This is a genomic window from Pseudomonas sp. (assembly GCF_048265905.1).
In the GTDB taxonomy this organism is placed as follows: domain Bacteria; phylum Pseudomonadota; class Gammaproteobacteria; order Pseudomonadales; family Pseudomonadaceae; genus Aquipseudomonas.
Window position 1 is genome coordinate 173,015 of sequence record NZ_JBLXAP010000005.1, and the last position, 57,362, is coordinate 230,376.

The following is a 57,362-nucleotide window of genomic DNA, read 5'->3' on the forward strand; positions in this document are numbered from 1 at the left end:
GGCATGCGCAAACAAGGCGGCTGGGGCACCGGACGAGAGCTGACCCTTGGCGTAGTCAACGGCCAACTGCCACCGATGCCAGCCACAATGGAGGCTGCGCAGAGTCGCAATAATCAGCTGTTGCTGGCCGCTGCGTTGCAAATCGAGCCACATATCCGTCAGGCAATCGAGCAGTTTGGTCGTCATCGAGTGGCGGTGGTGATCGGCACCAGCACCTCGGGAATTGATGAGGCAACACAAAGTATTGGCTTGCATCACGCACAGGGCTCTCTGCCCGCCGACTACTCATACGCACAGCAAGAGATCTCAGCGCCGGCAAATTTTTTAAGCGATTGGCTCGGCCTCTGCGGCCCGGCTTACTGTATCTCCACCGCATGCACCTCAAGTGCACGCGCACTGCTTAGCGCCCATCGTCTACTTCAGCAAGATGTCTGCGATGTGGTGCTCTGCGGCGGCGCAGACAGTCTGTGTGGGCTGACGCTGAATGGCTTCAGTTCACTTGAAGCGGTGAGCGAAGAACGCTGCCAGCCATTCTCACGTAACCGTCAGGGAATCAACATCGGCGAAGGCGCGGCGTTGTTTCTGATGTCTCGTCAACCCAACGTCGGGCAAGCTGAGTCGATTGCCCTGCTCGGTGGCGGCGCATCCTCGGACGCTCATCATATTTCAGCGCCTGAACCGAACGGCATTGGCGCACAGCAAGCCATGCGCGCCGCCCTCAAGGCAGCCAAACTCGAGGCCAGTAACATCGACTATCTAAACCTGCACGGCACCGCGACGCAACATAACGACGCCATGGAGTCGCTGGCGGTACAGGCCGTGTTTCCTGACGGTGTCAATTGCTCTTCAAGCAAAGCACTCAGCGGCCATACGCTCGGCGCAGCAGGGGCGCTGGAGGCGGCTTTTTGCTGGCTGACCCTGAGCGAGCACAACCCAAGCAAACTGGCGCCGCCACATATTTGGGATGGCGCGGCCGACCCGCAACTGCCGCCCATCAAACTTGCTGCACCTGACACCCGGTTCAATACTGCACCGCGCCATGCCATGAGCAACTCCTTTGCCTTTGGCGGCAGTAACGTCAGTCTAATATTAGGAGTCGTGCCATGAGCCTTTTTCCGTTGGCCGAGTTAGTGCCTCATTCCGGCGATATGGTGCTGCTTGATGAGGTCGTACGTTATGACATCGATGAAGTTGAGACCCGCCTGCAGGTAAAAGCCGACGGCCTGTTCAACCAGGAAGATGGCAGCTTACCCGCGTGGCTGGGTGTTGAGTTGATGGCACAGAGCATTGCCGCCTTTGCTGGCTGCCATGCACGCGAAGCGGGCAAAACCATAGCACTGGGTTTTTTGCTCGGCACGCGTAAATTCGAGTGCAATGTTGAGTCCTTCCCGCTAGGTGCAGAGCTGCATATCAAAGCGCTGCGCTCGCTGCAGGATGACAACGGCATGGCGGTTTTCGAGTGTCATCTGACAGGACCGGACATTCACGCAACCGCGCGGCTCAATGTATTCCAGCCACCTAACGCAACCCAGTTTTTAGAAGAATCCGGCGAGGCCGAACAACATGTCTGATCCTATATTAGTAACCGGTTCCAGCCGCGGTATTGGCCGTGCCATTGCCTTACGTCTGGCCCGCGCTGGGCATGATCTGGTTTTGCATTGCCGCACCCGACGTGAAGATGCGCAAGCGGTGCAAGCCGAGATTACCGCGCTGGGGCAAAGTGCCCGGATCATTCAGTTTGATGTAGCCGATCGCACAGCGTGCCGCGAGCAACTGGAAGCCGACATCGAGCAACACGGCGCCTATTACGGCGTGGTATGCAATGCCGGCCTCACCCGTGACGGCGCCTTCCCAGCTCTGAGCGAGGATGATTGGGACCAGGTTTTGCGTACCAACCTGGATGGTTTCTATAACGTCCTGCACCCGCTGACCATGCCAATGATTCGCCGCCGCAAACCCGGCCGGATTGTTTGCATCACCTCGGTTTCCGGGCTGATCGGCAATCGCGGACAAGTCAATTACAGCGCTTCTAAAGCAGGCGTTATTGGCGCCGCAAAGGCCCTCGCCATTGAGCTTGGCAAACGCAAGATCACAGTCAACTGCGTAGCCCCTGGTCTGATCGATACCGACATGCTTGACGAGCATGTGCCGGTAGATGAGTTACTCAAGATGATCCCGGCGCAACGTCTCGGTACACCTGAAGAGGTGGCGGGCGCGGTGAACTTTCTAATGTCAGATGAAGCCGCCTACATCACCCGTCAAGTCCTTGCGGTCAACGGAGGGCTGTGTTGATGACCAACATTAAACAGGTCGCCATTAAACGGGTCGTAGTCACAGGCATGGCGGGTGTCACCTCGCTGGGCGATGACTGGGCCAGCATCGAGGCCAACTTTCGCGCCAGTCGCAGCGGTATTCGGCGCATGGATGAATGGGACACCTATACCGAGCTCAATACGCGTCTAGGTGGGCCAATAGATAACTTCACCACCCCAAAACATTGGACGCGTAAGCAATTACGCAGCATGGGCCGTGTGTCGAAACTGGCGGTATATGCTGCGGAACGGGCACTTGATGACTCCGGCTTATTGGGCGACCCAAGTATTCAGGATGGCCGCATGGGCGTTGCCTGTGGTTCATCAACCGGCAGTACCGAAGAAATCAAAGCCTTCGGCAATATGCTTCTGAACTCGGTGGCCGATGGGCTTAACGCCAACTCATACATTCGCATGATGCCGCATACAACGGCGGCGAACATCAGCATCTTTTTCGGTCTCAAGGGCCGCTTGATTCCAACTTCAAGTGCCTGCACCAGCGGTAGCCAAGGTATCGGTTATGCCTATGAAGCGATCAAGTTCGGACGCCTGCCAATGATGCTGGCCGGTGGTGCCGAAGAGCTGTGCCCGACCGAGGCCATGGTCTTCGATGCGTTGTATGCCACCAGCCTGCAAAATGACGCACCACAAAGCTCACCGCGCCCATACGACGTATCTCGCGATGGCTTGGTCATCGGTGAAGGCGCCGGGATATTGGTTCTTGAAGAGCTTGAGCATGCCCTCGCCCGAGGGGCGCGGATTCATGCAGAGATTGTTGGCTTCGGTTGCAATGCCGATGGTCTGCACATTACCAAACCGGAGCAGACCACCATGCGTCAAGCCATGCAGTTGGCTTTGGATGACGCAGGGCTGGAGCCGCAAGCGATTGGCTATGTAAATGGTCATGGCACTGCAACCGAACAAGGCGACATCGCAGAAACATTGGCCACCAGCAGCTTGTTTGGTGAGCAGATGCCGATCAGCTCACAGAAGAGCTTCTTCGGCCACACCCTTGGCGCTTGCGGCGCGCTGGAGTCGTGGTTCAGCATCGAGATGATGAATCGCGACCAGTACGTGCCGACTCTCAACCTCGACCAAGTGGACGCGCGCTGCGGCCCGCTCGATTATCTACGCGGTGAGTTCCGGCAAATGAGCAACGATCACGTCATGAACAACAACTTCGCCTTTGGCGGGGTTAATACCTCGCTTATTTTCAAGCGCTGGGGCTAGGAGAATATTTCGCGCAGCAACACATAACAGCCATCGATAAGGCTGAACACAACCAACAAGGAAATAACAATGCAAGTTAAACACTGGAGTTTTGCCCTGGCTGTACTGGCTGCCATGCCAAGCATAAGTCAGGCACGCGACACCACCTTGATCCTCGACTTTCATACCGTCGTGGTCGATGCGACTGAAGAGGGTCGTCTCGATGGCAGCGTCAAGTTCTACCTGGCCGGTGAGAAAGTGCCAGGCAAAGCCAGCACGTTGCACGAGGTCGTTACCAATAAAAAAACCAACGCCTTTAACAAATCAGACGATGAGGCGTGCTCCTGGGTTCTGAAGTCTGCGTTGATCGCCTTACAAGATGAGGCCAAGAAAGCCGGGGCCAATGCTGTTGTGGATATCAGCAGTTACTACAAGCGCAAGGAAATGCGCGACAGCAAGAACTATGAATGCCATGCGGGCGCTTTCGTAGCGGGCGTCGCACTCAAGGGCAAGCTCGCCAAGCTCAAGTGAGCAGATACGGCAAGACGCTGCGCGGCTAGACCGCCGCGCAGCAACACAGGTTATTGGTGATACTGCGCCGACAACTCGTGCACAGCTTCCAGGAAGGCGCCTGCGTGGGCTGGATCAACTTCAGGGGTGATGCCATGACCCAGGTTGAAGATGTGGCCCGTACCGTTGCCGTAGCTGGCGAGAATACGCGCAACCTCTTTACGGATCGCGTCAGGCTTGGCGTACAGCACGGTCGGATCCATATTGCCCTGTAGCGCAACCTGATTACCCACTCGCGTACGCGCCTCACCAATATCGCAGCTCCAATCCAGGCCCAGCGCATCAGCGCCAGTCGCAGCCATCGACTCAAGCCACAGGCCGCCATTCTTGGTAAACAGGATAACCGGAACTTTGCGACCTTCGTGTTCACGAATCAGACCACTGACGATCTTCTGCATATAAGCCAGCGAGAACTCCTGATAGGCCGCAGACGACAGGTTGCCGCCCCAGGTATCGAATATCTGTACCGCCTGAGCGCCCGCAAGTATCTGGCCATTGAGGTAAGCGGTGACTGACTGCGCCAGTTTATCCAGCAAGTTGTGCATCGCTTGCGGATTGTCATAAAGCATGGCTTTGGACTTGCGGAAATCCTTCGAGGAACCGCCTTCAACCATGTAGGTGGCTAAAGTCCACGGGCTGCCCGAGAAACCAATCAGCGGCACACGACCATTGAGCTCGCGGCGGATGGTGCGTACGGCATCCATCACGTAGCCGAGGTCTTTCTCCGGGTCAGTCACCTGCAGGGCATCAACATCGGCTGCTGAACTAATGACTTTCTTGAAGCGCGGACCTTCACCTGTTTCAAAATACAAACCCTGACCCATCGCGTGCGGGATAGTCAGAATGTCTGAGAACAGAATGGCAGCGTCGAGCTGTGGATAACGATCCAATGGCTGCAGGGTGACTTCACAGGCGAATTCCGGATTCATCATCAGGCTCATGAAGTCGCCCGCCTTAGCGCGGCTCGCACGGTATTCCGGCAAGTAACGGCCAGCCTGACGCATCATCCACACGGGAGTGACATCAACAGGCTGCTTGAGCAGGGCGCGCAGGAAACGGTCATTTTTCAAGGCTGTCATGTTCAGAGTTCTCGGTAATTCATCAAATTCATTAGCTTTCACAGCCTGCGCGGGGACACTCACAACAGTCCGCAATCGCCAGCAAGAGAAAAAAGTGCGGGTATTTTCGCAGACCACAATGCAAAAGGCACGGCGAGTGCCGTGCCTTTTATCTATCGTGACGATTTGCCGCGTCTGGCCAGGCCAGCAATGGCCTGATTAGACGCCCAGATAGTCGAGAATACCTTCAGCGGCATTACGGCCTTCGAAGATCGCCGTCACCACCAGATCAGAACCGCGAACCATATCGCCACCGGCGAAAATTTTCGGGTTGCTGGTCTGGTGCTTGAAGGTGCTCTGCTCTGGCGCAATCACCCGGCCTTGGCTGTCGGTTTCAATTTCAAACTGAGCAAACCAAGGCGCCGGGCTTGGACGGAAGCCGAACGCGATCAACACCGACTCAGCCGGGATGATCTCTTCCGAACCCGGAATAGGCTCAGGGCTACGACGGCCACGAGCGTCTGGCTCACCAAGACGGGTTTCAACCACCTTGACGCCTTCAACCTTGTCTTCACCGACAATGGCGATGGGCTGACGGTTGAACAGGAACTTGACCCCTTCTTCCTTGGCGTTCTTCACTTCTTTACGCGAACCCGGCATGTTCTCTTCGTCACGACGATAAGCACAGGTCACGGACTTGGCGCCTTGACGGATCGAGGTGCGGTTACAGTCCATGGCGGTATCACCGCCACCGAGCACGACAATGCGCTTGCCCTTCATGTCGATAAAGTCTTCTGGCGACTTCTCGAAACCGAGGTTGCGATTAACGTTGGCGATCAGGAAATCCAATGCATCGTGTACACCCGGCAAGTCTTCGCCCGGGAAACCACCTTTCATGTAGGTGTAGGTGCCCATGCCCATGAATACGGCGTCGTATTCGGCAAGCAGCTCATCCATGCTGATGTCTTTACCGATTTCGGTATTGAGACGGAACTCGATGCCCATGCCGGTGAAAACTTCACGGCGGTGGCTAAGCACGGTTTTTTCCAGCTTGAATTCAGGAATACCAAAAGTCAGCAGGCCGCCGATTTCCGGGTTCTTGTCGAACACCACTGGCGTCACACCGCTGCGCACTAATACGTCTGCACAACCCAGTCCCGCAGGCCCAGCACCAATCACAGCAACACGTTTGCCAGTCAGTTGAACACCGGACATATCCGGGCGCCAGCCCATGGCGAAAGCGGTATCGGTGATGTACTTCTCGACCGAACCAATGGTCACCGCGCCGAAACCATCGTTAAGGGTGCAAGCCCCTTCACAGAGACGGTCTTGTGGGCATACACGACCACAAACTTCCGGCAATGTGTTGGTTTGGTGCGACAGCTCAGCAGCGGCCAGAATGTTGCCTTCTGATACCAGCTTCAACCAGTTAGGGATGAAGTTGTGCACCGGGCATTTCCATTCGCAATATGGATTACCGCAGCCCAGGCAACGATGCGCCTGATCGGCAGCAACCGCCGGTTTGAAGTTGTCGTAAATTTCGACAAATTCTTTTTTGCGTTGACGCAACAGCTTCTTCTTTGGGTCTTTACGCCCAACTTCGATGAACTGGAAGTCGTTATTCAGACGTTCAGTCATTTCAAAACCTCTCAACAGCATGCGCTCGGTTTAAAGCGGCGCAGCAAGACAATCACGGTGAGCGGCTGGCCTAAGTATTCAGGTCAGCCGCTTGAAGCTGTTTTATTGCGGGTTAGCACGCATGCTCGACAGCAGGGACTTGAGGCTCGCAGCCTTCGGCTTGACCAACCAGAACTTACGCAAGTAGTCGTCCAGGTTTTCTAGCAGATTAGCGCCCCACTCACTGGCTGTTTCAGCGACATACTCAGCCAACACAGCTTGCAGGTGGCTACGATAGGCCTCCATCGCTTCACTGTTGATGCGCTGGATTTCGACCAGCTCATGGTTGACCTTGTCGTAGAAGCTGTTGTCCAGATCAAGCACGTAAGCGAAGCCGCCGGTCATGCCCGAACCGAAGTTGTAGCCAGTTTTGCCCAGCACACAGATGAAACCGCCGGTCATGTATTCGCAGCAATGGTCGCCCGTGCCTTCAACAACCGCATGGGCACCCGAGTTACGCACGCCAAAACGCTCGCCAGCAGTGCCAGCGGCAAACAGCTTGCCGCCGGTGGCGCCGTACAGGCAGGTGTTGCCGATGATGGCGCTGTCCTGCGTTGCAAACGGGCTGCCTTGTGGTGGCGTGATCACCAGCTTACCGCCGGTCATGCCTTTACCGACGTAGTCGTTGGCATCACCTTGCAGGTACATGTTCAAGCCACCAGCGTTCCACACCCCAAAACTCTGACCGGCAGTGCCTTTGAAGCGGAAGGTAATCGGCGCCTTGGCCATGCCTTGGTTGCCGTGCTTACGGGCAATTTCACCGGAGACACGGGCACCAATCGAACGGTCGCAGTTACAGATGTCGAGTTCGAACTCGGCGCCACTGGCTGACTCGATTGCCGCGCTCGCCAACTCAACCATTTTCTCTGCAAGCAGACCTTGGTCAAATGGCGGGTTGCGCTCAACAGTGCAGAACTGCGGCTTGTCGGCCGGAATCAGGTCACTGCCGAGCAGCGGACTGATATCCAGATTGTTCTGCTTGGCCGTTTCACCCGGCAGGATGTCCAGCAAATCGGTACGACCAATCAGCTCTTCCAGGCTGCTAACGCCAACCAGCGCCAACCATTCACGGGTTTCTTCGGCCACGAACTTGAAGAAGTTCATGACCATTTCAACCGTACCGATGAAGTGGTCTTTACGCAGTTTGTCGTTCTGGGTCGCAACACCGGTCGCACAGTTATTGAGGTGACAAATACGCAAGTATTTGCAGCCCAGTGCGATCATTGGAGCAGTACCAAAACCGAAGCTTTCAGCACCGAGAATCGCTGCCTTGATCACATCAAGACCGGTCTTCAAGCCGCCGTCAGTCTGCACCCGAACCTTGCCACGCAGATCGTTACCGCGCAGGGTTTGGTGAGTTTCCGCCAAGCCCAGCTCCCACGGAGCGCCCGCATACTTGATTGAGGTCAGTGGCGATGCACCCGTGCCGCCGTCGTAACCAGAAATGGTGATCAGGTCAGCGTAGGCTTTAGCCACACCCGCCGCGATCGTTCCAACGCCAGCCTCGGCCACCAACTTGACCGAAACCAGCGCAGATGGATTGACCTGCTTGAGGTCATAGATCAGCTGGGCCAAGTCTTCAATCGAGTAGATATCGTGGTGCGGCGGAGGCGAAATCAAGGTGACGCCCGGCACAGCGTAACGCAGACGCGCAATCAAACCGTTAACTTTACCGCCCGGCAACTGACCGCCCTCGCCCGGCTTGGCGCCTTGGGCAACTTTGATCTGCAGCACCTCGGCATTGACCAGGTATTCCGGAGTAACACCGAAACGACCGGTTGCGACTTGCTTGATCTTCGACGTGCGGATGGTGCCGTAACGCGCAGGATCTTCACCGCCTTCACCGGAGTTGGAACGCGCGCCCAGACGGTTCATCGCTTCAGCGATAGCTTCGTGTGCTTCTGGCGACAATGCACCCAGCGAAATGCCCGCCGAGTCAAAGCGCTTGAAGATCGACTCCAACGGTTCAACCTGATCAAGGCTCAATGGCTTGTCGGCCAGTTTCAGCTTGAGCAGGTCACGAATCATCGACACCGGCCGGGTATCGACCAACGCGCTGTATTCCTTGTACTTCTCGTAGTTACCTTGCTGCACAGCAACCTGAAGGGTATTGACCACATCAGGGTTGTAAGCATGGTATTCGCCGCCGTGGACGAACTTCAGCAAGCCACCTTGCTGGATCGGCTTACGGTTACTCCAGGCTTCATTAGCCAGCAGTTTTTGTTCGGCTTCAATATCAACAAAGCGCGCACCCTTGATGCGACTGGCAACGCCGCGGAAGCTCATGTTAACCACTTCATCGGACAAACCAACTGCTTCAAACAACTGCGCACCGCGATACGAGGCAACTGTCGAAATACCCATCTTCGAGAGGATCTTCAACAGGCCTTTGGAAATGCCTTTGCGGTAGTGCTTGAACACTTCATACAGGTCGCCGAGGACTTCACCGGTGCGGATCAGATCACCCAGCACTTCGTAAGCCAGGAACGGATAAACCGCCGAAGCACCGAAGCCGAGCAACACCGCATAGTGATGCGGGTCACGCGCGGTGGCTGTTTCGACCAGAATGTTGCAGTCACAGCGCAGGCCTTTCTCGGTCAAACGGTGGTGCACCGCGCCAACAACTAAAGAGGCATGCGCCGGTAATTTACCCGGTGCGATGTTGCGGTCACTGAGCACCAGCAACACTTTACCTGAACGCACGGCTTCTTCTGCCTGATCAGCCATGTTGCTGACCGCAGCCTGTAAGCCGATGCTTTCGTCATAGTTCATGTCGATGAAATGACGTTCAAAACCTGGGCTATCCAGGTTCATCAAGGTGCGCCACTTGGCTGGCGAGATGACTGGCGAGCTGAGGATTACGCGAGTGGCGTGCTCTGGCGACTCTTCGAAGATATTGCGCTCGGCACCGAGGCAAATCTCCAGCGACATCACGATGGCTTCACGCAGCGGGTCGATCGGCGGGTTTGTCACTTGCGCGAACTGCTGACGGAAGTAGTCATACGTCGAGCGCACACGCTGCGACAACACGGCCATTGGCGTGTCATCGCCCATCGAGCCAACGGCTTCCTGACCTTGCTCACCGAGCGGGCGCAGGACTTGGTCGCGCTCCTCAAAGGTCACCTGATACATTTTCATGTATTGCTTCAGGCGATCCGCCGAGTAGAAGTCTGAACCGTGGTCGTGGTCGTCCATGGTTGCTTGAACCCGCAAACCGCTCTTACGCAACCATTGCTTGTATGGGTGACGTGACTTCAAGCGATTGTCGATGTCTTCGGCGTTGAGCACCTGGCCGGTCTCGGTATCGACAGCCAGCACCTGGCCCGGACCAACACGTCCTTTGGCGATCACATCTTCCGGTTTGTAATCCCACACACCGATTTCCGATGCGAGAGTGATGTAGCCATTCGAGGTGGTCACCCAACGCGCCGGACGCAGACCGTTACGGTCAAGCAGACACACGGCATAGCGGCCGTCGGTCAGCACTACGCCAGCCGGGCCATCCCAAGGTTCCATGTGCATGGAGTTGTATTCATAGAACGCGCGCAAATCGGCGTCCATGGTTTCAACGTTCTGCCACGCAGGCGGAATGATCATACGCACGCCACGGAACAGGTCGATACCGCCGGTGACCATTAACTCGAGCATGTTGTCCATGCTCGACGAGTCCGAACCGACGCGGTTAACCAGCGGGCCCAACTCATCAAGGTCGGGAATCAAGCCATTGGCGAACTTGGTGCGACGCGCCTGCGCCCAGTTACGGTTGCCGGTAATAGTGTTGATTTCGCCGTTGTGCGCCAAGAAGCGGAACGGCTGCGCCAACGGCCATTTCGGCAGTGTGTTGGTCGAGAAGCGTTGGTGGAAAACGCAAATGGCGGTCTGCAAGCGCTCATCACCCAGGTCCGGGTAGAACTGCTGCAAGTCAGCCGGCATCATCAGGCCTTTATAGATGATGGTCTTGTGCGAGAAGCTGCAGATGTAGTGCTCGGTGTCTTGCGCATTGGCGACCGAGGAGCGACGGCGTGCGCAGAACAGTTTGATCGCAAACTGTTGATCGCTGAGCCCTTCACCACCAATGAACACCTGCTCGATCTGCGGCAAGCGCTCAAGTGCCAGCCTGCCTAATACGCTGGTGTCGACCGGCACTTTTCGCCAGCCAATCAGACTCAGACCTGCGGCCAGAATCTCTTTATTCATATTCTCGCGGGCAGCGTCAGCTTTTGCCGAGTCTTGGTTTAAGAAGACCATGCCGACGGCGTATTGCTCGGGCAACTCAACAGACAACTGCTCCTGAGCAATAGCTCGCAGGAACGCGTCAGGCTTCTGCATCAACAGACCACAGCCATCGCCAGTCTTACCGTCAGCGTTGATCCCACCACGGTGGGTCATGCATGTCAGGGCTTCGATAGCAGTCTGGAGCAGGTGATGGCTAGCCTCGCCCTGCATATGGGCAATCAGGCCGAAGCCGCAGTTATCCTTGAACTCATCAGGACGGTACAAACCTGCTTTCATAGGGACTCTCACCAGGCGGCCTCCTTTTTTAGGGAGGTAATTGCTTTCTAATTCAACAACTTACCGTACGCGCAGGGCATTGCTCCAGCTTTGCGCAGGCAAAAGGGTGGTCATTGTACATAGCCGATCGGATCGTCACAAATTTTAGTGACGATCTAATGCAATCATATGTCGCGAAAACGATGTTTTAGACCAGGCAGTCGTGCTAACGACTGTCTGGTCATGTCGATCCAGGCCGCGTGATTAACGAGCTTGAGCGATTTCTAGCTTGATACTGGCAAACGTACGCGGCCAGGGTTTACCCGCCTGTACTTTCGTCGGCATTTTACTAATGGCGGCTTTTGCTGCGTCCGCCGTGGCAAAACTACCATAGGTTACAACGTACAGTGGCTTCCCTTGGTAGAGTTTCTTGAAGTAGTGATACTCGCTGCCATTCTCACTGACAAAAGCCTTGGCGTTGCTTTCAGCACTGGTTCCCACTACTTGCAAGGTGTAGCGCGACCCAGCCTGATCGGCATACCAACCCGTTACATTTGCAGGCTTTGCTGCAGGCGTTGCTGTTTCTGGCTTAGGTGCAGGCTTAGCTTCGGGCTTGGCGGCTTCTGCTGTTTTCACCGGGGTAACAGGAACCGCAGGGGGCACTTGCTCACGTGTATCGACCAATAAGCGCGGATTAGCTTCCGGAGTGGGTGCGGCAACCGTTTCATCTTGCGGCTCTGCAGGCGTCTCAGCCTCTTGCGCCTGATTATTGCTCACAGCATCAGCCGACTGCGCCTCGCCACCGAGCGGCAGGGGCTTCGGTTCGCCAGAACCGGCAAACTCAATGGCTGGTGCACCAGAGTCGCCATTTTGAGTGGCGGTCTCAGTTGCTGGCTCAGTCACCGGCATCTGCGGCTGAGCATTTTCTGCTGGCGCCTGGGCCTGGCCCTCCGGCATTGCTGGCTGGTCACGCCCTTGCATCATCCAGGCAACCAACACACCAACAACAACGACAGCCAATGCCAACATGTGCTTACGCGGCATGTTGAACGAGAAACCAGAGCTCTTGCCTGCAGTTCGCTTGGCCTGCATGGCATCAACCAATACCTCACGCGCGGCCAGATTGATCGCACCCGGCCAGCCTTCGGACTGCTCATAAATCGTCGTGAGCTGCTCCTCTGTGAAAACCTCCAGCCCTTGCGCTGCACCTTCCAGGCGCTGCGCAAGGTATTCGTGCGTTTCTTCTTCGGTGTAAGGCTGCAATTCAATGACGTGGAAGCACTCTTCACCATCAGCCACCTGATCAAACCGTGGCAGCATCGCAGTTTCAGCGAACAGGAATACATGCGGGCGTCCTTCTGGGCCGCCAGCAGCCAAGGTCACCAAGTTGCGCAAGTCGCCATCACTGAGCTGCTCAGCATCATCAACCAGTACATAGACTTCTTGACCAGTGATGGCCAGCTGACCGATTTGCGCCAAGATAGACTGCATATCAGGCTGGGCAACCTGCAAGCCTTGAGCGACCTGACGCAACACGCCCATGCCTTCACCGGCATTTTGCGTGACAACTACGCTGAGCACCGCCTGCTTATTGGTGCTGGCAACCAGCGCTTGACGCAAAAGCGTCTTGCCACTGCCTTGAGGGCCAGTGACGGCAAGCAGCAACTGGCTATAACGCGCCAAATGATGCAATTGACCGAGCACGGGCTTGCGCTGCGCCGGGAAGAACTTGAAGCCGGGCACCCGCGCTGCAAATGGGTCATGGCTAAATTGGTAATGGTCGAGGAACGCCTCGTCAGCGTGCAAACTAGTCATGGGGGCACTCTTTAATTTTTTAGCTGTTCAGCCATCGCTGCATAATCGGCGCTTAGCGTGGCACTTAAAATTTCACGTGGATACTCACTGGTAATCACGGCGTCACCCATCTTCCGGAGCAACACTAACCTCAGCTGACCATCGAGTACTTTCTTATCGACAGCCATATGCTCAAGAAAGTGCTCCGGCGTCATAACTTTCGGCGGCACTACAGGTAAGCCTGCGGCCTGAAACAGGCGAATGGCTCGATCACGTTCTGCAGGCTCGATCCAGCCCAAACGCGTCGACATCTCCAGCGCCATGACAGTGCCCGCTGCAACAGCTTCACCATGCAGCCACACACCATAGCCCATGTGCGTCTCGATCGCATGGCCGAAGGTATGCCCCAAATTAAGCGTCGCTCGTAACCCTGACTCACGTTCATCGGCGGCGACTATACGCGCCTTTGCAGCACAAGAGCGCTGAATTGCTTCAGTTAAAGCTGTTTGATCCAACTCACGCAGTGCAGACATGTTCACTTCCAGCCACTGCAGGAAGGGCTCATCACAAATCAACCCGTACTTGATCACTTCAGCCAAACCCGCAGAAAGCTCACGCTGCGGCAAGGTCACCAGGCTTTTAGTATCAATCAATACCGCCTGCGGCTGATAAAACGCACCAACCATGTTCTTGCCCAGCGGGTGGTTGATTCCGGTTTTGCCACCAACCGATGAATCCACCTGGGACAACAAGGTTGTTGGAATCTGGATAAAGTTGACCCCACGCTGATAGCACGCAGCGGCAAAGCCTGCCATATCACCAACAACCCCGCCGCCCAGCGCAACAATTGTCGTACGCCGGTCATGCCGCGCAGTCAAAAGCCCGTCAAAAATCTGCTGGAGCACTTCCCAGGTTTTAAAGGCTTCGCCATCCGGCAGAACAACCGAAGTCACACTAAAACCATTGAGCGCAGTTTCCAACGCCTGTAGATACAGGGGCGCGATGGTCTCGTTGGTGACGATCGCCACCTGGCGACCGGCAATATGCTGAGCCAGCAGTTGCGGCTGCACAAGCAGGTCTGCACCGATATAAATAGGGTAACTACGCTCACCGAGCTCGACTTGAAGAATTTGCATGCAGCCCCCTGTCAGGAAAGGGCTCTAGGATAGCGCAGTTCTCGCTGCGCTTTAACGGGGAGGAAGCGCTTCTAGTCGCTCAAGTATCTCTTGCACGACCATTCGCGGGGGGCGTTCATCGGTTTCGATGACAATATCCGCGATTTCACGGTACAGAGGATCACGTAAAGCGAGCAAGTCGCGCAGCACTTTACCCGGATCAAGAGTACGCAACAGCGGTCGATTACGGTCTCGTGCGGTCCGATTGATTTGCTGCTCAACTGAGGCATGCAAATAAACCACTCTGCCGCCCTGGTGCAAAGCAGCACGATTCTCAGGACGCATGACAGCACCACCACCGGTGGCCAGCACCATGCCCTGAGACTCGCACAGCTCAACGATTACCGACTGCTCACGCTCACGAAAACCCTGCTCACCTTCAACATCAAAGATCCAGGGAATATCTGCTCCAGTACGGTGCTCGATTTCTTTATCAGAATCTTTAAACGGTAAACGAAGTTCTTTAGCTAGCAAACGCCCGATGGTGCTTTTTCCAGCGCCCATCGGGCCAACAAGTATCAGATTTTGCACTTAATCAACGGCTCACCGCGACAGCTTGGGTGTTCATGATGCGCGGGGTGAGGAAGATCAGCAACTCAGATTTTGAGTCCTCAACGATATCGCGACGGAACAGGCGGCCCAGATAAGGCAGATCGCCCAGGAAAGGCACCTTATCGACACCTTTACGCTGCTCGTTGGAGAACACACCACCAATCACAATGGTTTCGCCATCGTTAACCAAGACCTTGGCGTTGACCTCATTCTTACGAATGGTTGGCGTACCGTTGACCTGGTTGGCGAAGTCCGGCTCATCCTTGTTCACTTTGACTTCCATGATAATCCGGTTGTCAGGCGTGATCTGCGGAGTGACTTCGAGCGACAGAGCAGCTTCAACGAAAGTGGTCGAGGTCGCACCGCTTGAGGACGCTTCCTGGTATGGAATATCCGCACCCTTGAGGATTTTCGCGGTTTCTTTATCCGAGGTCACGACCTTGGGTTGAGATACAACCTCGCCGTTACCGGTTTTTTCCATCGCCGACAGCTCAAGGTCAAGAATGGTGTTGTCGGTAACAAAGCCGATGCCCAAGGATGAAGTTGCGTTTGCCACGCCCATATCGACGAAGTTACCTAACGCAGTAGCTGGGTTGCCACCCGAGCCGACGCGGTCACCACCACTCCCGCCAACAATGAAGTTACCGTTGCCGACCTGTGCACCACGCCAGTTAACACCCAGCGATTTGTCATAGTCGACGTTCGCCTCAACAATTCGCGCTTCAATCATCACCTGACGCACTGCGACATCAAGCTGAGCGACCACACGGCGCAGCTCATCAAGACGATCTTGGGTTTGGTAGGCGATGATGCTGTTGGTGCGGTCATCAACTGTAATAGAACCACGATCGTCTGCACTACCGTCAGCACTGGTCACCGACTGGAACAGTTTGGCCATATCCGATGCTTTGGCGTAGTTAACCTGAATCAACTCACGGCGCAGCGGAGCCAGTTCAGCTATTTGCTTTTGCGACTCCAGTTCTTGACGCTCACGAGCAGCAATTTCATCCGCAGGAGCGACCAGCAAGACGTTACCAACCTTGCGCTTGTCCAAACCTTTGGTTTTCAGCACCAGATCCAGCGCTTGGTCCCAAGGCACATTCTGCAAGCGCAGCGTGATGTTACCGGCAACGGTGTCACTGGCAACCAAGTTGAGGTCGGTAAAGTCAGCAATCAACTGCAATACCGAACGCACGTCGATATCCTGGAAGTTCAGCGAGAGTTTTTCACCGCTGTATGCAAACCGCTCAGTCTTACGCTTTTCCGCATCGTCTTTGGTCAGTGGCTTGATGCTCAGCGTCAGCTTGTTATCCGTTTGAAAAGCCAGGTAGTCATAAAAGCCCGTTGGCTCAATGATGATACTGGCTTTGTCGGCCGAACCGGTGGCGCTGACAAACTGCACTGGGGTTGCGAAGTCTTTAACATCCAAGCGCACACGCAGCGCTTCAGGCAACTGGGTTTTGGCAAAATCCAAACGGATTTTCCCGCCTTGCTCTTGGATATCCGGGCTTACCGAAGGATCAGACAAGGTGATGACTACATTACCTTCACCTTGCTCGCCACGCTGGAAGTCGATATTGCTGATAGCCTTCGACTGAGCGACATAACTTCTTGTTTGTGGCTTTTTATAAGTAGTGGCTGCAGGAGCAGGAGCCGCAGAGGCTTTTGCTGCGCCTGCATTCGCACCCACCAGGACAAACAGGTTATTGCCTTCCACGCGGGTGCTGTATGGCGCCAAGTCAGACAGGTTAATAATCAGACGCGTGCGATCTTTAGCCTCTACCACCGTCACGCTGCGAGCATTACCTACACCCAGCTCACGGTTTTTAGTCCCTAGCTGGTTAGACACCCCTGGAAGGTCAAGCGCAATACGCGCTGGCTGCTCGATCGTGTAACCACGTGGTGCAGCAACTGGCTCGTCGAACGACATTTTCAGCTCAACGCGATCACCCGGCAACGCAGCTACGTCGAGCGACTCTAGATTGGCTGCCATCAGCACAGGCGAAAGCAGAACTCCCAACAAGGAGATACTTAGTCGTGTAAGGGAGCAATTCATTCTCAGGTTCCGTTTGGCAGACCGATTATTTTTCTTCATGTTCTCTCCGCTCATTTAAGAGCGCTCCTTGAGGGAGAGGCTTCGCGGCCGTTCAAGCCAGCCACCTTCACCATCGGGAACGATTTCAATCACATCGATTTTCGACTCATTGATAGCAATGATGCGTCCGTTATTTCGACCCAGGTAATCCCCGACCTTGATTCGATGAACGCCTCCTGCACCACTAACCAAGGCAAAAGTGCCGCGATCATTGGACAACGTACCGACCATCTCGAAGATTTCAATATTGAACCCTTCAAGGAATTGTTTAACCCGCGTCTCATCAGGCTTGATTTCTTTCGAGCCTTTGGCGCGTTGAATCATTTCTATCTTCACCGGCGGCTGGAATGGGCTTCTCAGCGACGCGGCGCTATAGGTAAAACTTTCATAGGGCTGAAACTTAGGTAGCGGCTCAATTGACCCTTTAGGTCGAGCACGTACCTCATCCATATAAGCCTGCAAGTCAGAGAAATCACTACTTGAGCCACAACCGCTAAGCGTTAATACCGTTAGTACAACTGCTAAATGGGCGCGTTTCATTTTTGCACCCCCTTATCGTTATAACGGTAGGTTTTAGCGAGAATCGACATACGCAACTTGCTCGTTGTGTCTTTATTCGCCGGTACCAGATCAAAATCATGCAACGTGACAATACGCGGCAAACTGGCCACACCACTGACAAACGTCGCTAAGTCGTGATAGCTACCAACAACTTTAATCTGTATCGGCAACTCGATATAAAACTGTTGCGCAACTTCAGGCAGGAGTTTGATCTCTTCGAATTCAAGACCGCTGCCTAAACCGGTGCGGGTAATATCTTCGAGCAAGCCAGGCACTTCAGTGTCACTTGGCAACTGTTTAAGCAGCGCGCCAAATGAAACCTCCATTTCCTTCATCTGATCTTTATATGCCTCCAGGTTTGCAGCCTGAAAAGCCTTGGATGAAAACTGCTCTTTTAGCGTGACCTCTTCTTGCTGCTTGCCGGTGAGCTGCGTTTGCAGGTCTTCCAGGTGGAATTTATAACCAAGCGCCAGCACCAAAACCAACAACAAGGCACCTGCAATCACTTTTACTGCGGCAGGCCAAGAGCCAAGGTTGTTGAGGTCAAGGTCGTTAATATCGATCTGCTTCAAACCGTCCAGCGATTCTCTCAGGCTCATTTTTTAACTTCCTCGCCATCAAGCTTCGGTTGGGTTTGCTGCACCGTCAGCTGAAACACATTCGCCTGATCAACCGCACCCGCAGTCACTGCTTTAACTTCAGTTAAATTCGGTTCGGTTAACCATTCGGAAGAATCGAGGTTGCGCATTAAATTGGAAACACGGTTATTGGATTCAGCGGCACCGACAATTGCGATGTTCTTACCGGTCATTTTAAGCCCGGTAAAGAAAACGCCATCGGGCAGAGTTCTCACTAACTGATCAAAAACCCGACCAATAATCGGTCGATTGCCTTGCAAGTCCTGAATGATCTTCATCCGTTCAAGTAATTGCTCGCGGCGTTTTTTCAGCTCGCTTATTTCTTTGATCCGGGTGTCGAGCACAGCTATTTCTTTACGCACGAATTCATTACGCGCATTTTGCTGTTTGATAGCACTGCTAAAGTACTGATCCCCCAGAAACACCAGAGCTGCAGATACTGCCAACACACCGCCGAGGGCAACGAGGAAGCGCTGCTTGCGCTCCTCGCGTAACTGCTCTCGCCACGGAAGTAAGTTGATCCGTGCCATTAGTCGAAACTCCTCATCGCCAGACCACAAGCAATCATCAGTGCAGGTGCATCACTCGCGAGCGCCCCTGCATTGACCTTGCTACTTAACGCCATATCAGCGAACGGATTGGCGACCAATGTCTGGGTGCCGATCTTCTGCTGAATCAAGCGATCGAGATCAGGAATGGAAGCCGTACCTCCGGCTAACAGGATGTAGTCAACGTCGTTGTACTGCCCCGCCGCGAAGAAGAATTGCAGCGAGCGCGAAACCTGCTGCACAACCGCTTGTTTGAACGGTTGCAAAACCTCGCTGTCGTAGTCATCTGGAAGGCCGCCTTGTTTTTTCGCAAGACCGGCTTCTTCAACAGATAAGCCATAACGGCGCTGAATCTCTTCGGTCAGTTGCTTGCCGCCGAACATTTGCTCACGGGTATAGATAGTCTTGCCATTATGCAAAACGCTCAACGTGGTCATCGTTGCGCCGATATCAACAACCGCTACGGTCAGGTCATCAGCGCCGGAACCGAGCTGCTCTGCGAGCAAAGCAAAAGAGCGTTCGAGCGCATACGCCTCAACATCAACCACCTTGGCGGTCAGGCCTGCAAGCGCCAACGCAGCTTCACGCACCTCGACATTCTCTTTGCGGCACGCCGCAAGCAACACCTCAACACGTTCAGCATTACGCGCAGACAATCCCTGCACTTCGAAGTCGATAGCGACTTCTTCGAGCGGGTAAGGAATGTATTGATCCGCTTCGATCTTCAGTTGATTCTCAAGATCATCATCAGAAAGCCCGGCTTCCATTTCGATGGTCTTGGTAATCACCGCAGACCCTGCCACTGCAACAGCAACAGTTTTAACGCCTGTCTTGGCTTTGGAAAGCACGCGCGTGAGCGCTTGGCCGACCCCTTCCATCTCGGCGATATTTTTCTCAACTACAGCATTAGGTGGGAGCGGCTCAACAGCGTAGGCCTCTACTTTGTAGCGGCCTCCTGAGCAACTCAACTCGAGGAGCTTTACCGAAGTCGAACTTATGTCGATCCCCAGCAGCGTATTCGCTTTCTTATTGAAGAGCCCTAGCACGACCGATTTCCTATTGGCATCCGTTACTTACGGACTATTTATGTTTTTCTACATTAAATAACAGTCTTGACAGAAGCGCAAATGGCTCCCAGTGGAAAAAAACGCTTATAATGTGATCGGTTTTTTCCTTTTTGCTTTGTCTTGTTCTTAACTCATTCTTTTATCTGGAAATCCAAAAATCTTGATGCGTTTGCTGAAATTCTTTGCTTGGTCCTGCGTCGCCATTTTTTGTGGCCTATTACTCAGTTTAAGTGGGGCTTTCCTCTACCTAAGCCCGAGCCTGCCTTCTGTCGACTCTTTGCGTAGCATCCAACTGCAAATACCTTTAAGGGTATTTAGCAGTGACGGTAAGCTGATCGCTGAGTTTGGTGAAATGCGACGCTCGCCAATCGAATTTAAAGATATTCCGCCTGACTTCATTAATGCGTTACTGGCTGCCGAAGACGACAACTTCGAGCACCATTATGGCGTCGACCCGAGCAGCTTGATGCGCGCTGCCACGCAAATTTTGAAAAGTGGTCAAATTCAAACTGGTGGTAGCACTATCACCATGCAGGTCGCCAAGAACTACTTCCTAACCAACGAAAGAAGCTTTTCGCGGAAAATCAACGAAATCCTGCTAGCCCTGCAGATAGAACGTGAGCTAAGCAAAAACGAAATCCTTGAGCTTTACGTCAACAAGATTTACCTCGGCCAGCGCGCCTACGGTATCGAAGCAGCATCACAGGTTTATTACGGCAAACCCATTAGTGAACTGAACCTATCACAGCTGGCGATGATTGCAGGCCTACCCAAAGCCCCGTCTCGCTATAACCCGTTAGTGAATCCGACTCGTGCCAAAGAGCGCCGCGACTGGATTCTTGGCCGCCTGCATCTGCTTGGCAAAATAGATGAGGAGCGTTATCAAGCGGCCCTCGCCGAACCAGTCGACGCCAGTTATCACGTAGCCACGCCCGAGCTTGCAGCTCCTTATATAGCTGAGATGGCCCGCGCCGAGATGGTCGGCCTGTATGGCAGTGATGCATACACCGAAGGTTTCAATGTTTACACCACAGTACCCAGCAACCTGCAAGAAACCGCCAACAATGCACTGCGCAGCGGGCTTCTGACCTATGATCAGCGCCACGGCTATCGCGGCCCGGAAAGCCGTCTCCCCGGCATGACCAAAGAGACCTGGCTGGCAGAGCTGGCGAAAAAATCATCCCTCGGCGGGCTTGAGCCAGCGGTCGTCACTCAAGTTGAGAAGAGCGGAATATTGGTAATGACCCGCGACGGCAAAGAACAAGCAGTCAGTTGGGACAGCATGAAGTGGGCGCGCCCCTTCCTTAATACCAACAGCATGGGCCCTCGTCCCAAGCAGCCAAGCGACGTCGCCCAAATCGGCGACCTTATTCGCGTGCAGCGCCAGGAAGATGCCAGCCTCAACTTTGTGCAAATGCCAGCAGCCCAAGGCGCACTTGTCTCGCTCGACCCGAAAAACGGTGCAATCCTCGCATTGGTTGGCGGCTTCTCATTCGAACAAAGCAACTATAACCGCGCGATACAGGCCAAGCGCCAACCTGGCTCAAGCTTCAAGCCTTTCGTTTACAGCGCAGCATTAGACAAAGGCTACACCGCCGCAACACTGGTCAACGATGCCCCTATCGTTTTCGCCAACAGCAGCACCGATGAAGTCTGGCGCCCGAAGAACGACAACAATACCTTCCTGGGCCCAATACGCTTACGCGTCGCACTGTATAAGTCGCGCAACTTGGTTTCGATCCGCTTGCTGCAAGCTATTGGCATTGAATACGCCCGCGACTACGCCACCAAATTCGGCTTCAACAAACAGGACCTGCCACCTAATCTGTCCCTCGCCCTAGGCACAGCCGACTTGACCCCGATGGAAATTGCGGGCGGCTGGTCGGTATTTGCCAATGGCGGCTACAAAACCCAGCCGTACCTGATTCAGAAAATTGATGACCGTCACGGCAAAACCGTTTTCACCGCCAATCCGCCAACAGTGCCCGATGTTGAGCTCACTGAAGCCGAGCAAGAACAACAGCTCGCCGAAGATAATGCTGGCCAAGCGGCACCTCAAGCCCCGGCACTGGATACAGGCGTTGCAGCCCCAAGTGAGGTAGTCGACCCAGCAACGCCTGTTGAGCCTGCAGTTGCCAAACGAATTATCGATGCACGCACAGCTTACATCATGACCAACCTGCTTCAGGACGTGATCAAGCGCGGCACTGGGCGTCGCGCCCTGGCGCTTGGTCGTGATGACCTTTCCGGCAAAACCGGCACTACCAACGAATCGAAAGACAGTTGGTTCTCCGGCTACAACGCTGACTACGTAACCACTGTGTGGACCGGCTTTGACCAACCAGAAAGTCTCGGTCGGCACGAGTTCGGCGGTACCGTTGCCCTGCCTATCTGGATGAAATACATGGGCGCGGCACTCAAAGACAAGCCAAGCAACCCACCGAAAGAGCCAGCCGGCATCCTGACCCTGCGTATTGATCCATTCAGCGGGCGCGCTGCGTCGCCGGGCACACCTGATGCTTACTTTGAACTGTTCAAGAATGAAGACACACCGCCGTCAATGGGTGAGATCGACCCTAACCTCGGCCTTCCTGGCAGCCCCCTGCCTGCGGACGACTCGGCGCCAATCGACCTGTTCTAAAACTGTCGAGCTTGCGCAAGCGAGCTCGGGCATAACCAAACAGCAGCCATTAAAAAACCCGCCGAAGCGGGTTTTTTAATGCAGCAAACTTAACCTTTGAACACATCGTCCACCGACTGTAGTGGATAGTGTGCAGGGTATGGCAAGGTTGCCACGCCGCTTTCGATAGCCGCTTTTGCAACTGCATCAGAGATCAGGGTGATCAGACGGGCATCCATTGGCTTTGGAATGATGTATTCGCGACCAAAGGACAACTCGATACCGCCATAGGCGTCGCATACGTCCTTAGGCACCGGCAACTTGGCCAGATCACGCAGAGCAATAGCTGCAGCAATCTTCATCTCTTCGTTGATGCGAGTAGCACGAACGTCCAGAGCACCACGGAAGATGAACGGGAAGCCAAGTACGTTGTTGACCTGGTTTGGATAGTCAGAACGACCGGTCGCCATGATCACATCGCTGCGGGTGGCGTGCGCAAGTTCTGGCTTGATCTCAGGATCAGGATTTGAACATGCGAAGACGATTGGGTTTGCTGCCATACGCAGCAGACCTTCAGGGCTGAGCAGGTTTGCACCCGACAGACCGACAAATACATCTGCACCATCAAGCGCGTCATCCAGAGTGCGCTTGTCAGTTTCGCTGGCGAAGACTGATTTGTACTGATTGAGGTCGTCACGACCCGCATGAATGACGCCTTTACGGTCGATCATGAAGATGTTTTCGACCTTGGCACCCATGCTCACCAGCAGTTTCATGCATGAGATCGCAGCAGCACCAGCGCCGAGACAAACAATTTTAGCCTCCTCGACTTTCTTACCAGCAATTTCCAGCGCATTGAGCATGCCCGCAGCCGTTACGATCGCGGTGCCGTGCTGGTCATCGTGGAATACCGGAATATCACACTGCTCGATCAACGCACGCTCAATTTCAAAGCACTCAGGGGCCTTGATATCTTCGAGGTTGATGCCACCAAAGGTGATAGAGATGCGTTTAACCGTATCGATAAATGCCTGCGGGCTTTCAGAGTCGACTTCAATATCGAATACATCGATACCGGCAAACCGCTTGAACAACACGCCTTTACCTTCCATGACTGGCTTTGAAGCCAATGGACCAAGGTTACCCAAACCAAGAATTGCGGTGCCATCAGAGATTACCGCGACCAGATTACCTTTACCGGTGTACTGGTATGCCAACTCGGGATCGCGGGCAATTTCGCGCACAGGCTCGGCAACACCGGGACTGTAGGCCAGGGACAAATCACGAGCAGTTGCAGTTGGCTTGGTCAGCTCTACGCTCAGCTTACCCGGACGTGGCTGGGCATGATATTCGAGAGCGGCAGTTTTCAAATCAGACATATTGGCGTTCCGCTTTTTTGGACTGTTAAGGCAGACCGTCGAGGATACTCAAATTGTATACAGCTGCACAAGACTGTTCGGTCAGACCTAGCACTCAATACCCACACACGCCTATCGAAGCTGCTCTTGCAAGCGATAAAAACAGGCCTTTAGTCAGGGCTGAATGACGCAATCAAGGCAGTACCTGCAACATCGACTCATGCCCCAGCGTTAGCATCCAGCGAGCTTGTTTATTGGTAGAAGCCGAACGCCTAGCACGATCGACCACCCAGCCACGCGCCTCAACCGCACGCCCGACCAGACCCTGCCCCTGTGCTTTGCTAAAGGCATCCGCCTGGTCAACCGGAACGCGCAACACCAGAGAGCCGCCTATCTCAAGCCAAATACCACCGCGATTTCGCTGCACCCGCTTGACCGTCCCACGCACTAATGCGAAGCCGCCAGCTTTCAGCGTGTCAGGTGTAATAAACGGTGGATTGCGCCAGATACCGAGCTTGGCTACACGAGCTGTTTGTTCTGCGGTTTGCAAACATTGGCGCTGCTCAAGGTTAGGCGCCACGGCCACCCAATAACCCAGCCCTTCGGCCAGTAACTGGGCTTCAAGGCTACGGCCTTGAGTATCGTAGACATGCGCAAGGGTGCGTCCATAGCGATCTTTGGACTCGATACCCAGCTGCAACACTATGCGTCCGTCGCTGGCCGCAACCAAAGCACTTAGACGGCGCCTGGCCTGCTCAGCATAGGGCTCAACGCTTCGTCCTTTACCGGGCATCTCAGGAGTATTGATACCGATCAAACGCACGCTACGCCCATCAGCCAGGCGCAGCGTGTCGCCATCGACGACCCGAGTGACATCCACCGGCTTCCCGACAACCGCCGCAGGACAAAGCGCCAGCGCTGGCGAAAGGTAAATTGCAGAAACAAAAAAGGCGCCCGCAAGGGACGCCTTTTTTAGTTTCGAGAAGAGAGCCATCTGGCCGCTCTTGACGATTCGGCTGCTTACTTAGCGCCGAACACACCGAAACGCTGCTTGAAGCGGTCGATACGGCCACCAGCGTCAAGAACTTTCTGCTTACCGGTGTAGAACGGGTGGCACTCAGAGCAAACGTCGAGGCTCAGTGGCTTAGCCAGAGTCGAACGAGTGTGGATAACGTTACCGCAGCTGCAAGTAGCTTCGATAGCGACGTATTCTGGATGGATATCGGCTTTCATCGGGTATTCCTCAATAATGTGTGCCGCCACCTAACCGGATGTCAGGTACCGCACGGAACGGGTTGCGGACTATACCAGACCCTGAAACCCACGCAAGCAGTGTAAAGCACCGGCTGTCGCCTGATCACATGCTAATATTCGGCTCCTTCTCACCGGGAGCCTGTGTGTGACCGACGCTATTTTGCGCCTTGCATTGCCTTCGCCACTGCGCCGGCTATTCGACTACCTGCCGCCTGCCAATGTTCCGCTTAGCGCGTTGCAGCCGGGCGCCCGGCTACGCGTGCCGTTTGGTCGGCGCGAGATGGTCGGGATTCTGGTTGAGGTCTGTGAGCATAGCGACATACCAGCCGACAAACTGAAACCAGCGCTGGAGCTGCTCGATCCACAATCACCGCTGCCCAGTGCATTCTTTAAGTTTTGCCTGTGGACAGCACAATATTACCAACACAGCTTGGGCGACACCTTTAGCTGGGCGCTGCCGATTTTACTGCGTCAAGGCGAACCGGCGCAGGCGCGCCAAGAGCGTTTTTGGCTGGCGAATGACGGCGCCAGCGTTGACGACCCCCGCCTCAGTCGCGCGCCGCGCCAGCGAGATGCGTTAAAAACCATCGCGCAGCACCCGCATGGAGTTGCACACGGCTTACTCAGCCAGTTGCAACTCAATAAAGACAGCCTTGAGCTATTACGCGAAAAAAATCTGGTTCGCGTAGAAGTGCGCCGCCATGCAGCACAGCCTCGTCCGTCTAACTGGCTGGCGCAGCCTGAACTGACTTTAAATGCAGAACAAAACGCAGCCACCACGGCGATTCGTTCAGGGCTCGGTAGTTTCAATACCTATTTGCTCGCAGGCGTAACCGGCAGTGGCAAAACAGAAGTCTATTTGCAGCTAATCCGCGAAACGCTGGAGGCTGGCAAACAGGCGTTGATCCTGATTCCCGAGATCAACTTAGGTCCGCAAACACTGGAACGCTTCGAGCGCCGTTTTAATGCCCGGATCGCGTTGCTGCACTCAGCCGTCAACGACCGCGACCGACTCGATGCCTGGTTGGCAGCACGCGATGGCGAGGCCGATATCATCATCGGCACCCGCTCGGCGCTATTCACTCCGATGAAAAATCCGGGGCTGATCATCATCGACGAAGAGCACGACGCGTCCTATAAGCAACAGGAAGGCCTGCGCTACCACGCCCGTGACTTAGCCATTGTTCGCGCTCACCAAGAAAACATCCCGATTGTGCTCGGCTCGGCCACGCCCTCTCTTGAAAGCCTGCACAACGCCAACATCGGCCGCTACGCCCTGCTGCGCCTCAACCAGCGCGCGGGAAGCGCCAAGGCACCGAAGTTCCTGCGGCTCGACGTAAAGAGCTTGCCGCTCGACTCGGGAATTTCCGGCCCCATGCAGCAAGCTATTCGCAAAACCCTGGAGGCAGGCCAACAGGTTCTGGTGTTCCTCAACCGTCGCGGCTTTGCGCCGACATTACTGTGTCATGACTGTGGCTGGTTATCCGAATGCCCACGCTGCGACGCCCGCATGACGGTGCACCAACGCACCCGTGAATTGCGCTGCCATCACTGCGGCCACGCTGAACGCCAGCCGCACAACTGCCCGAAATGCAAAAGCGTTGATCTGCGCCCAGTCGGCGCAGGCACCGAGCGAGCTGAAGAGCGTTTGCAAATTCTTTTCCCGGACGTTCCGGTATTACGGGTCGACCGCGATAGCACTTCACGCAAAGACGCCATGACCAACCTGTTCAATACCGTTCAAAAAGGCGAGCCGTGCATCCTGGTCGGCACCCAAATGCTCGCCAAAGGTCACCACTTCCCACGGGTGACGCTGGTGGCAATCCTCGATGCGGACGGTGGTTTGTTTTCCGCGGATTTCCGCGCCAGCGAGCGCATGGCCCAGTTGATTGTGCAGGTTGCCGGACGTGCCGGGCGTGCCGAAGAGCCGGGAAAGGTGATCATCCAAAGTCACTTGGCCGATCATCCGTTATTGGTGCAACTCACCGAGCAAGGTTACTTTGCATTCGCCGAGCAAGCCCTCAGTGAACGGCGCAGTGCGGGCTTACCACCATTTTGTCATTTGGCCCTGTTACGCGCCGAGGCGCATAAGCCGGGTCAGGCTGAAGGCTTTCTTGATCAGGCCTGCACCGAGGCTGAGTTACAGCTTGAAGAGCTGCAACTCAGCGGTATCGAACTCCTGGGGCCGGTGCCCGCACCAATGGAACGCCGGGCAGGACGTTATCGCGCGCAACTACTAATCCAAAGTAATGCCCGGGCACCGCTGCACCGCTTGCTTAACAATTGGCTCAACGCGCTGGAACAAATGCCCAGCGGCCGCGCGGTACGCTGGTCGCTGGATGTCGATCCAATAGACCTGTTCTAATCGGCAAAGCTAGATTACCGGCACCAACACGCTAGGCTTAAATGGGCAAGCGATCAGGGTTTTAGTCTCCACTGATAGCTTTGCCCTTGATGCGAGCCCCCCAAGCTGCCGATAATGTGCAGTTTTCAACCAGAGCCTCACGCGCAGCCGCGCCAGATCGGCCGACAGAGCAGACCATGAAAGACAGCATTCGCCACCTGATCCAACAAGCCCTGACCGCCCTTATCGCTGAAGGCGTGCTGCCTGAAGGCTTGACCCCGACGATTCAGGTGGAGAACACCCGAGACAAGAGCAACGGTGACTTCGCCAGCAACATCGCCATGATGCTGGCCAAGCCTGCGCGGATGAAACCACGTGATCTCGCTGAAAAGCTGGTTGCTGCACTCCCTGCAGACCCGCAAATCACCAAGGTCGAGATCGCCGGCCCCGGTTTTCTCAATTTTTATCAGAACAACGCCGCGCTGGCTCAGCGCCTTGAGGCCGCACTGGCAGACTCGCACCTGAATGTACGCAAGGCCGGTGCAACACAACGAGTTGTTGTCGACCTGTCGTCACCGAATCTGGCCAAAGAAATGCACGTCGGCCACCTGCGCTCGACCATCATTGGTGACGCGGTTGCTCGGGTGCTTGAGTTTCTTGGCGACGAAGTCATCCGTCAAAATCACGTGGGCGACTGGGGCACTCAGTTCGGCATGTTGCTGGCCTACATGGAAGAAAACCCTGAGGCTGCAAAAAGCGAACTGGCTGACCTCGAAGTGTTCTACCGCGCCGCGAAAAAGCGTTTTGATGAGTCAGAAGACTTCGCCAATCGCGCTCGCGAGCTGGTGGTTCAACTGCAAGCCGGTGAGCCTGAGTGCATGCGCTTGTGGCACCGCTTCAATGAAATCTCGCTGAGCCACTGCCAGAAAGCCTATGACCGCCTCAACGTCAAACTGACGCCAGCTGATGTACGCGGCGAAAGCGCCTACAACGACGACCTGGCCAATGTAGTCGCTGACCTGCAAAGCAAGGGCTTGCTCAGTGAAAGTGAAGGCGCCAAATGCGTGTTCCTCGACGAATTCAAAAATGCTGAAGGCAATCCCCTGCCAGTGATTGTGCAGAAAGCCGGTGGCGGTTATCTGTATTCAACCACCGACCTTGCGGCCATGCGTTATCGCAGCCAGACGCTGAAAGCCGATCGCGCCTTATACTTTGTCGACCAACGCCAAGCGCTGCATTTCCAGATGGCATTTGAGGTGGCGCGGCGCGCTGAGTTTGTCGCCAAAGACATGCAACTCGAACACATGGGTTTCGGCACAATGAACGGCGCAGACGGGCGTCCATTCAAAACCCGCGATGGCGGCACGGTAAAACTGATCGACCTGCTTGATGAGGCGGAAGAACGCGCCTACCAACTGGTCAAAACGAAAAACCCGGACACCGCTGAAGATGATTTGCGCGCTATTGCGCATGCCGTCGGTATTGGCGCAGTCAAATACGCAGACCTGTCAAAGCATCGCACCAGCGATTACAGCTTCAACTTCGAATTGATGCTCAGCTTTGAAGGCAACACCGCACCCTATTTGCTCTACGCCTACACCCGGGTCGCCAGCGTACTGCGCAAACTAGGCAAGTCTTTCGATGAGATCAACGGCGCCTTGGACCTCCAAGCGCCACAAGAAATCGATTTAGCAGGCAAGCTGGCCCAGTTTGGCGAGGTGCTCAACAGCGTCGCCGAAAAAGGCACTCCACATATTCTCTGCACCTACCTTTACGATGTTGCCGGCCTGTTCTCAAGCTTCTACGAACACTGCCCGATCATCAACGCCGAAAGCCCTGAAACTCAGCAAAGCCGCCTGCGTCTGGCTGCGTTGAGCGGGCGCACACTCAAGCAAGGTCTGCAATTGCTCGGCCTGGAAACATTGGAGCGCATGTAAGTGGCAGCCCGTAAAAAACCGGCTCCCAAACGCGGAGCCAGTCGCTATAAAGCACCTGCTAAAAAACCTGTCCCGGGATGGATCTGGCTCGCCTGTGGCCTGGCGATTGGCGTGTTTGTGATGTTGCTGATGAACCTCAAGCCCGGCAGTGGCGAGGTGCAACGCGACCGTGCCGAGCAGGCGCGCAATGCACAGGCAAAACAGGCTAAGCCGACAACCAAACCTGAGCAGACAAAGCCCAAGTACGACTTCTACACCTTGCTACCCGAGTCAGAAGTCATTGTGCCGCCCGAAGCCTTGCCACAAAGCAAGCCTGAGCAAAAACCGGTCACACCAGCAGAAGCGGCCAAGATCGACGCAGCCCGTGCTGAAGCGGCACTGCGAGGTGAAACGCCGCCGCCACCGCCTGCGGTGGTCGCACAAGTTGCGCCGGTAACCACTCAGTTCTTCCTGCAGGCTGGCTCGTTCCGGCGTAAAGACGATGCTGAAAGCGTGCGCGCGCAAATCACACTGCTCGGCCAGAGCGTACGGGTAGAGGCTGGCACCGTCAAAGACGAAACCTGGCACAGGGTTTTAGTGGGGCCGTTCTCGACCCGCGAACAATTGTCGCAGTCGCAAAAGACCTTGGCTGCCAACGGCTTCAGCAACCTGCTGTTACAGCAGCGTCAAGCGAACTAAGCCCTATCCATGACCGGCTCAAGCTGAGCCGGTCAGCAATTTTCTGTTACGCCCTCAGCAGCCGTTAAGACGAAAATCTGTGCGCTTCGGTTGAAAAGCACGATTCGCCCCCCCATTTGTTTCTACATTGGGCATTTTCGCCCCGCAGCGTGGAGACTCACCCCTTGACCACAATCGTATCAGTGCGCCGCCACGGCAAAGTCGTCATGGGCGGCGATGGCCAGGTTTCTTTGGGCAACACCGTGATGAAAGGCAACGCGAAAAAAGTTCGCCGCCTGTACCACGGCCAAGTACTCGCAGGTTTTGCTGGCGCAACTGCAGACGCCTTCACCCTGTTTGAACGTTTTGAAGGCAAACTTGAAAAGCATCAGGGCCATTTGGTCCGCGCCGCTGTTGAGCTGGCGAAAGACTGGCGTACCGACCGCTCACTGAGCCGCCTCGAAGCCATGCTCGCGGTCGCTAACAAAGATGCTTCGCTGATTATTACGGGCAACGGCGATGTGGTTGAACCCGAGCACGGCTTGATCGCCATGGGTTCTGGCGGTGGGTTTGCCCAAGCCGCGGCAATCGCTTTGCTGCAAAACACCGAAGACATGAGCGCCCGCGAAGTGGCCGAAAGCGCACTCAATATCGCCGCCTCAATTTGTGTATTCACCAATCAGAATTTGACTATCGAGGAACTGGACTCGGCGATTTAAACCGCCTGAGCGCCATTCGGAGCCCTTATCCATGTCCATGACACCCCGTGAAATTGTCCACGAACTGAATCGCCATATTATTGGCCAAGACGACGCCAAGCGCGCCGTTGCGATTGCTCTGCGCAACCGCTGGAGACGTATGCAGCTGCCTGCTGAGTTGCGTGCAGAAGTTACGCCCAAGAACATCTTGATGATTGGCCCGACCGGGGTCGGTAAAACCGAAATCGCCCGACGTCTGGCTAAGCTGGCCAACGCGCCATTCCTTAAGGTCGAAGCAACCAAGTTCACCGAAGTGGGTTACGTCGGCCGCGATGTTGAGTCGATCATTCGCGATCTGGCAGATGCCGCCCTGAAAATGCTCCGCGAGCAAGAGATCATCCGAGTGCGCCATCGCGCCGAAGATGCTGCCGAAGATCGCATCCTTGATGCCCTGCTGCCGCCTGCGCGCACGGGTTTCCAAGAAGAAGCCGCTCCAGCCACTGATTCCAACACTCGTCAGCTGTTCCGCAAGCGTTTGCGTGAAGGCGAGCTGGATGACAAAGAAATCGAAATCGAAGTTGCAGACAGCCCAGCTGGCATCGAAATCATGACCCCTCCGGGCATGGAAGAAATGACCAACCAGCTGCAAAATCTGTTCTCGAACATGGGTAAAGGCAAAACCAAGAGCCGTAAGCTCAAAGTTAAAGATGCCTTGAAGATGGTTCGCGACGAAGAAGCGGCGCGCCTGGTTAATGAAGAAGAGCTCAAGACTCGCGCCCTGGAAGCCGTTGAGCAGCACGGTATTGTTTTTATCGACGAAATCGACAAAGTCGCCAAGCGTGGCAACACCGGCGGTGCTGATGTATCGCGTGAAGGCGTGCAACGTGACTTGCTACCACTGATCGAAGGCTGCACCGTCAACACTAAACTGGGCATGGTCAAAACCGACCACATCCTGTTTATTGCCTCCGGCGCCTTCCATCTGAGCAAGCCGAGCGATCTGGTGCCAGAGCTGCAGGGTCGCCTGCCAATTCGGGTCGAACTGAAAGCCTTGAGCCCAGAAGACTTCGAGCGAATTCTCACCGAACCGCACGCTTCGCTGACCGAGCAATACGCAGCGCTGCTTAACACCGAAGGGCTGGGCATAGAGTTTGTCGGCGATGGCATTAAGCGTATTGCTGAGATTGCCTGGCAGGTCAACGAAAAGACCGAAAATATTGGTGCACGTCGCCTGCACACCTTGCTTGAGCGCCTGCTTGAGGAAGTGTCGTTCAGCGCTGGCGATATGGCTGCCGAGCATACTGGCAAGCCAATCCAGATCGATGCAGCTTACGTCAACAGCCACTTGGGCGAATTGGCCGAAGACGAAGATCTGTCGCGCTATATTCTCTGACTATGGCGTAGGGTGGGTAATGCTTTTTTGCCCACCAAACTGGCTAGACTGTAGGATGTTTTAATCCACCCTTTTGCCAGCAGACAGTTGAGCAAGTTACTAACACTTGGATGTTTTGATCTTGAGCAAATGGTGGACAAGCTTCGCGTTGTCACACCCTACGCAGTCGCACCCTACGCAATACCAATGACTGCTTTTAACCTATGCAAGGCGTAAGCAATGACCATGGCGAAAATCCCCAGCGCAATCGAACTGCACAAAGCATCGAAAACCCTGACGCTGAAATACGCCGAGGACAGCTACACCTTGTCTGCCGAGTTTTTACGCGTCCATTCGCCTTCTGCTGAGGTGCAGGGACACGGCAATCCAATCCTGCAAACCGGTAAGATTAACGTTGGCTTGAGTAGTATCGAACCCGCTGGCAATTACGCACTAAAATTGTGCTTCGATGACGGCCATGACAGCGGCCTTTTCAGCTGGGACTACCTTTACCAGCTCGCCACTCGTCAGGATCAGCTCTGGTCAGACTACCTCGCCGAGCTGCAAGCCGCTGGCAAGTCACGCGACCCCAACGAGTCGATTGTGCGGCTCATGCAGTAAGTCCTCGGGGTACAATTTTCTGCGGCATGCTCTATATCGCGATGCCGCGCACCAAATCTGTCATTCCAGCGCCCGCAGTCAACTATTACTGCACAGTTAGAACGCATTTTCTAATCTCTGAAGGCATACTGCTTTTCACCCAAAGCAGTGCACGTGTGTCTTGCGCAAACGTAAAAACTCGGGTAACCAAGTAACTGGCAAGTTACCTGCATCTGGAGCATCCAGCGGCATACAGTCGTCATGTTGATTGCATACGGTAACCCGAGTCATGCCAAGCTCTTCATTATGTCCACGCGCATAATGCAATTGAGGTAGGTGTCTTAGGACAATGGAGCGTCAAATGGTTGATAAAAATAATGATGCGCTGAAGCATCAAGCTTCAGAGAACACCCTTGGGCTCAATCCCGTTGTTGGAATCCGAGGTAAAGACCTGCTCACATCGGCGCGGATGGTCCTGTCCCTTGCGCTCAAACAACCCTTACACAGCGCCAAGCATGCCGCGCACTTTGGCCTTGAGCTAAAGAACGTTATGTTTGGCCAGTCTGAACTACAGGCCGACCCCACGGACCGCCGCTTCAGCGACCCAGCCTGGAGCCAGAACCCGCTCTACAAACGCTACCTGCAAACCTATTTGGCGTGGCGCAAAGAACTGCACCACTGGATCGACGAAAGCACCTTATCGCCACAGGATGCCAGCCGCGGCCATTTCGTGGTCAACCTCATGACTGAAGCCATGGCGCCAAGCAACACGCTGGCAAACCCAATGGCGGTCAAACGTTTCTTTGAGACCGGCGGCAAAAGCCTGCTCGACGGTCTCTCCCATCTCGCCAAAGACATCGTCAATAACGGTGGCATGCCCAGCCAAGTTAATATGTCTGCCTTCGAGGTCGGTAAAAATCTTGCCACCACGGAAGGCGCGGTGGTCTTTCGCAATGACTTGCTCGAGCTGATTCAGTACTCACCCGTCACCGAGCAAGTTCACGAGCGGCCACTGCTGGTCGTTCCGCCGCAAATCAACAAGTTCTATGTATTCGACTTGTCGACAGAAAAAAGCGTTGCGTTGTTTCTTTTGCGCAACGGCGTGCAGACCTTCGTCGTCAGTTGGCGCAACCCGACTAAAGCCCAGCGCGAGTGGGGCCTGAGCACCTATATCGAAGCGCTTAAAGAAGCGATTGATGTGGTCAGCGCCATTACCGGCAGTAAAGATATCAACATGCTTGGCGCCTGCTCTGGCGGCTTGACCACCACCTCGTTACTCGGCCATTACGCCGCATTGGGCGAGCAGAAAGTCCATGCCCTGACCTTACTGGTGAGTGTGCTCGACACCCAGCTAGATTCTCAGGTCGCGCTGTTCGCCGATGAAAAAACCCTGGAGGCCGCAAAACGTCGCTCATACCAAGCTGGCGTGCTTGAGGGCAGCGACATGGCCAAGGTATTTGCCTGGATGCGGCCCAATGACTTGATCTGGAATTACTGGGTCAACAACTATCTGTTGGGTAATGAGCCGCCAGTTTTCGATATCCTGTACTGGAACAATGACACCACACGCTTGCCAGCAGCCTTGCATGGCGAGTTCATTGATATGTTCGTCACCAATCCGCTGACACGCGCTGGCGCGCTTGAAGTCTGCGGCACGCCGATTGATCTCAAGCAGGTCAAAAGTGACCTGTTTTGCGTCGCCGGTAGCGCTGACCACATCACGCCTTGGGAGTCTTGCTACAAGTCAGCCAAGTTATTTGGCGGCAATTGTGAGTTTGTACTTTCGAGCAGTGGCCACATCCAGAGCATTCTCAACCCGCCTGGCAATCCCAAGTCACGCTACATGACCAATACCGAAATGCCGGATGACGCCAAAGACTGGCAGGCAAGCGCCACCAAACACACTGACTCCTGGTGGCTGCACTGGCAACAATGGTTAGCTGAACGCTCAGGCAAGACCAAACCGACAAAAGCCCAGCTTGGCAATAAAAAATACCCAGCGGGTGAAGCCGCACCGGGCACCTATGTACACGAACGTTAACTATGGGACCTCTGAAAAAAGTAGCGAGCGACGATAGTACAAGGCAAAAAAATGCGAAAAAGCGGAGTTTAGTTAGCCTAAATGAGCATTTTGAGCAGTTTTTTAACGCCGTAATATCTAGCGCAGTAGTTTTTCAGTGGTTCCCTAACTGCGCACTGATGCCCGCAGCGCTAGACAGCGCTGCTCATTTAAACTCAGCGGACCAGAATGATCTGGTGGCTATGAATACAGCCAGAACCGTCCTGCAGACGGTTTAACTGATAGGGCTATGCGTATGTCGCTACCATTTGTATTTCGCACCATCGAACTGGATGGCCAGACAATCCGTACCGCGGTTCGCCCCGGTAATAGCAAGATAGCGCCGCTGCTGATCTTCAACGGCATCGGCGCCAACCTTGAGCTGGTCATGCCGTTTGTTAAAGCACTCGACCCCGAACTCGAAGTCATCGCCTTCGATGTGCCCGGAGTTGGTGGTTCCTCAACACCCAGCACGCCATATCGCTTTCCCGGACTCGCCAAACTGGCCGCGCGGATGCTCGACTACCTCGATTATGGTCAGGTCAATGTCATCGGCGTATCCTGGGGGGGTGCGTTAGCCCAGCAGTTTGCTCACGACTACCCCGAACGCTGCAAAAAACTAGTTTTGGCAGCGACCGCAGCGGGCGCAGTGATGGTGCCGGGAAAACCTAAAGTATTGCTGCGCATGGCCAGTCCTCGTCGCTATATCCAGCCCTCATACGGCGTACAAATTGCGCCAATCATCTACGGCGGTGCATTTCGTCGTGACCCAAAACTGGCCATGGCCCATGCCAGTAAAGTGCGTTCATCGGGCAAGGTCGGTTACTACTGGCAACTGTTCGCAGGCTTGGGTTGGACCAGCATTCACTGGCTGCACAAGATTCGCCAACCAACACTGGTACTGGCCGGTGATGACGACCCGATTATTCCGTTGATCAATATGCGGCTGCTGGCTTGGCGTATTCCAAATGCGGAGCTGCATGTGATTGATGACGGCCACCTGTTTCTCGTGACCCGTGCTGAAACCGTGGCGCCAATCATCATGAAGTTCCTTGATGAAGAGCGCCAACGCGCGGTTATGCACCCCGTCCCGGTCGCGGCCTCAACCCATTAACCTCGCCGCGACAGTCACATGACTGTCGCACTCTTGTAGTGCTTGCGCCCTATAGTCGACTCATTTAAGGGCTTGGTATTTTCCGCCAGAAAGCCTCGCAGGCTCTGCAATGCAGGTTTAGCCACATTGGTACAAGCCTTGCTGCGCAACACAAAACAATGAGTCCTGACCTGCATGCACCTGGTGCTTAAAGCTGCGCACGACCAGCCCCAAAGCCAAAAACATGCGTACAAGGGTTCGCAGCGTAATAACGACGGAGTGTTATTTCATGCCTGATAAGATTAGCAAAAGCAGCTTGCCAAGCTCAGCCAGAGCCATGAATGCGCAAAACGTTATTTCTGGCCTTCGCGGGCGCGATGTTATCTCTACATTCCGTGTTCTAGCGCTGCAAGGACTTAAACAGCCAGTACACAGCGCCAAGCATTTGCTGGCGTTTGGCGGTCAACTAGGTCGCGTGCTGGTGGGCGATACACCGCACAAGGTCAACCCACACGATAGCCGTTTCAGTGATCCGACCTGGCACCTCAACCCCTTCTACCGCCGCAGCTTGCAAGCCTATCTGGCATGGCAAAAACAGCTAAATAGCTGGATAGATGAAAGCACGCTGTCGGCCGATGACCGCACACGCGCTCGCTTTGTCTCGTCGTTGTTGAGCGATGCGCTGTCACCGTCCAACAGCCTGCTCAATCCACTGGCCTTGAAAGAACTTTTCAACAGTGGCGGCAGCAGCGTTTTCAAAGGGCTCAACCACCTACTTGATGACTTGCTGAACAATGGCGGGATGCCCAGCCAAGTCAGCAAGCATGCATTTGAAGTCGGTCGGAACCTGGCGACAACACCCGGCGCAGTGGTGTTTCGCAACGAAATGCTGGAATTGATCCAGTACAAACCGATGAGCGAAAAGCAATACGCCAAACCACTGCTTATCGTGCCGCCGCAGATCAACAAGTTCTATATTTTTGACCTGTCACCTGAGAAGAGCTTCATCCAGTACGCCCTGAAAAACAACCTGCAAACCTTTGTTGTCAGCTGGCGCAACCCTGACCCACAACATCGCGAGTGGGGCCTTTCAAGTTATGTGCAAGCACTTGAAGAGGCGCTTGATGCCTGCCGCGCCATTACCGGCAGCAAAGACGTTAACCTACTCGGTGCCTGTGCTGGCGGCTTGACCATTGCCGCGCTGCAAGGGCATTTGCAGGCTAAACGCCAACTGCGAAAAATCTCCAGCTCAACCTATATGGTCAGCCTGCTCGACAGCCAGATCGAAAGCCCGGCGATGCTGTTTGCCGACGAGAAAACCCTTGAAGCTGCCAAGCGACGCTCCTATCAACAAGGCGTACTCGACGGACGCGACATGGCCAAGGTATTTGCCTGGATGCGGCCCAATGACTTGATCTGGAATTACTGGGTCAATAACTACTTGATGGGCAAGTTACCGCCCGCCTTCGACATCCTTTACTGGAATAACGACAACACGCGCCTGCCAGCAGCGCTGCATGGCGATTTGATCGAATTTTTCAAGTACAACCCGTTGACCCGGGCCGGCGCCCTGGAGATTTGCGGCACACCGATTGATATGCAGAAGGTCAACGTCGACAGCTTCAACGTCGCGGGGATCAATGATCACATTACCCCGTGGGATGCTGTCTACCGCTCGACCTTGCTGCTCGGTGGCGACCGGCGCTTTATTTTGTCGAACAGCGGACACATCCAAAGCATTCTCAACCCGCCAGGCAATCCTAAAGCCAACTTCTTCGAGAACCCCAAACTCACCTCGGCCCCTCGCGCCTGGTATTACGACGCAAAAAACCAGCAAGGCAGTTGGTGGCCTCTATGGCTGGAGTGGATTCAAGCGCGCTCGGGCACTCAACGCGAGACCATCATGGCCATTGGTGATCAGAACCATCCACTGTTGGCAGAGGCTCCCGGTAATTACGTGCATGTGCGCTAGGGAGTTTCCTGGCGCACCTAGGCAACTCGCAATGCGAGCACAACCTGCTACTGGCCGAAACCGCGTGACACAGTTATCTTGAGGCCATGAGCATCAACAATAAGAAACCAGCATGAAAACTCGTGAACGGATTCTCGAATGCGCCCTGATGTTGTTCAACCAAGAGGGCGAGCCCAATGTTTCAACCCTTGAAATCGCTAACGAGCTTGGCATTAGCCCAGGCAACCTGTATTACCATTTCCACGGAAAAGAACCTTTAATCAACGAGCTCTTTGAGCGCTTTCAAGCTGAACTTGCACCTTTGCTTGACCCGCCTGAAGACGCACAACTGGATGTTGAGGATTACTGGCTGTTCCTGCACTTGATTGTCGAGCGCATGGCCAACTACCGTTTTCTATTCCAGGATTTATCCAATCTGACAGGGCGCCTGCCCAAAATCGCCCGCGGCATGCGCCACTGGCTTAACGCGCTAAAACGCACGCTAGCAGCCTTGCTTGGGCGGCTCAAAGCTGAAGATCAACTGCTTAGCGACACCCAATCCCTTGGCCAACTTGTTGAGCAGATAACCCTGACTCTGCTGTTCTCACTCGACTACCAACGCATCGTCGGCAATGAAGGCGAAAGCCGTTTAGTGGTCTACCAAGTCATGATGCTGGTTGCACCGCACTTGAACGCCGAGTCACGGTTTGCCGCCGAGCACCTTGCCCAGCGCTACCTGGAAAACTAATTCGCAGATAGCAAAAAGCCCGGCACAAATGCCGGGCTTTTTGTTTAACCGCTAAACGCTTACGACTGTGTAGTAGGCGTCGCTGGAGTTGCTGCCGGTGTGGCCGTTGCTGGCGTAGCAGGTGTGGCCGGTGTGGCCGGTGTAGCTGGAGCAGCGGGCTTAGCTGCAGTTGGTTTAGCTGCAGTTGGTTTGGCAGTTGGCTTAGCCGCTGGCTTGCGCACTGCTGGCTTCTTTGCTGCTGGTTTGGCAACCGGCTTAGCAGCAGGTTTTGCAGCTGGTTTAACCGCAGGCTTAGCTGCTGGTTTCGCCGCTGCTTTAACTGCAGGTTTTGCAGCAGGCTTAGCCACAGCTTTTGCCGCAGGTTTGGCTGCTGCCGCCTTGGCGACTGGCTTTTTCGCCGCAGGTTTAGCCGCTGCTTTTGGTGCTGGCTTAGCCACGGTTTTAGGCGCAGGTTTGGCCGCAGGCTTAACCGACTTAACCGAAACGCCGGTGAGCTTTTCGATTTGCTTGGTCAGGCTTTCAACTTTTGCATTAAGCGCTTTCACTTCATTGCGACTCGGAACACCAAGACGCGAAATAGCATTGTTCAAACGCTTGTCAAAAGCTTCTTCCAACTCACCCCACTTGCCGATTGCCCTGCCACGTACTTCGTCGACTTTCGACTTGGCAGAACCTACACGTGAGTCAACGGAAGATTTAGCAGCACCCACTTGTTTGTCGACTTCGGTCTTGGCTTGCTTCTCAGCTTTCTCGCCATCCTTGACCAGCGTATCGAACAGCTTAGTGCCGTCCTTGCTGACTTTGGAGTAGGCGCCCAAACCGGCCAGCCAAATTTGACGTGAGTAACGCTCTACGCCGCCGATCCACGAACTAGCTTCTTTTTCGACTTTCTTTTTAACAGCCATCCGACTCTCCTTATTTGGTACGCGAGACGTGATCAAGCAAAGCACTCAGCTCATCCAGCTTAGCAGAGAGAACATCGATGTCCTGCTTTGACGGAATACCAATACGGTTCAGAGCGGAGGCAACACGAGTGTCGAACGCCTTCTCGATTTTGTCGAGTTGCAATTCAACTTTGCCTTTAACACTGCTGACATTGCTGCGCACATTGCTTTTCACGCTGTCGATCTGACTGTTAGCCGCATCAACTTGTTCATCAACAATTTTTTTGCCTTTGCGCTCAACACCTTCACCGGTCTTGATCAGCTCTTTCAAATACTCAACGCCTTCCTGACCGGCTTTGGCGTATGCGCCCAAACCAGCAAGCCAGATTTTACGCGCATAGATTTTGGCGTCGGTCAGCACTGTGGCGCTGTCTTCGACAACAACTTTCTTTTTGATAGCAACTTTTGACATGGTGCACCTCACTCATAATATTTAGAGGAAACGCCCACAAAGTGCAGGCTTGAGACACACCATATCGATGAAAATTAGAAACTACATACTAAGAGCTGCAATTAATGCGCAACCCCAAAGCGCTAGGCGAGATGTTTATCCAGCACCTGCTCAATCTCGCGTTTGATCGTACCGCTCAATGCCGAGAGCATTAAACCAAGGCTAAGCTGCACGCGGACCTGATCTTCGCCAACCTCAATTCGACCGTCAGCGCCGCTGCGCTTGAATTCGAGCACATCACCCTTCCATTGATAACGCACGCCATATTCGTTGGATAAGCGCTCTGCAAGATACTCAGCCTTCTCACGGGCCCCATCGCGGCCCAGTGAATGAGGCCGTTGAATGTCAATTTTAGCCATTGGTTTCCTCGTGGCTGTGACCCTAATTGGCCTGACTATAGCAGGCCAATTGGTCACTCTGCTCGCGGCCATGCAGCGCATGCCAAGACATAAGCCACGTCGCGGGTTTAGAATGGCGCTCACTATGATTCAAGTGAGCGCAACATGAACGATCCGCGCAAGAACAGCGACAGCGAACCGACCACACACTTTGGCTTTAAAGACGTGCCGGAAAGCCAAAAGGCTGAAAAAGTCGCAGAAGTGTTCCACTCGGTGGCAGCAAAATACGACGTCATGAATGACCTGCTTTCTGGCGGTATGCACCGCCTGTGGAAGCGCTTTACCATTGAACTGTCCGGCGTTCGTGTCGGCAACAAGGTGCTCGACATCGCGGGCGGCACTGGCGATCTCACACGCCAGTTCTCACGCTTGGTGGGCCCGACTGGCGAAGTGGTCCTGGCGGACATCAACGATTCGATGCTTAAAGTCGGCCGTGACCGCCTGCTTGATCGCGGCGTTGCTGGCAACGTCAAATTTGTTCAGGCGGATGCCGAAAAACTGCCATTCCCGGACAACCACTTTGACTGCGTGACCATCGCCTTTGGCCTGCGCAACGTGACCCATAAAGAGGACGCTCTGCGTTCGATGTTGCGGGTGCTCAAGCCGGGTGGGCGCTTGTTGATTCTGGAGTTCTCCAAGCCATCGAGCGCCATGCTCTCGAAAATCTACGATCGTTACTCATTCACCTTTATGCCGCTGATGGGCAAGCTGATAACCAATGATTCAGAAAGCTACCGCTATCTGGCTGAGTCGATCCGCATGCATCCCGATCAAGATACGCTGAAGGCGATGATGGTCGATGCCGGTTTTGAGCGCACCACGTACCACAACATGACCGGTGGTATCGTCGCGCTGCACCGGGGTATCAAGCCCTGATGCTGCTGAGCGGGCTACTGGCTGGCGTTGAAACCGGCCTCAACCGGGTGCTGGCACTGGATAGCACTGCGCTGCCGCGTCTTGAGTCTCTGGCTGGCAAGGTGATTGCAATTGACTGTCAGGCGCCAGCATTAAGCCTGTTCATCATGCCCGACGGTGAAGGTCTGATGCTTGCCGCCCATTGGGAAGGTGACGTTGATTGCCGGTTACGTGCACCCGCATCCAGTTTGATTCGCCTGGCCACCAGCCGCGATAAGACAGCGGTGCTGCACAGTCCGGAAGTTGAGCTCGAAGGCGATAGCGCGGTGCTGCTCGACTTCGCCGCCATACTCCAAGACCTGGAACTGGACTGGGAATACGAACTGTCGCGCTGGCTAGGTCCGGTCGGCAGCCAGTTACTCGGTAGCCATCTGCGCAGCCGCGCCAATTGGACAACACAAACACTGGACACCCTGCGTTTAAACCTCGCCGATTATCTCAGCGAAGAGTCACGCACCTTGGTTGGCCAACGTGAAGCCAATGCGCGCTTCACTGAACTGGATGACCTCAAGTTAGCCCTCGACCGTCTCGATGCCCGCATCGAACGTCTCGCCCAACGTAATAAGCCCAAAGAATGAAGCTGCTCGCCGTACGTCGCTTGTTTCGAATTCTGCGTGTAATCATCCGCTACCAGCTTGATGACTTACTCTTTGCCTTACCGTTGCCGCTGTGGCTGCGCGCGCTCAGTTATGCCCTGCCATGGCGCTGGTTACCGCGCAAAGACTTGGGTCTAAGCCGCGGTGAGCGCTTACGCTTATCGCTTGAAGAACTCGGGCCAATTTTCATCAAATTTGGCCAACTGCTCTCCACCCGTCGTGACTTGATGCCGCTCGACGTCGCCGACGAGCTGAGCAAGCTGCAAGATCAGGTGCCACCGTTCGACCCTGCGCACTCACTGGCGCTTATCGAAGAACAACTCGGTGCCAAAGTTGCCGACACCTTTGCCCGCTTCGACCCGCAACCACTGGCCTCGGCGTCAGTTGCTCAGGTTCACGCAGCACGGCTGAAAACCGGCGAAGAAGTGGTGATCAAAGTCATCCGCCCCGGCCTTAAACCAGTGATTCGCCAGGATATCGCCTGGTTGTTCATCATCGCCAAGATTGCCGAAAAAGCCTCTGCAGATGCCCGCCGCCTGCGTCCGGTTGAGGTGGTCAGCGATTACGAGAAAACTATTTACGACGAACTGGATCTGCTGCGCGAAGCCGCGAATGCGAGTCAGCTGCGCCGCAACTTTGAAGGTTCGCCGCTACTTTATGTACCGCAAATCTACTGGGATTATTGCCGCCCGAAAGTGCTGGTCATGGAGCGCATATACGGCATCCCTGTGACCGATCTGGCGACATTGGCGGATCAACGCACCGACATGAAACTGCTGGCCGAGCGCGGCGTTGAAATTTTCTTTACCCAGGTGTTCGACCACAGCTTTTTCCATGCTGACATGCACCCCGGCAATATCTTCGTCAGCACCAGCCAACCCTGGAACCCGAAGTACATCGCCATCGATTGCGGCATCATTGGCAGTCTGACCCCAGAAGATCAGGACTATCTGGCGCGCAACCTGCTCGCATTCTTCAAACGCGACTATCGCCGCGTTGCGCAACTGCACATCGACTCGGGCTGGGTGCCGGCGCAAACCAAGGTCAATGATTTCGAGGCGGCAATTCGCACCGTCTGCGAGCCAATCTTCGAGCGACCACTCAAGGATATTTCCTTCGGACAGTTGCTGATGCGTCTGTTCCAGACGGCACGACGCTTCAATATGGAGGTCCAGCCGCAGTTGGTACTACTGCAGAAGACCTTGCTCAACATTGAAGGGCTTGGTCGTCAGCTTTACCCAGACCTTGACTTGTGGAGCACCGCCCAGCCATTTCTGGAGCGCTGGATGCGTGAGCGAATCAGCCCGCTGCATTTGTTGCGCAACCTGCAACAACAAGCAGAGCAGGTGCCGCACCTGTCGCAGATGGCCCGCGATACCCTGGAAAAACTCAACCAGCAAGAACTTAGGGTTAAAACTGTTGAGCCAAGGTACTCAATCTGGCCAGCCCGCCTGCTCGGCGGTGCGTTGATTGCAGGCGCGGTTAGCCAGGGCTTGCTGCTTGACCTGATAGCATGGCCGATCTGGACAATGCTCGTCGCGGGTATTTATCTGGTGCTGCGCCGATAGCCACGCCCGAGCGGTACTGGCAAACTAGAGACTCGAAAAGCCCGAATTGGGCGGAATCTGTAATGAACGATTGGCTTGATGAAATAAACTGGAACAACGATGGCTTGATTCCGGCAATTGCTCAGGATCACCAAACTGGCCGAGTGCTGATGATGGCCTGGATGAACCGTGAAGCATTGGCGCTGACAGCCAGTGAAAACCGCGCCATTTACTGGTCACGCTCGCGTGGGAAACTGTGGCGCAAAGGCGAAGAATCCGGGCACGTACAAAAGCTCCACGAGCTGCGTCTGGATTGCGATGCCGATGTGATCATCCTCAAAGTCGAGCAACTCGGCGGAATCGCTTGCCATACTGGACGGGAAAGCTGCTTCTATCGCGTATTTGAAAACGGCGCATGGAAAACAGTCGACGCAGTGATCAAAGACCCAAAAGCAATCTATGCCGAAGGACACAGCCATGACTGATACCCTGACCCGCCTGGCTGAAGTACTTGAGTCGCGCAAAGGCGCAGCGGCGGATTCCTCCTATGTGGCGAGCCTGTATCACAAGGGCTTGAACAAGATTTTAGAGAAAGTCGGCGAAGAATCAGTTGAAACCATTCTCGCCGCGAAGGATGCTGCAACCAGTGGCGATTGCAGCGACGTAATTTACGAAACAGCCGATCTGTGGTTTCACAGCATGGTTATGCTTGCCGCCCTTGGGCAACATCCTCAAGCTGTGCTGGACGAATTGGATCGACGCTTTGGATTGTCTGGACACGCAGAAAAAGCTGCTCGTTCAGAGTCCTGAATCTTATTTAAATCGGAGTAAACATCATGGGTTTCGGTGGAATTAGCATTTGGCAGCTTCTGATTATCCTGCTGATCGTGGTCATGCTGTTCGGCACCAAGCGCTTGAAAGGCGTCGGTTCTGACCTCGGCGATGCAATCAAAGGGTTCCGCAAGTCGATGGGTAATGAAGACGCGGACAAACCGCCGGTTGAGGACGAAAAAGGCCAGACCTTTGACGCTCAGGCGCGCAAGGTTGAAGACCCAACCAAGAAAGACTAAGCCTGCTGTAGTCAGCTCGCTTGATCCAAACGGCCCGCCCGGATGCCGCGCAGCATTAATGCGTAGCATCTGCTGGCTGCTCTCCCGCTCTCCAGCAGGTCCTGTGTTACAGGTCCAAAGAGTCAGCTCTCATGTTTGATATCGGTTTCACTGAACTGCTTTTGTGCGGACTAGTTGCGCTGGTCGTGCTCGGTCCCGAGCGTTTGCCGGGCGCAGTACGTACAGCAGGCTTATGGATTGGCCGGATCAAACGCAGCTTCAACGCAATCAAAGCTGACGTTGAGCGAGAAATTGGCGCGGATGAAATTCGCCGCCAATTGCACAATGAGCAGATTCTCGAGCTTGAGCGCGAAATGAAGGCGATGAAGAACGACATTCTCGCCCCAGGCAAAAGCTCAGACAAACCGGTCGCCGAAACGCCGCAAACGACCGCTGCCGTTGAGCCAAGCGACGCGGCTCAAGCACCCTTTGGCGAGACCCCGAGCGTAGCGCCCGAGCCAAGCCTGCCGAGCGAAACTCCGCCCGCAGCAACAGAGCCAAGCACTTCAGCCAGCCAGGATAAAGCCCAACAACCATGAGCCGTTTACCTGAACACGACGACGAAATGCCACTCGTCTCGCACCTGACTGAACTGCGCACTCGCCTGCTACGCTGCGTATTGGCAATATTTGTCCTGTTTGCTGGCCTGTTTTACTTCTCGCAAGACATCTATGCACTGGTAGCGGCGCCGCTTCGCACTTATCTGCCAGCGGGCGCGACGATGATCGCAACCGGGGTGGCCTCACCGTTTCTGACACCGTTCAAACTGACCCTGATGGTTGCGCTGTTTCTGGCGATTCCGGTGATCCTGCATCAGATCTGGGGCTTTATCGCGCCCGGCCTGTACAAGCATGAAAAGCGTATTGCCGTGCCCTTGCTGATCTCCAGCATCCTGCTGTTCTACGGCGGCATGGCGTTCGCCTACTTCGTGGTCTTCCCAATCATGTTCGGCTTCTTCGCCAGCGTCACCCCGGAAGGGGTCGAAATGATGACGGACATCGGCCAATACCTCGACTTTGTGTTGACCCTGTTCTTCGCCTTCGGCGTAGCCTTCGAGATTCCAGTGGCAACGTTTCTACTGATCTGGGTGGGTATCGTTGACGTCCCGACCCTGCGCAAAGGCCGGCCCTACGTTGTGGTTGGCTGTTTTGCAATCGGCATGGTCCTGACGCCACCCGACATTTTCTCGCAGACCTTGCTCGCCGTACCGATGTGGATGCTGTTTGAAGCAGGCTTACTCTGCGGCGCAATGGTCAAACGCCGTGAAGAACAGGAAGCCAATGAAGCAGAGGCAGCCGAGAGCGATAAAGCCGACCAGCCGCCTGCTACCAAGCCGTGAACCTGCTGCTGCTAGAAGACAGCGATTGCATTAGCGCCGACCAAGCTATCCTCAGCGGTCGGCGGCTAAAGCACATGCAGGAAGTGCATCGCGCCGAAGCTGGAGACAGCTTACGTGTCGGTCGCATCAATGGACTGATGGGTAATGCGCAGATTCTGCAGATGGATGCACAGCAGGCGCATATCCAGTTCGAACTTGATCAAGCGCCGCCAACAAAACTGCCCCTTACCTTGCTGCTGGCACTGCCGCGCCCGAAAATGCTCCGCCGCGTGCTGCAAACCATCAGTTCAATGGGCGTTGCCCGCGTGGTGCTGCTCAACAGCTACCGGGTAGAAAAAAGCTTCTGGCAGACACCCTTTCTGCAACCAGAGGCGATTCGTGAGCAACTGATTCTGGGGCTGGAACAATCCCGCGATACAGTGCTGCCGGAGATCAGTATCGAAAAACGCTTCAAACCCTTTGTTGAAGATCATCTGGCGCAGATGGTTGGCGACAGCCTGGGCCTGGTCGCTCATCCCGGTGAGTACCCCGCGTGCCCGCGTGCGATTGAGCGCCCGGTAACGCTCGCCATCGGCCCGGAAGGCGGCTGGATCCCTTATGAGGTCGAAAAACTGCAAGAGGCCGGTCTGGAACCGGTTCAAGTCGGCGAGCGCATCCTGCGCGTCGAGACAGCCGTTACCGCCCTGCTAGCCCGCCTCTTTTAGGACGTGCTAATCGCCAACCGTACGCACTGACCAATGCGCAGGCAGCAGCTTGCCGCGATATTTGGGCGACTCCTCCAATTGCACATCCTGCGGCAGCAATGGCTCAGCACAGTGTGAACAGACCATCAAACCGTGCATCTGCTCGCCGCAACTCGTATGACGATGGCGAATTGGCGCTTCACCCTCCTCACTCATGTGCACATCGCCCCAACGCACCAGCGCCATGATGGCTGGATACAGATCGCGCCCTTTAGCTGTTAGCCGATACTCCTCGCGTACAGGCCGCTGTTGATAGGCCTGTTTGCTCAACACCTGCGCTTCAACCAGCTTCTTTAAACGGTCAGACAATAGATGCCGCGTCACGCCAAGGCGCTGCTCAAAGTCGTCAAAACGGCGAATGCCCATAAAACATTCACGCAGCACCAGCAGCGTCCAGCGGTCGCCGACCACCGATAAGGTGCGGGCCAAGGAGCACGGTTGTTGATCAAGTTCTTCCCAGCGCATGCATTGCCTCCACCAATCTGGCGTTAAGAATAGCTTGACAGGTTCTAAAATGGAACTGACTATTTAGGCAAGTTCCAAAACAGAACCCTGAGGCAGAATAACTATGACAACTCAACGCAAAGCAGTTTTGATAGTAGGCGCTGGCGACGCGACCGGTAGCGAGATCGCGAAACGATTTGCCCGTGAGGGCTACGTCGCTTGCGTGGCCCGGCGCAACGCGGAAAAACTTCAGCCCTTGGTCGAGAGCATTGAGCAGGCGGGCGGCACTGCTCGGGCGTTCGGCTGTGACGCCCGCATTGAAGAACAAGTGATTGAGATGTTCACCACGATTGAGCGTGAAATCGGTCCGTTGCATGCGGTGATCTTCAACATCGGCGCCAATGTGAGTTTCTCAATCACCGAAACCACAGAGCGCGTTTACCGCAAGGTTTGGGAGATGGCCACGCTAGCCGGTTTCCTGACGGGCCGTGAAGCAGCCAAAGTGATGCTGCCACGCGGACAAGGCACCATCATCTTCACCGGCGCGACGGCTTCGTTACGCGGCGGCAAAGGATTTTGCGCTTTCGCTGGGGCTAAATTTGCCTTGCGCGCATTGGCTCAGAGCATGGCCCGCGAGCTTGGGCCACAAGGTATCCATGTAGCCCACCCAATAATCGACGGTGCCATCGACACTGCATTTATTCGGGAGAACTTCCCGGAACACTACGCCCGCAAAGAGCAAGACGGCATTCTAAACCCCGAACACATCGCCGACAGCTATTGGCAACTGCATTGCCAGCCACGCGACAGCTGGACACATGAACTGGATTTACGTCCGTGGATGGAAACCTTTTAAAGCCGCGCGCACAGCAAAACGACAGGAGTTACCCGATGAGTAAACAGGTTGAGTTTTTCTTCGACTTTGGCAGCCCCGCCAGCTATCTGGCCTGGACCCAACTGCCAAAGATTGCAGGCAATGCGGGCGCACAAATTAACTGGCGCCCCATGCTGCTGGGCGGTGTATTCAAAGCCACTGGCAATTTTTCCCCAGTGCAAATCCCAGCCAAAGGTCGCTATATGCTGCATGACCTTGGCCGCTTCGCCAAACGCTACAGCGTACCCATGAGGTTTAACCCAAACTTCCCGATCAATACCCTGACCTTGATGCGTGGCGCAGCCGGTTATCTCGATGACGAGCGCTTTGAGCTGTTTGTCAAAGTCATATTCGAAGCGATGTGGGTAGACGCCAAGAACCTGGCCGATCCACAACAAATTGCAGAAGTGCTCACAGCAGCAGGCTTCGATCCTGAAGAGTTCGCACGACTGGTAGCAGACGAGGCGGTCAAGGAGCGCTTGAAAGCCAATACCGAGGAAGCCGTCAAGCGCGGCGTATTTGGCGCACCGAGCTTTTTTGTCGACGGCGAGCTGCACTTTGGCCAGGACCGCCTCGACTTTGTCGCCGAGGCGTTGGCGCGCTAGCACCTTTCAGTGCGCTGCCCGAAGATGGGCAACGCCTTTGGATCTGGCACTTTGGCATTCGCAAGCTGGGCAAACTCTGTGGCTATTTCGGTGAGCAAGCTAGGCGTTGTCACACCCTGCTTGCCAAAGCTTATGTCTCAAGCAGGAAGGTCACTGGCCCATCATTGGTCAACTGCACTTGCATATCGGCACCAAAGCGCCCGGTGGCGACAACCGGGTGCTGGCGGTGTGCTTGCTCGAGCAACAGATCAAACAGCTCAGTCGCCAATGCAGGTGGCGCAGCGGTGGAGAAGCTTGGACGCAGGCCGCTTTTGGTATCCGCGGCCAAGGTGAACTGAGACACCAGCAGCAAACCGCCAGCGACATCACTCACCGAGCAGTTCATCTTGCCATCGGCATCGCTAAAGACTCGGTACTTGAGCAGTTTGTGCAGCATTTTGCTGACACTCGCGGGCGTATCGTGCGGCTCTACACCGACGAGCACCAGCAAGCCTTGTCCAATCGCGCCAACTACTTCGTCCTCAACCGTGACTTGCGCACTGCTTACCCGTTGAATGAGTGCCTTCATGCTTCATCCGGCGCCAAATCAAGGATACGTCGTGCAACCTGATCTGTTGCGCGGACCAATGCATCGGTAATTCCGACTTCAGCTGCTGCGTGGCCAGCGTCGCGGATGATCTGCAGCTCACTGTTTGGCCAGTTCTGGTGCAGCTCCCAAGCGTTGTCCAGCGGGCAGATCACATCATAGCGGCCGTGCACAATTACGCCGGGCAGATGGGCAATTTTGTGCATGTCGCGGATCAGCTGGTCGGGCTCAAGGAAGCCATTGTTAACGAAGTAATGGCACTCGATGCGAGCGATTGATAAGGCTCTATGCGAGTCGCAAAAGCGGTCTACCACTTGCGGGTTTGGTCGCAGTGTCGCGGTGCGACCTTCCCAGGCAGACCATGCCTTAGCCGCATGCATCTGGGCGATCTGATCATTACCGGTCAGGCGCTTGTGAAATGCGCGAACAAGGTCGCCACGCTCCTCCTGCGGAATCGGCGCAACGTAATCCTGCCAGTAATCCGGAAACAGGCGGCTGGCACCTTCCTGATAGAACCACTGCAGCTCTTGCGGACGGCAGAGGAATATCCCGCGCAAAATTAAAGCGTGGACTCGCTCGGGATGCGCTTGAGCATAAGCCAAACCGAGAGTCGAGCCCCACGAGCCACCGAATACCACCCACTTGTCGATACCCAAATGCTGGCGAATAACTTCGAGGTCAGCGACTAGATCCCAGGTGGTGTTGTTCTCCACGCTTGCGTGCGGGGTTGAGCGCCCGCAACCGCGCTGGTCGAAGGTGACAATGCGGTACAAGTTTGGGTCAAAAAAGCGCCGGCTCAGTGCATCACACCCAGCACCCGGACCGCCATGAATAAACACTACAGGCAAACCATCCGGCGATCCGCTTTCATCCACATAAAGCACATGCGGCGCATCCACTGCCAGCTCATGGCGGGCGTAGGGTTTAATCTCCGGATACAACGTTTGCATGGTTAGCTCCTGAAATATTTTTTACAGTGTCATCGGCACTGGTAACGATCTTTCTGCCGAGCATCATAACCATGGAGTAGGCATCGCGTATGTCAGTAAAACTATTTGCTTTACCGCTACTGCTGGGTTTCGCCCTGCTCTCAGGTTGTGGCGCCAAAGATAGCCCACAGGCTGCACTAGACAACGCTGTACAGCAACTACAGGACAACCTTGAAGCGAAAAAAACCAGCGCGGTGCTGGACCAATTACACCCTGAATTCGCCGCCCAGCAGCAGTTTGATCACGACTGGGCCAAGCGCACCATGACTTTATTGTTTCTGCGTTACAAGAACGTCAAAGTCATGGCCCTGAGCAAAGACAGTCGAATCGATCCAACTTACAGCTCTAAAGGCTACACCGAAGCCCAAGTGGCCCTGACCGGAGCTGAAGGCTTGATCCCGGATAGCGCGCGTCATTACGCAGTCAAACTTGAATGGTGGCTTGAAGGCGATACCTGGAAGTTGGCACGACTGAACTGGCAATAACGCGCCCGATGTTGCGGCGGGCGCATTGTGCTTATTGTTTTGGCATCTCTGCAGGCGTGCGCCAGATCAAATCCTCGGTGTCATAACCGCGGTCATGCGCCACTTCAAGCAGCTTGTCGCGCTGCTCTTTGCTTAACTCAGTGCTGCGTGACAGGATCCACAGGTAGCTGTGGTTGGGGCTGCCAACCAGCGCATGCTGGTAGTCATCATCCAGATACAGAACCCAGTAATCACCCTTGGCCACGCCCGGTAAGAGATCGCTAAACCAGTTATCGAAGCTCACCCAGAGTTTATCTGTCTTGCCCTCAACCTGAGGCACCGCCTGGCCTACGGCCTCCTGCCATTTCCCTTCGGCATCGCGGCATTTGTTAATGACGCTGACACTGCCGTCAGCCTGCAGCGCGTAATGCGCCTCGGACTGCTTGCAGTTGCGCTGGAAGAACATCGGCAAACGCGCCTGCTCATACCAAGTGCCCTGGTAACGCTCCAGATCAACCTTGTCTACAGTCTTGGGCGGCACGGCTCCGGTGCCAGAATTGGCGCAGCCCGCCAGCATTGCAGCGGCGCATACCCCTAAAAGAATGCGTTTCATAGTTTCCTCAATTCAGGCCTTCACCTGAAAACATCACGACTTTGTCGCCGGCGTATTGAACGCTGATAAATTGCTTTCTATCGCCCCAGGTACAGCTCGACAACCCCATGGCGCCCGCGCAATCAGTTGGATCACCGAGCAATGCTTCAACCTCGGCTTTAGTCATTCCGGTTTTGAGTTTGGAATAGTTTTCCTGTGTGACTTTGCTGCATGCAGCCAGCACAACACAAAAACACAGCAACGCGAATTTACGCAGCGACATAACTAAAGCTCCCTATTTATTAGTTAATCAAGCTTGGCATAGTCCATCATCTGCCGCATAGGACGTCAGAAACCCGAGCCGGGTTCCTGCAAAAATAACTGTTCTTGTTCCGTCGAGGGACGACCTAGCACCTTATTGCGATGCGGGAAGCGTTGAAAGCGCGCGATAATTCGATGATGACGCTCAGCGTAATCAAGATAATCTGCAAACAGTGCTTGTTCAGCCTGAGGAGCCTGGTCAAGAAGCCCGGCGAAGGCAGCAACCGCCTGATCCTGCAGGCGCAGGTCTTCGGCGTGTTCCAGCACCAGATAGATAAACACCCGCTGGATAGGTGCTAATTGCAGGTCAGAGCCTTGCGCAATGCCTGCTTGAACATATTGCTGAGCAAGCGCATCACCGGAATACCCCCGTGGATCATCACGAAAGATCATTCGCGGCAATTGATCAAGCAACAGAATCAGTGCCAGCCAGCCCTCGGGCTGCCTTTGCCATTCAAGCAACTGACCCGCCAATGCCTGCTCAACCCAGTCACCGAAGCGCTCTCGCGCCTCGGCATCTTGGCTGTCACGCTTACCAAACCAAAGCTTGGAGCGCGCACCTGCAGCCTCAACGGCACTTGTCGATGGACCAAACCACCACTCAAGCAATTCTTGCCAAGGCTGATTCACGGCTTACTTCTTATGGTAAGAGGTAACGCGCTCAACTTCTTCTTTCGAACCCAGGTAGACCGCAACACGCTGGTGTAAAGAAGTCGGCTGAATATCCATGATGCGCTGTTCGCCGTTGGTTGAGACGCCGCCAGCCTGTTCAATAATGAACGACATCGGGTTAGCTTCGTACATCAAGCGCAACTTGCCTGGCTTCTCAGGTTCACGGCCATCGCGCGGGTACATGAACAAGCCACCACGGGTAAGAATACGATGCACATCAGCCACCATGGCTGCAATCCAACGCATGTTGTAATTCTTCTTCAGCGGGCCTTCTTCACCGGCCAGTAACTCGCTTACGTAACGCTTGACCGGCTCTTCCCAGTGGCGTTGGTTGGACATATTGATGGCAAATTCCTGAGTAGTTTCAGGCACCTTGATATTGTCATGGGTCAGAACAAAGCTGCCCAGTTCACGGTCCAGCGTGAAGCCTTTAACGCCGTTGCCCAGAGTCAGCATCAACATGGTCTGCGGGCCGTAGATCGCGTAACCGGCGGCAACTTGCTCAGTCCCCGGCTGAAGGAATGCATCTTCACCCAAATCGCCCTCGTCACCGTTACGCTCAGGACAACGCAGGACAGAGAAGATGGTTCCAACAGAGACGTTCACATCGATATTCGAGCTGCCATCGAGCGGGTCAAAAACCAGCAAGTACGCGCCCTTCGGATAACGCCCCGGAATTTGGTAAGCGTTGTCCATTTCTTCAGATGCCATGCCCGCCAAGTGGCCGCCCCACTCGTTGGCTTCAAGCAGAATCTCGTTGGAAATAACATCGAGCTTCTTTTGCACTTCACCTTGGACGTTCTCGGTTTCCATGCTGCCTAGCACACCGCCAAGCGCGCCCTTGGACACCTGATGGCTGATCGCCTTGCAGGCCCGTGCAACAACTTCAATCAGGAAGCGAAGATCAGCCGGGGTGTTGTGGCTGCGGGTTTGCTCGATCAGATAGCGACTCAGGGTAACGCGGGACATGTCAGGCTCCGAAGATAGGAAATCGCGCGCAGTTTAACCGGTTATGGGCGCCAGCGTCTTCTGCTGCCGCCCATCGGTACTTACCAGTCCCAAGCCAGCGACAGCGCAACACCTTGCTGCTTGTTGTCGTCACTCTTACTCAAGCTGTAAACCCCGCGCAGCGCAAGGTCGCTAGCCAGTTGCTGGCTAAAACCCAGGCTGGCACGGTCAAGGTTGTCATCCGGGGTGTATCCCTCAAGCTTGTAGTCAATGCCGGGCAGGCTGTTGAGAGAAACCCGCACATCAGTGCTGTCATCGTCGTATTCGGTTTCATGGGCAACTTCAGCAAACACCTGAGTCGCTTGAGTGATTGCCCAGCGGCCCTGCATACCGATACCTAGGCGTTTGGAGGTGCGATCCTGATCGCCGAAATTAAGGGCAGTGGAACTCGCACCGCTTTCGTCGTAGCCATCGACCTCTACTTTTGCATAGTCAGCGCTGACAAACGGACTCAGGTGCCAGTCGCTGCCAGGCTGCGCGATGTCGTAGCCAACCCGTCCGGAAAGTGCCCATAAGGTGCCATCAGTATCGCCTTTCTCCGAGCGTGTGACCCGACCGAGCTCGAGCTTGCGCTTGAGGTCATGGTAGTCAAGATAGCCAGCAGTCACGGACGCATCCGCCCACCAGCGATTGTGTTGATACTGGGCAAATGCGCTGCCCAGATAGCTGCGCATGTCGTAGTCGGAATCCGCACTGCCGACCTCGAGATTTTGCTCATAAAGCCCCATCACAACACCAAATCGCCAGCTGTCATCGACACGATAGCTGCCGCCTACGTTGAGGCTGTAACCGTCGCCGTCACCACTTGGCGAAGCGGCCTGGCTGTCAAAGTCCAGATGCTGGCCCGCGCCCGAAACAATGGCCCGCCACTGCCCCACCGGCTGCCAGGCTTCCCAGTCCGCAATGTACTGGTTACGCAACTGGTCCTGATGCGCGCGCAAGGTGCCGTGGGCCATTTCAGGCAACAGACTGGCTTCCCAAGGCGCCGCAAGCAGCGAGTAGGCGTAATCGGCGAAAATCTCTTGAACGGCGGTGGTCGGGTGCACGCTGTCGTTATAAATCAGCTTGCTTGGGTCTGGTGTTGCGCTATTGATGCCCCAGGTGGCGTTAACGTCGCCGCAATCGGCAAAGCAGCTGCCGGTCAGGTTCTGGCTGGAGTCAAAGCCATAAGCAGCAGCATTCTGCAGCACCTCGTTGAACAGTACCGGTACGTTAAGCGGGATGATTTGCGCATCGATTTGTGACAGCTGGCTGACCAACTCCGTGTTGAAATCCTTGCCAATCGCAGTAATCGTCGGCGCTAAAGCGGTGCCCGAAATAGCCGGTGTGGTGCCAACGTCTGGCAGCAGTGAAACCATGATATAGCGTGCACCTGCACCTTGTAGGGCGCGCACGCTGTCGGCCAGTTGGGTTGCCGCTGCTTGCGGGCCCGAGCTGAAGATGGTGCCTTGAAGGAAGTCGTTACCACCGCCATTGACGTAGAACAGCGCGTTGCGATCCAGGCTCAAGCCCCGATTTGCAAGATCGACCAGATAGCCATCGCGAGTACGTGTGCCTGCTACCGAGCCGCCAGCCTGGGTAATTGAGTCGTAAATTTGATCTGTACGGTAACCGCCTACAGCCCAGTTATTGCCGTCGGTTAAGCCTTGATCAGCATAAACCTGTGAAGTCGAAGGCGCTTGCGGACCCAGACCTAACTGCTCGCCCAACAACATAGGTGAAGTCGAACCGTAGATCTCACCGCTACCATTTTGATAGGTCGGACCAACCCGGTTGGTGAAGCGACGAGTCGCGCCAGCGGGGCCATCTGCATCAGCAAACTGCCCGGCGTCACTTAAACTGTCGCCGAATACAATTAAGCTGCTGAAGGGACCTGCACTGGTAAAGGTTGAATAGCTGGCGAGCATGCACGCCACGGCGAGCGGAGTTAGGGTGCGTTTCACTGGGCAATCCTTTATTTATTGTTATAGGCAGTACCAACAGCTCAAATTTAGCCAGTTTTTGCAGTGATTGCACTACTTGGTCTGACTGAATGCCCCTCGCCAGTCATTATGCAAACGTCATTCAGGGCAATGCGACCACTTGGTTGCGACCCGCGCGCTTGGCTTGGTAGAGGGCAGCGTCAGCGACATCGAGCAACTCATCCAGACTGGAACCCTGCATCGGCCAACATGCAATACCTGCCGACAAGGTCACCTGACGTAAACCACCACGGGTTTCCAAAGGCTGCGCCGCCAGCTGTTTACAGATGATATTCAAGCGCTTAGAAGCCTCTTCAAGGTCCGCCCCCGGCAACACGAGAAGAAACTCTTCACCACCGATACGAAACGCCGCATCCGAACTGCGCACGTTAAGCCGCAGATTATCAGCCAGCGCTTTAAGCACATCATCACCCTCAAGGTGGCCATGTTTGTCGTTGAGCAGTTTGAAGTGATCGAGATCTATCAAAGCCAGTGATAATGGTTTTTGCTCGCGCTGTACGCGCGCGATCTCCAGCGAAAAAAACTCTTCCAGATAGCGCCGGTTGTAGAGCCCGGTCAACGGGTCGCAAAGTGCTTGCTCACGTAGCTGTTCATGCAAATTTGAGATAGTAAGCAGGCGTTGCTCACTGACCGCCAAGGCTTCAGCCAACTGCAGCTCGCTCATATGACGCTGAGAGACATCACGCAGATAAAGCATTTGCCCCAAGAGCGCGACTTCATGGCGCGTGGTGCGCTCGACCGGGCGAATGTTGAGCTCGAAATAGCGATTCAAGGGCGGTAAAGACAGCAACTGATTGGGTTCGCATCCCTGCGCCTGATTAAGCAACTCAGATAATTTTGCCCCCACCACTGGCCAATCCTGCAAATAACGCCCCTGCCAGTCACGTTCAAGCCCTGAAAGCCTCAGCGCTGACGGGTTCGCCTCAACCACTCGTAACTGCGAATCGACCACCAAAACAGGGTCAAACAACGCCTCGAGTAATAAATTGCGTGCAACCGGCAATAGGTCAAACAGGCGCACTCCAACAATTAGCCAGGCAAAGGCCATCAGGGTGAACGCGAAACTGAATGGCGTCGGGTCAAAGCCAAAAAGCGACACCCCCAGAAATACGTGGCTGGCGTTTGTCGCCCAAGGCACCAAAGTGAGCAACAAAAAAGCCAGGTAGTGACGCCGATAAAGACCGCTACTACTGAGAACCGCACGGATGACAATGCCGGAGCAGAACGCCATGCAAAGATAACCGTAGGCTGTGGCCAGATAATAAACGCTGCCATGCACGTACTTGATTGGCGAACCGAACTCACTGCTGAACGGCGCGGTTTCCTCAATGTACATCAAGTGATGCCACGGATTAGTCAGCGCCAAGACCCAGCACAGCGCGGGCGCCAGAGTGAGCACCAACAGCAGCCGATTGCTCAGGCGTTGATGATTACTGTAAATGTACTGCCAGAGAAACACCGCCCAGAAAGTCGGCGTCATGAGAATTCCGGGCCAAGCCATACTCGCCCAAAACATCTTGCACTCAGCGCCTTGCGCAGCCATCTCAAGGCTTGCTGCAAACATCCACCAGAGGCTGGCCAAGTGCAGCCAGATAAAACTGCTCTGCCCTGGGAAGTAGCGCTGCTGCGAAACCCAGCGTGATAGCAGGATCACCCCGAAGCACACAACACTGGTGATCAACAACTGCACAGAAAAAGACCAGTCAGACTGGTTGCATGAGCTGAAAAGACTCAACGGTGTGCACTCCCAAGAGCCGGCCACGCACCGATAAACGTGCAATGAAAACAATTACGGCTAAAGACCGAGCATGGCCATGCCCCACAACCGCAGACGCGCAAAGGATCACCCTAAACCAGAAGAAAATGTGGGCTACTGCTAGCCGTAAAATACTGCCTATCGCCTAGTTCCAAATCGCGCTGCTAAACCGCTGAAACGCAATGCTGGGCGCAGTTTAGCAGCTAGATTAGACACCAACACTGCCAGCGCTGCTAAACTTGCAGGAGGCTATAATCAACCGGTCAGCAGATGTTGCTTCACAAAACGGCTGACATCGCTATTATCGCCCGCCGCAACTCCCTCCTACGCTTAGCAGACCGATGAAAAACAACCTGATTGCCGCCGCCGAAATCGACCGCCTGGATACCTGGGCCAAATACACCAGTGACATGTGCCACAGCTGCAACTCCAGTTGCTGCCAACTGCCCGTCGAAGTGCGCCTCAACGACCTGATTCGCATGGGTGTGGCCGATGAGTTCGAAAAAGGCGACCCGCCGCGAAATGTCGCTAAACGTTTGCAGAAAGAAGGCATTATTGAGCGCTTCAACCAGAAATCGGGCATCTTCAC

Annotated in this window: 55 protein-coding genes (2 of these 55 running past the window's edge); 29 read left to right on the forward strand and 26 right to left on the reverse strand. The window is 54.9% G+C overall.

Annotated features, from left to right (window positions below):
- The 5 genes from ACN0UH_RS09430 to ACN0UH_RS09450 all read left to right on the forward strand — a co-directional run.
- A protein-coding gene (locus ACN0UH_RS09430) for a beta-ketoacyl-[acyl-carrier-protein] synthase family protein (protein ID WP_417661823.1) crosses the window boundary here: on the forward strand, positions 1–1,107 show its 3' portion. 93 nt of this gene lie to the left of the window's left edge; the window shows 1,107 of its 1,200 coding nt (coding positions 94–1,200); the start codon falls outside the window, past its left edge; it ends in the stop codon at positions 1,105–1,107.
- Entirely contained in the window at positions 1,104–1,571 is a 468-nt protein-coding gene (locus tag ACN0UH_RS09435) for a 3-hydroxylacyl-ACP dehydratase (RefSeq protein ID WP_417661824.1), read from the forward strand. The genes ACN0UH_RS09430 and ACN0UH_RS09435 overlap by 4 nt, the downstream gene beginning before the upstream one ends.
- Positions 1,564–2,292 carry a 3-oxoacyl-ACP reductase FabG gene (gene fabG / locus ACN0UH_RS09440; RefSeq protein WP_417661825.1) on the forward strand — a complete coding sequence of 243 codons (729 nt, stop codon included), beginning with the start codon at positions 1,564–1,566 and terminating at the stop codon, positions 2,290–2,292. Before ACN0UH_RS09435 ends, fabG begins: the two co-directional genes overlap by 8 nt.
- Positions 2,293–2,315: 23 nt before the next feature.
- Entirely contained in the window at positions 2,316–3,542 is a 1,227-nt protein-coding gene (locus ACN0UH_RS09445; RefSeq protein ID WP_417661923.1) for a beta-ketoacyl-ACP synthase, read from the forward strand.
- Between the two features lie 69 nt (positions 3,543–3,611).
- Positions 3,612–4,052 (forward strand): excinuclease, encoded by a 441-nt coding sequence (locus tag ACN0UH_RS09450; RefSeq protein WP_417661826.1) that lies wholly within the window; start codon positions 3,612–3,614, stop codon positions 4,050–4,052.
- Positions 4,053–4,102: 50 nt separating this feature from the next.
- On the opposite strand, the gene hemE is transcribed toward ACN0UH_RS09450, so the two are convergent.
- The 11 genes from hemE to ACN0UH_RS09505 form a co-directional block, all read right to left on the reverse strand.
- Complete coding sequence (gene hemE / locus ACN0UH_RS09455; protein WP_417661827.1) at positions 4,103–5,170, reverse strand: uroporphyrinogen decarboxylase; 1,068 nt, start codon at positions 5,168–5,170, stop codon at positions 4,103–4,105.
- Positions 5,171–5,368: 198 nt separating this feature from the next.
- Positions 5,369–6,787, reverse strand: coding sequence for an FAD-dependent oxidoreductase (locus tag ACN0UH_RS09460; RefSeq protein WP_417661828.1), 1,419 nt, complete (start codon positions 6,785–6,787; stop codon positions 5,369–5,371).
- 102 nt (positions 6,788–6,889) lie between these two features.
- Positions 6,890–11,338: a glutamate synthase large subunit gene (gene gltB, locus ACN0UH_RS09465; RefSeq protein WP_417661924.1), complete on the reverse strand. Its 4,449-nt coding sequence runs from the start codon at positions 11,336–11,338 to the stop codon at positions 6,890–6,892.
- Positions 11,339–11,581: 243 nt separating this feature from the next.
- Positions 11,582–13,132 carry an AAA family ATPase gene (locus ACN0UH_RS09470; RefSeq protein ID WP_417661829.1) on the reverse strand — a complete coding sequence of 517 codons (1,551 nt, stop codon included), beginning with the start codon at positions 13,130–13,132 and terminating at the stop codon, positions 11,582–11,584.
- Positions 13,133–13,143: 11 nt separating this feature from the next.
- Positions 13,144–14,247 (reverse strand): 3-dehydroquinate synthase, encoded by a 1,104-nt coding sequence (aroB, locus tag ACN0UH_RS09475; RefSeq protein ID WP_417661830.1) that lies wholly within the window; start codon positions 14,245–14,247, stop codon positions 13,144–13,146.
- A 51-nt stretch (positions 14,248–14,298) separates the two neighbouring features.
- Positions 14,299–14,817, reverse strand: a complete 519-nt coding sequence (aroK, locus tag ACN0UH_RS09480) for a shikimate kinase AroK (protein ID WP_087518463.1) — start codon at positions 14,815–14,817, stop codon at positions 14,299–14,301.
- Positions 14,818–14,821: 4 nt separating this feature from the next.
- On the reverse strand, positions 14,822–16,894 hold the full coding sequence (pilQ, locus tag ACN0UH_RS09485) for a type IV pilus secretin PilQ (RefSeq protein WP_417661831.1): 2,073 nt from the start codon (positions 16,892–16,894) through the stop codon (positions 14,822–14,824).
- 54 nt (positions 16,895–16,948) lie between these two features.
- On the reverse strand, positions 16,949–17,473 hold the full coding sequence (gene pilP / locus ACN0UH_RS09490) for a type 4a pilus biogenesis lipoprotein PilP (RefSeq protein WP_417661832.1): 525 nt from the start codon (positions 17,471–17,473) through the stop codon (positions 16,949–16,951).
- Positions 17,470–18,093 (reverse strand): type 4a pilus biogenesis protein PilO, encoded by a 624-nt coding sequence (gene pilO / locus ACN0UH_RS09495; protein ID WP_417661833.1) that lies wholly within the window; start codon positions 18,091–18,093, stop codon positions 17,470–17,472. The genes pilP and pilO overlap by 4 nt, the downstream gene beginning before the upstream one ends.
- Positions 18,090–18,662, reverse strand: a complete 573-nt coding sequence (pilN, locus tag ACN0UH_RS09500) for a type 4a pilus biogenesis protein PilN (protein ID WP_417661834.1) — start codon at positions 18,660–18,662, stop codon at positions 18,090–18,092. The genes pilO and pilN overlap by 4 nt, the downstream gene beginning before the upstream one ends.
- Positions 18,662–19,726 (reverse strand): pilus assembly protein PilM, encoded by a 1,065-nt coding sequence (locus ACN0UH_RS09505; protein WP_087518468.1) that lies wholly within the window; start codon positions 19,724–19,726, stop codon positions 18,662–18,664. The genes pilN and ACN0UH_RS09505 overlap by 1 nt, the downstream gene beginning before the upstream one ends.
- A gap of 184 nt (positions 19,727–19,910) precedes the next feature.
- On the opposite strand from ACN0UH_RS09505, the gene ACN0UH_RS09510 reads away from it, so the two are divergent.
- Positions 19,911–22,388: a penicillin-binding protein 1A gene (locus ACN0UH_RS09510; protein WP_417661925.1), complete on the forward strand. Its 2,478-nt coding sequence runs from the start codon at positions 19,911–19,913 to the stop codon at positions 22,386–22,388.
- An 89-nt stretch (positions 22,389–22,477) separates the two neighbouring features.
- Here ACN0UH_RS09510 and ACN0UH_RS09515 read toward each other — a convergent pair whose 3' ends face one another.
- The 3 genes from ACN0UH_RS09515 to rpmE form a co-directional block, all read right to left on the reverse strand.
- The gene (locus ACN0UH_RS09515) at positions 22,478–23,746 is read right to left on the reverse strand and encodes a malic enzyme-like NAD(P)-binding protein (RefSeq protein ID WP_417661836.1); all 1,269 of its coding nucleotides are present in this window, start codon (positions 23,744–23,746) and stop codon (positions 22,478–22,480) included.
- Between the two features lie 172 nt (positions 23,747–23,918).
- A complete protein-coding gene (locus ACN0UH_RS09520; protein ID WP_417661837.1) occupies positions 23,919–24,719 on the reverse strand; it encodes a thermonuclease family protein in 801 nt (266 codons plus the stop codon).
- A 26-nt stretch (positions 24,720–24,745) separates the two neighbouring features.
- Positions 24,746–24,958, reverse strand: coding sequence for a 50S ribosomal protein L31 (gene rpmE / locus ACN0UH_RS09525; protein ID WP_010488526.1), 213 nt, complete (start codon positions 24,956–24,958; stop codon positions 24,746–24,748).
- A 166-nt stretch (positions 24,959–25,124) separates the two neighbouring features.
- On the opposite strand from rpmE, the gene ACN0UH_RS09530 reads away from it, so the two are divergent.
- The 10 genes from ACN0UH_RS09530 to ACN0UH_RS09575 all read left to right on the forward strand — a co-directional run bounded on the left by ACN0UH_RS09530 (position 25,125) and on the right by ACN0UH_RS09575 (position 38,438).
- Positions 25,125–27,344: a primosomal protein N' gene (locus ACN0UH_RS09530; RefSeq protein ID WP_417661838.1), complete on the forward strand. Its 2,220-nt coding sequence runs from the start codon at positions 25,125–25,127 to the stop codon at positions 27,342–27,344.
- Between the two features lie 176 nt (positions 27,345–27,520).
- Positions 27,521–29,260 carry an arginine--tRNA ligase gene (gene argS, locus ACN0UH_RS09535; protein ID WP_417661839.1) on the forward strand — a complete coding sequence of 580 codons (1,740 nt, stop codon included), beginning with the start codon at positions 27,521–27,523 and terminating at the stop codon, positions 29,258–29,260.
- Positions 29,261–29,938 (forward strand): SPOR domain-containing protein, encoded by a 678-nt coding sequence (locus ACN0UH_RS09540; RefSeq protein WP_417661840.1) that lies wholly within the window; start codon positions 29,261–29,263, stop codon positions 29,936–29,938.
- A gap of 164 nt (positions 29,939–30,102) precedes the next feature.
- A complete protein-coding gene (gene hslV, locus ACN0UH_RS09545) occupies positions 30,103–30,636 on the forward strand; it encodes an ATP-dependent protease subunit HslV (protein WP_087518476.1) in 534 nt (177 codons plus the stop codon).
- Between the two features lie 31 nt (positions 30,637–30,667).
- Positions 30,668–32,008 carry an ATP-dependent protease ATPase subunit HslU gene (hslU, locus tag ACN0UH_RS09550; protein WP_417661841.1) on the forward strand — a complete coding sequence of 447 codons (1,341 nt, stop codon included), beginning with the start codon at positions 30,668–30,670 and terminating at the stop codon, positions 32,006–32,008.
- Between the two features lie 225 nt (positions 32,009–32,233).
- Positions 32,234–32,608 (forward strand): gamma-butyrobetaine hydroxylase-like domain-containing protein, encoded by a 375-nt coding sequence (locus ACN0UH_RS09555; RefSeq protein ID WP_087519201.1) that lies wholly within the window; start codon positions 32,234–32,236, stop codon positions 32,606–32,608.
- 340 nt (positions 32,609–32,948) lie between these two features.
- Positions 32,949–34,628 (forward strand): class II poly(R)-hydroxyalkanoic acid synthase, encoded by a 1,680-nt coding sequence (gene phaC / locus ACN0UH_RS09560; protein ID WP_417661842.1) that lies wholly within the window; start codon positions 32,949–32,951, stop codon positions 34,626–34,628.
- Between the two features lie 274 nt (positions 34,629–34,902).
- Positions 34,903–35,760 carry a poly(3-hydroxyalkanoate) depolymerase gene (phaZ, locus tag ACN0UH_RS09565; RefSeq protein WP_417661843.1) on the forward strand — a complete coding sequence of 286 codons (858 nt, stop codon included), beginning with the start codon at positions 34,903–34,905 and terminating at the stop codon, positions 35,758–35,760.
- Between the two features lie 268 nt (positions 35,761–36,028).
- Positions 36,029–37,711: a class II poly(R)-hydroxyalkanoic acid synthase gene (gene phaC, locus ACN0UH_RS09570; protein ID WP_417661844.1), complete on the forward strand. Its 1,683-nt coding sequence runs from the start codon at positions 36,029–36,031 to the stop codon at positions 37,709–37,711.
- A 112-nt stretch (positions 37,712–37,823) separates the two neighbouring features.
- Complete coding sequence (locus ACN0UH_RS09575) at positions 37,824–38,438, forward strand: TetR/AcrR family transcriptional regulator (RefSeq protein ID WP_087518480.1); 615 nt, start codon at positions 37,824–37,826, stop codon at positions 38,436–38,438.
- 59 nt (positions 38,439–38,497) lie between these two features.
- On the opposite strand, the gene ACN0UH_RS09580 is transcribed toward ACN0UH_RS09575, so the two are convergent.
- The 3 genes from ACN0UH_RS09580 to ACN0UH_RS09590 form a co-directional block, all read right to left on the reverse strand.
- On the reverse strand, positions 38,498–39,343 hold the full coding sequence (locus ACN0UH_RS09580) for a phasin family protein (protein WP_417661845.1): 846 nt from the start codon (positions 39,341–39,343) through the stop codon (positions 38,498–38,500).
- Between the two features lie 10 nt (positions 39,344–39,353).
- Entirely contained in the window at positions 39,354–39,794 is a 441-nt protein-coding gene (locus tag ACN0UH_RS09585; RefSeq protein WP_417661846.1) for a phasin family protein, read from the reverse strand.
- 122 nt (positions 39,795–39,916) lie between these two features.
- Entirely contained in the window at positions 39,917–40,192 is a 276-nt protein-coding gene (locus ACN0UH_RS09590; protein WP_417661847.1) for a polyhydroxyalkanoic acid system family protein, read from the reverse strand.
- Positions 40,193–40,336: 144 nt separating this feature from the next.
- On the opposite strand from ACN0UH_RS09590, the gene ubiE reads away from it, so the two are divergent.
- From ubiE to ACN0UH_RS09635, 9 genes are all read left to right on the forward strand, one after another.
- Complete coding sequence (ubiE, locus tag ACN0UH_RS09595) at positions 40,337–41,107, forward strand: bifunctional demethylmenaquinone methyltransferase/2-methoxy-6-polyprenyl-1,4-benzoquinol methylase UbiE (protein ID WP_087518484.1); 771 nt, start codon at positions 40,337–40,339, stop codon at positions 41,105–41,107.
- Entirely contained in the window at positions 41,107–41,724 is a 618-nt protein-coding gene (locus tag ACN0UH_RS09600) for a ubiquinone biosynthesis accessory factor UbiJ (RefSeq protein WP_417661848.1), read from the forward strand. Before ubiE ends, ACN0UH_RS09600 begins: the two co-directional genes overlap by 1 nt.
- Positions 41,721–43,310, forward strand: coding sequence for a ubiquinone biosynthesis regulatory protein kinase UbiB (ubiB, locus tag ACN0UH_RS09605; RefSeq protein ID WP_417661849.1), 1,590 nt, complete (start codon positions 41,721–41,723; stop codon positions 43,308–43,310). The genes ACN0UH_RS09600 and ubiB overlap by 4 nt, the downstream gene beginning before the upstream one ends.
- 62 nt (positions 43,311–43,372) lie before the next feature.
- Entirely contained in the window at positions 43,373–43,774 is a 402-nt protein-coding gene (gene hisI / locus ACN0UH_RS09610) for a phosphoribosyl-AMP cyclohydrolase (protein ID WP_417661850.1), read from the forward strand.
- Complete coding sequence (locus ACN0UH_RS09615; protein ID WP_417661851.1) at positions 43,767–44,099, forward strand: phosphoribosyl-ATP diphosphatase; 333 nt, start codon at positions 43,767–43,769, stop codon at positions 44,097–44,099. Before hisI ends, ACN0UH_RS09615 begins: the two co-directional genes overlap by 8 nt.
- Positions 44,100–44,125: 26 nt before the next feature.
- Positions 44,126–44,359, forward strand: a complete 234-nt coding sequence (gene tatA, locus ACN0UH_RS09620; protein ID WP_087518489.1) for a twin-arginine translocase TatA/TatE family subunit — start codon at positions 44,126–44,128, stop codon at positions 44,357–44,359.
- 131 nt (positions 44,360–44,490) lie between these two features.
- Positions 44,491–44,937 (forward strand): Sec-independent protein translocase protein TatB, encoded by a 447-nt coding sequence (gene tatB / locus ACN0UH_RS09625; protein ID WP_417661852.1) that lies wholly within the window; start codon positions 44,491–44,493, stop codon positions 44,935–44,937.
- Positions 44,934–45,737, forward strand: a complete 804-nt coding sequence (gene tatC, locus ACN0UH_RS09630; protein ID WP_417661853.1) for a twin-arginine translocase subunit TatC — start codon at positions 44,934–44,936, stop codon at positions 45,735–45,737. The genes tatB and tatC overlap by 4 nt, the downstream gene beginning before the upstream one ends.
- Positions 45,734–46,441, forward strand: coding sequence for a 16S rRNA (uracil(1498)-N(3))-methyltransferase (locus ACN0UH_RS09635; RefSeq protein WP_417661854.1), 708 nt, complete (start codon positions 45,734–45,736; stop codon positions 46,439–46,441). Before tatC ends, ACN0UH_RS09635 begins: the two co-directional genes overlap by 4 nt.
- Before the next feature lie 6 nt (positions 46,442–46,447).
- Here the strand turns inward: ACN0UH_RS09635 and ACN0UH_RS09640 are convergent, their stop codons facing one another.
- Positions 46,448–46,945: a winged helix-turn-helix transcriptional regulator gene (locus ACN0UH_RS09640; protein ID WP_417661855.1), complete on the reverse strand. Its 498-nt coding sequence runs from the start codon at positions 46,943–46,945 to the stop codon at positions 46,448–46,450.
- Positions 46,946–47,048: 103 nt separating this feature from the next.
- On the opposite strand from ACN0UH_RS09640, the gene ACN0UH_RS09645 reads away from it, so the two are divergent.
- Both ACN0UH_RS09645 and ACN0UH_RS09650 read left to right on the forward strand, forming a co-directional pair.
- The gene (locus tag ACN0UH_RS09645) at positions 47,049–47,780 is read left to right on the forward strand and encodes an SDR family oxidoreductase (RefSeq protein ID WP_417661856.1); all 732 of its coding nucleotides are present in this window, start codon (positions 47,049–47,051) and stop codon (positions 47,778–47,780) included.
- 35 nt (positions 47,781–47,815) lie between these two features.
- On the forward strand, positions 47,816–48,403 hold the full coding sequence (locus ACN0UH_RS09650; protein WP_417661857.1) for a 2-hydroxychromene-2-carboxylate isomerase: 588 nt from the start codon (positions 47,816–47,818) through the stop codon (positions 48,401–48,403).
- 130 nt (positions 48,404–48,533) lie between these two features.
- Here ACN0UH_RS09650 and dtd read toward each other — a convergent pair whose 3' ends face one another.
- The gene (gene dtd / locus ACN0UH_RS09655) at positions 48,534–48,971 is read right to left on the reverse strand and encodes a D-aminoacyl-tRNA deacylase (RefSeq protein ID WP_417661858.1); all 438 of its coding nucleotides are present in this window, start codon (positions 48,969–48,971) and stop codon (positions 48,534–48,536) included.
- Entirely contained in the window at positions 48,968–49,939 is a 972-nt protein-coding gene (pip, locus tag ACN0UH_RS09660; RefSeq protein WP_417661859.1) for a prolyl aminopeptidase, read from the reverse strand. Before pip ends, dtd begins: the two co-directional genes overlap by 4 nt.
- 89 nt (positions 49,940–50,028) lie before the next feature.
- Here pip and ACN0UH_RS09665 point away from each other — a divergent pair, with 89 nt between their 5' ends.
- On the forward strand, positions 50,029–50,463 hold the full coding sequence (locus ACN0UH_RS09665; protein ID WP_417661860.1) for a hypothetical protein: 435 nt from the start codon (positions 50,029–50,031) through the stop codon (positions 50,461–50,463).
- 31 nt (positions 50,464–50,494) lie between these two features.
- Here the strand turns inward: ACN0UH_RS09665 and ACN0UH_RS09670 are convergent, their stop codons facing one another.
- The 6 genes from ACN0UH_RS09670 to ACN0UH_RS09695 all read right to left on the reverse strand — a co-directional run bounded on the left by ACN0UH_RS09670 (position 50,495) and on the right by ACN0UH_RS09695 (position 56,707).
- The gene (locus ACN0UH_RS09670) at positions 50,495–51,055 is read right to left on the reverse strand and encodes a lipocalin family protein (protein ID WP_417661861.1); all 561 of its coding nucleotides are present in this window, start codon (positions 51,053–51,055) and stop codon (positions 50,495–50,497) included.
- A 7-nt stretch (positions 51,056–51,062) separates the two neighbouring features.
- Positions 51,063–51,317, reverse strand: a complete 255-nt coding sequence (bamE, locus tag ACN0UH_RS09675) for an outer membrane protein assembly factor BamE domain-containing protein (RefSeq protein ID WP_417661862.1) — start codon at positions 51,315–51,317, stop codon at positions 51,063–51,065.
- A 65-nt stretch (positions 51,318–51,382) separates the two neighbouring features.
- A complete protein-coding gene (locus ACN0UH_RS09680) occupies positions 51,383–51,985 on the reverse strand; it encodes a DUF924 family protein (RefSeq protein WP_417661863.1) in 603 nt (200 codons plus the stop codon).
- Positions 51,986–51,988: 3 nt separating this feature from the next.
- Positions 51,989–52,996: a class 1 fructose-bisphosphatase gene (locus ACN0UH_RS09685; RefSeq protein WP_417661864.1), complete on the reverse strand. Its 1,008-nt coding sequence runs from the start codon at positions 52,994–52,996 to the stop codon at positions 51,989–51,991.
- Positions 52,997–53,076: 80 nt separating this feature from the next.
- The gene (gene estP / locus ACN0UH_RS09690; RefSeq protein ID WP_417661865.1) at positions 53,077–54,978 is read right to left on the reverse strand and encodes an esterase EstP; all 1,902 of its coding nucleotides are present in this window, start codon (positions 54,976–54,978) and stop codon (positions 53,077–53,079) included.
- Between the two features lie 121 nt (positions 54,979–55,099).
- On the reverse strand, positions 55,100–56,707 hold the full coding sequence (locus ACN0UH_RS09695; protein ID WP_417661866.1) for a histidine kinase N-terminal 7TM domain-containing protein: 1,608 nt from the start codon (positions 56,705–56,707) through the stop codon (positions 55,100–55,102).
- Positions 56,708–57,114: 407 nt separating this feature from the next.
- Between ACN0UH_RS09695 and ACN0UH_RS09700 the strand changes: the two genes are divergently transcribed.
- Positions 57,115–57,362 carry the 5' portion of a YkgJ family cysteine cluster protein gene (locus ACN0UH_RS09700; protein WP_339516010.1) on the forward strand. Its footprint extends 154 nt past the window's final position, so 248 of the gene's 402 nt are visible here — the first part of the coding sequence; the start codon lies at positions 57,115–57,117; its stop codon lies off the right edge, out of view.

Excerpts from the sequence above, each read along its gene's own strand:
- ACN0UH_RS09435 (WP_417661824.1), top strand. The coding sequence starts at position 1,104 with ATGAGCCTTTTTCCGTTGGCCGAGTTAGTGCCTCATTCCGGCGATATG.
- fabG (WP_417661825.1), top strand. The coding sequence starts at position 1,564 with ATGTCTGATCCTATATTAGTAACCGGTTCCAGCCGCGGTATTGGCCGT.
- ACN0UH_RS09450 (WP_417661826.1), top strand. The coding sequence starts at position 3,612 with ATGCAAGTTAAACACTGGAGTTTTGCCCTGGCTGTACTGGCTGCCATG.
- hemE (WP_417661827.1), bottom strand. The coding sequence starts at position 5,170 with ATGACAGCCTTGAAAAATGACCGTTTCCTGCGCGCCCTGCTCAAGCAG.
- ACN0UH_RS09460 (WP_417661828.1), bottom strand. The coding sequence starts at position 6,787 with ATGACTGAACGTCTGAATAACGACTTCCAGTTCATCGAAGTTGGGCGT.
- gltB (WP_417661924.1), bottom strand. The coding sequence starts at position 11,338 with ATGAAAGCAGGTTTGTACCGTCCTGATGAGTTCAAGGATAACTGCGGC.
- ACN0UH_RS09470 (WP_417661829.1), bottom strand. The coding sequence starts at position 13,132 with ATGACTAGTTTGCACGCTGACGAGGCGTTCCTCGACCATTACCAATTT.
- aroB (WP_417661830.1), bottom strand. The coding sequence starts at position 14,247 with ATGCAAATTCTTCAAGTCGAGCTCGGTGAGCGTAGTTACCCTATTTAT.
- pilQ (WP_417661831.1), bottom strand. The coding sequence starts at position 16,894 with ATGAATTGCTCCCTTACACGACTAAGTATCTCCTTGTTGGGAGTTCTG.
- pilP (WP_417661832.1), bottom strand. The coding sequence starts at position 17,473 with ATGAAACGCGCCCATTTAGCAGTTGTACTAACGGTATTAACGCTTAGC.
- pilO (WP_417661833.1), bottom strand. The coding sequence starts at position 18,093 with ATGAGCCTGAGAGAATCGCTGGACGGTTTGAAGCAGATCGATATTAAC.
- pilN (WP_417661834.1), bottom strand. The coding sequence starts at position 18,662 with ATGGCACGGATCAACTTACTTCCGTGGCGAGAGCAGTTACGCGAGGAG.
- ACN0UH_RS09510 (WP_417661925.1), top strand. The coding sequence starts at position 19,911 with ATGCGTTTGCTGAAATTCTTTGCTTGGTCCTGCGTCGCCATTTTTTGT.
- ACN0UH_RS09515 (WP_417661836.1), bottom strand. The coding sequence starts at position 23,746 with ATGTCTGATTTGAAAACTGCCGCTCTCGAATATCATGCCCAGCCACGT.
- ACN0UH_RS09520 (WP_417661837.1), bottom strand. The coding sequence starts at position 24,719 with ATGGCTCTCTTCTCGAAACTAAAAAAGGCGTCCCTTGCGGGCGCCTTT.
- rpmE (WP_010488526.1), bottom strand. The coding sequence starts at position 24,958 with ATGAAAGCCGATATCCATCCAGAATACGTCGCTATCGAAGCTACTTGC.
- argS (WP_417661839.1), top strand. The coding sequence starts at position 27,521 with ATGAAAGACAGCATTCGCCACCTGATCCAACAAGCCCTGACCGCCCTT.
- hslU (WP_417661841.1), top strand. The coding sequence starts at position 30,668 with ATGTCCATGACACCCCGTGAAATTGTCCACGAACTGAATCGCCATATT.
- ACN0UH_RS09555 (WP_087519201.1), top strand. The coding sequence starts at position 32,234 with ATGGCGAAAATCCCCAGCGCAATCGAACTGCACAAAGCATCGAAAACC.
- phaC (WP_417661842.1), top strand. The coding sequence starts at position 32,949 with ATGGTTGATAAAAATAATGATGCGCTGAAGCATCAAGCTTCAGAGAAC.
- phaZ (WP_417661843.1), top strand. The coding sequence starts at position 34,903 with ATGTCGCTACCATTTGTATTTCGCACCATCGAACTGGATGGCCAGACA.
- phaC (WP_417661844.1), top strand. The coding sequence starts at position 36,029 with ATGCCTGATAAGATTAGCAAAAGCAGCTTGCCAAGCTCAGCCAGAGCC.
- ACN0UH_RS09575 (WP_087518480.1), top strand. The coding sequence starts at position 37,824 with ATGAAAACTCGTGAACGGATTCTCGAATGCGCCCTGATGTTGTTCAAC.
- ACN0UH_RS09580 (WP_417661845.1), bottom strand. The coding sequence starts at position 39,343 with ATGGCTGTTAAAAAGAAAGTCGAAAAAGAAGCTAGTTCGTGGATCGGC.
- ACN0UH_RS09585 (WP_417661846.1), bottom strand. The coding sequence starts at position 39,794 with ATGTCAAAAGTTGCTATCAAAAAGAAAGTTGTTGTCGAAGACAGCGCC.
- ACN0UH_RS09590 (WP_417661847.1), bottom strand. The coding sequence starts at position 40,192 with ATGGCTAAAATTGACATTCAACGGCCTCATTCACTGGGCCGCGATGGG.
- ubiE (WP_087518484.1), top strand. The coding sequence starts at position 40,337 with ATGAACGATCCGCGCAAGAACAGCGACAGCGAACCGACCACACACTTT.
- ACN0UH_RS09600 (WP_417661848.1), top strand. The coding sequence starts at position 41,107 with ATGCTGCTGAGCGGGCTACTGGCTGGCGTTGAAACCGGCCTCAACCGG.
- ubiB (WP_417661849.1), top strand. The coding sequence starts at position 41,721 with ATGAAGCTGCTCGCCGTACGTCGCTTGTTTCGAATTCTGCGTGTAATC.
- hisI (WP_417661850.1), top strand. The coding sequence starts at position 43,373 with ATGAACGATTGGCTTGATGAAATAAACTGGAACAACGATGGCTTGATT.
- ACN0UH_RS09615 (WP_417661851.1), top strand. The coding sequence starts at position 43,767 with ATGACTGATACCCTGACCCGCCTGGCTGAAGTACTTGAGTCGCGCAAA.
- tatA (WP_087518489.1), top strand. The coding sequence starts at position 44,126 with ATGGGTTTCGGTGGAATTAGCATTTGGCAGCTTCTGATTATCCTGCTG.
- tatB (WP_417661852.1), top strand. The coding sequence starts at position 44,491 with ATGTTTGATATCGGTTTCACTGAACTGCTTTTGTGCGGACTAGTTGCG.
- tatC (WP_417661853.1), top strand. The coding sequence starts at position 44,934 with ATGAGCCGTTTACCTGAACACGACGACGAAATGCCACTCGTCTCGCAC.
- ACN0UH_RS09640 (WP_417661855.1), bottom strand. The coding sequence starts at position 46,945 with ATGCGCTGGGAAGAACTTGATCAACAACCGTGCTCCTTGGCCCGCACC.
- ACN0UH_RS09645 (WP_417661856.1), top strand. The coding sequence starts at position 47,049 with ATGACAACTCAACGCAAAGCAGTTTTGATAGTAGGCGCTGGCGACGCG.
- ACN0UH_RS09650 (WP_417661857.1), top strand. The coding sequence starts at position 47,816 with ATGAGTAAACAGGTTGAGTTTTTCTTCGACTTTGGCAGCCCCGCCAGC.
- dtd (WP_417661858.1), bottom strand. The coding sequence starts at position 48,971 with ATGAAGGCACTCATTCAACGGGTAAGCAGTGCGCAAGTCACGGTTGAG.
- pip (WP_417661859.1), bottom strand. The coding sequence starts at position 49,939 with ATGCAAACGTTGTATCCGGAGATTAAACCCTACGCCCGCCATGAGCTG.
- ACN0UH_RS09665 (WP_417661860.1), top strand. The coding sequence starts at position 50,029 with ATGTCAGTAAAACTATTTGCTTTACCGCTACTGCTGGGTTTCGCCCTG.
- ACN0UH_RS09670 (WP_417661861.1), bottom strand. The coding sequence starts at position 51,055 with ATGAAACGCATTCTTTTAGGGGTATGCGCCGCTGCAATGCTGGCGGGC.
- bamE (WP_417661862.1), bottom strand. The coding sequence starts at position 51,317 with ATGTCGCTGCGTAAATTCGCGTTGCTGTGTTTTTGTGTTGTGCTGGCT.
- ACN0UH_RS09685 (WP_417661864.1), bottom strand. The coding sequence starts at position 52,996 with ATGTCCCGCGTTACCCTGAGTCGCTATCTGATCGAGCAAACCCGCAGC.